The 56,674-nt window shown below is 69.1% G+C and carries 49 protein-coding genes and 4 tRNA genes (2 of these 53 cut by a window edge); 21 read left to right on the forward strand and 32 right to left on the reverse strand.

The window, feature by feature from the left end; genetic code table 11:
- The 5 genes in view from ACX1DX_RS06830 to ACX1DX_RS06850 are tightly spaced (at most 60 nt apart) and all read left to right on the forward strand, a layout consistent with a single transcriptional unit that may run on beyond the window.
- Positions 1-838: the 3' portion of an ABC transporter substrate-binding protein gene (locus ACX1DX_RS06830; protein WP_245243959.1), read on the forward strand. The gene continues 443 nt to the left of window position 1, outside the view; the window shows 838 of its 1,281 coding nt (coding positions 444-1,281); the start codon falls outside the window, past its left edge; it ends in the stop codon at positions 836-838.
- A 60-nt stretch (positions 839-898) separates the two neighbouring features.
- The gene (locus ACX1DX_RS06835; protein ID WP_076060815.1) at positions 899-1,852 is read left to right on the forward strand and encodes a carbohydrate ABC transporter permease; all 954 of its coding nucleotides are present in this window, start codon (positions 899-901) and stop codon (positions 1,850-1,852) included.
- Positions 1,852-2,757: a carbohydrate ABC transporter permease gene (locus ACX1DX_RS06840; RefSeq protein WP_459398046.1), complete on the forward strand. Its 906-nt coding sequence runs from the start codon at positions 1,852-1,854 to the stop codon at positions 2,755-2,757. The genes ACX1DX_RS06835 and ACX1DX_RS06840 overlap by 1 nt, the downstream gene beginning before the upstream one ends.
- Positions 2,754-4,148 (forward strand): GH1 family beta-glucosidase, encoded by a 1,395-nt coding sequence (locus ACX1DX_RS06845; RefSeq protein WP_459398047.1) that lies wholly within the window; start codon positions 2,754-2,756, stop codon positions 4,146-4,148. Before ACX1DX_RS06840 ends, ACX1DX_RS06845 begins: the two co-directional genes overlap by 4 nt.
- 10 nt (positions 4,149-4,158) lie before the next feature.
- Positions 4,159-5,169, forward strand: coding sequence for a LacI family DNA-binding transcriptional regulator (locus ACX1DX_RS06850; protein WP_459398048.1), 1,011 nt, complete (start codon positions 4,159-4,161; stop codon positions 5,167-5,169).
- 21 nt (positions 5,170-5,190) lie between these two features.
- On the opposite strand, the gene ACX1DX_RS06855 is transcribed toward ACX1DX_RS06850, so the two are convergent.
- The 17 genes from ACX1DX_RS06855 to ACX1DX_RS06935 form a co-directional block, all read right to left on the reverse strand.
- Positions 5,191-6,339, reverse strand: coding sequence for an MFS transporter (locus ACX1DX_RS06855; protein ID WP_459398049.1), 1,149 nt, complete (start codon positions 6,337-6,339; stop codon positions 5,191-5,193).
- A gap of 95 nt (positions 6,340-6,434) precedes the next feature.
- Positions 6,435-7,400 carry a polyprenyl synthetase family protein gene (locus ACX1DX_RS06860; RefSeq protein ID WP_459398050.1) on the reverse strand — a complete coding sequence of 322 codons (966 nt, stop codon included), beginning with the start codon at positions 7,398-7,400 and terminating at the stop codon, positions 6,435-6,437.
- Positions 7,401-7,416: 16 nt separating this feature from the next.
- Positions 7,417-8,997, reverse strand: coding sequence for an NADH-quinone oxidoreductase subunit NuoN (gene nuoN / locus ACX1DX_RS06865; protein ID WP_459398051.1), 1,581 nt, complete (start codon positions 8,995-8,997; stop codon positions 7,417-7,419).
- Positions 8,997-10,508 carry an NADH-quinone oxidoreductase subunit M gene (locus ACX1DX_RS06870; RefSeq protein ID WP_459398052.1) on the reverse strand — a complete coding sequence of 504 codons (1,512 nt, stop codon included), beginning with the start codon at positions 10,506-10,508 and terminating at the stop codon, positions 8,997-8,999. The genes nuoN and ACX1DX_RS06870 overlap by 1 nt, the downstream gene beginning before the upstream one ends.
- Before the next feature lie 20 nt (positions 10,509-10,528).
- Positions 10,529-12,385 carry an NADH-quinone oxidoreductase subunit L gene (gene nuoL / locus ACX1DX_RS06875; RefSeq protein WP_459398190.1) on the reverse strand — a complete coding sequence of 619 codons (1,857 nt, stop codon included), beginning with the start codon at positions 12,383-12,385 and terminating at the stop codon, positions 10,529-10,531.
- A gap of 58 nt (positions 12,386-12,443) precedes the next feature.
- A complete protein-coding gene (nuoK, locus tag ACX1DX_RS06880) occupies positions 12,444-12,743 on the reverse strand; it encodes an NADH-quinone oxidoreductase subunit NuoK (protein ID WP_076060835.1) in 300 nt (99 codons plus the stop codon).
- Positions 12,740-13,561 (reverse strand): NADH-quinone oxidoreductase subunit J, encoded by an 822-nt coding sequence (locus tag ACX1DX_RS06885; protein WP_459398053.1) that lies wholly within the window; start codon positions 13,559-13,561, stop codon positions 12,740-12,742. Before ACX1DX_RS06885 ends, nuoK begins: the two co-directional genes overlap by 4 nt.
- Positions 13,558-14,118 (reverse strand): NADH-quinone oxidoreductase subunit NuoI, encoded by a 561-nt coding sequence (gene nuoI, locus ACX1DX_RS06890; protein WP_076060839.1) that lies wholly within the window; start codon positions 14,116-14,118, stop codon positions 13,558-13,560. Before nuoI ends, ACX1DX_RS06885 begins: the two co-directional genes overlap by 4 nt.
- Positions 14,118-15,446, reverse strand: coding sequence for an NADH-quinone oxidoreductase subunit NuoH (nuoH, locus tag ACX1DX_RS06895; protein ID WP_459398054.1), 1,329 nt, complete (start codon positions 15,444-15,446; stop codon positions 14,118-14,120). The genes nuoI and nuoH overlap by 1 nt, the downstream gene beginning before the upstream one ends.
- The gene (locus tag ACX1DX_RS06900; protein WP_459398055.1) at positions 15,443-17,851 is read right to left on the reverse strand and encodes an NADH-quinone oxidoreductase subunit G; all 2,409 of its coding nucleotides are present in this window, start codon (positions 17,849-17,851) and stop codon (positions 15,443-15,445) included. The genes nuoH and ACX1DX_RS06900 overlap by 4 nt, the downstream gene beginning before the upstream one ends.
- The gene (nuoF, locus tag ACX1DX_RS06905; RefSeq protein WP_076060846.1) at positions 17,848-19,161 is read right to left on the reverse strand and encodes an NADH-quinone oxidoreductase subunit NuoF; all 1,314 of its coding nucleotides are present in this window, start codon (positions 19,159-19,161) and stop codon (positions 17,848-17,850) included. The genes ACX1DX_RS06900 and nuoF overlap by 4 nt, the downstream gene beginning before the upstream one ends.
- A complete protein-coding gene (nuoE, locus tag ACX1DX_RS06910) occupies positions 19,158-19,901 on the reverse strand; it encodes an NADH-quinone oxidoreductase subunit NuoE (protein WP_182763845.1) in 744 nt (247 codons plus the stop codon). The genes nuoF and nuoE overlap by 4 nt, the downstream gene beginning before the upstream one ends.
- Positions 19,898-21,178, reverse strand: coding sequence for an NADH-quinone oxidoreductase subunit D (locus ACX1DX_RS06915; protein ID WP_076061023.1), 1,281 nt, complete (start codon positions 21,176-21,178; stop codon positions 19,898-19,900). The genes nuoE and ACX1DX_RS06915 overlap by 4 nt, the downstream gene beginning before the upstream one ends.
- Positions 21,179-21,246: 68 nt before the next feature.
- Positions 21,247-21,948 carry an NADH-quinone oxidoreductase subunit C gene (locus ACX1DX_RS06920; protein ID WP_182763846.1) on the reverse strand — a complete coding sequence of 234 codons (702 nt, stop codon included), beginning with the start codon at positions 21,946-21,948 and terminating at the stop codon, positions 21,247-21,249.
- Complete coding sequence (locus ACX1DX_RS06925; protein WP_182763847.1) at positions 21,945-22,499, reverse strand: NADH-quinone oxidoreductase subunit B; 555 nt, start codon at positions 22,497-22,499, stop codon at positions 21,945-21,947. Before ACX1DX_RS06925 ends, ACX1DX_RS06920 begins: the two co-directional genes overlap by 4 nt.
- A 12-nt stretch (positions 22,500-22,511) precedes the next feature.
- Entirely contained in the window at positions 22,512-22,871 is a 360-nt protein-coding gene (locus tag ACX1DX_RS06930; RefSeq protein ID WP_076060858.1) for an NADH-quinone oxidoreductase subunit A, read from the reverse strand.
- 16 nt (positions 22,872-22,887) lie between these two features.
- Positions 22,888-24,177: a geranylgeranyl reductase family protein gene (locus ACX1DX_RS06935; protein ID WP_459398056.1), complete on the reverse strand. Its 1,290-nt coding sequence runs from the start codon at positions 24,175-24,177 to the stop codon at positions 22,888-22,890.
- A 277-nt stretch (positions 24,178-24,454) separates the two neighbouring features.
- Between ACX1DX_RS06935 and ACX1DX_RS06940 the strand changes: the two genes are divergently transcribed.
- Positions 24,455-25,687 carry an isochorismate synthase gene (locus ACX1DX_RS06940; RefSeq protein WP_459398057.1) on the forward strand — a complete coding sequence of 411 codons (1,233 nt, stop codon included), beginning with the start codon at positions 24,455-24,457 and terminating at the stop codon, positions 25,685-25,687.
- 54 nt (positions 25,688-25,741) lie between these two features.
- On the opposite strand, the gene ACX1DX_RS06945 is transcribed toward ACX1DX_RS06940, so the two are convergent.
- Positions 25,742-27,373 carry a DUF6297 family protein gene (locus tag ACX1DX_RS06945; RefSeq protein ID WP_459398058.1) on the reverse strand — a complete coding sequence of 544 codons (1,632 nt, stop codon included), beginning with the start codon at positions 27,371-27,373 and terminating at the stop codon, positions 25,742-25,744.
- Between the two features lie 3 nt (positions 27,374-27,376).
- Entirely contained in the window at positions 27,377-28,021 is a 645-nt protein-coding gene (locus tag ACX1DX_RS06950) for an ABC transporter ATP-binding protein (RefSeq protein WP_076060865.1), read from the reverse strand.
- A gap of 72 nt (positions 28,022-28,093) precedes the next feature.
- On the opposite strand from ACX1DX_RS06950, the gene ACX1DX_RS06955 reads away from it, so the two are divergent.
- Both ACX1DX_RS06955 and ACX1DX_RS06960 read left to right on the forward strand, forming a co-directional pair.
- Positions 28,094-28,798 carry a demethylmenaquinone methyltransferase gene (locus ACX1DX_RS06955; RefSeq protein WP_182763851.1) on the forward strand — a complete coding sequence of 235 codons (705 nt, stop codon included), beginning with the start codon at positions 28,094-28,096 and terminating at the stop codon, positions 28,796-28,798.
- Positions 28,798-30,558 (forward strand): TM0106 family RecB-like putative nuclease, encoded by a 1,761-nt coding sequence (locus tag ACX1DX_RS06960; RefSeq protein WP_459398059.1) that lies wholly within the window; start codon positions 28,798-28,800, stop codon positions 30,556-30,558. Before ACX1DX_RS06955 ends, ACX1DX_RS06960 begins: the two co-directional genes overlap by 1 nt.
- On the opposite strand, the gene menD is transcribed toward ACX1DX_RS06960, so the two are convergent.
- Genes menD through ACX1DX_RS06980 form a run of 4 tightly spaced genes read right to left on the reverse strand, consistent with a single transcriptional unit; the run spans position 30,489 to position 34,805 of the window.
- A complete protein-coding gene (gene menD / locus ACX1DX_RS06965; protein WP_459398060.1) occupies positions 30,489-32,021 on the reverse strand; it encodes a 2-succinyl-5-enolpyruvyl-6-hydroxy-3-cyclohexene-1-carboxylic-acid synthase in 1,533 nt (510 codons plus the stop codon). The genes ACX1DX_RS06960 and menD overlap by 70 nt on opposite strands.
- Positions 32,018-32,944, reverse strand: coding sequence for an o-succinylbenzoate synthase (locus tag ACX1DX_RS06970; protein ID WP_182763854.1), 927 nt, complete (start codon positions 32,942-32,944; stop codon positions 32,018-32,020). The genes menD and ACX1DX_RS06970 overlap by 4 nt, the downstream gene beginning before the upstream one ends.
- Positions 32,941-33,819 (reverse strand): 1,4-dihydroxy-2-naphthoate polyprenyltransferase, encoded by an 879-nt coding sequence (locus ACX1DX_RS06975; protein WP_459398061.1) that lies wholly within the window; start codon positions 33,817-33,819, stop codon positions 32,941-32,943. The genes ACX1DX_RS06970 and ACX1DX_RS06975 overlap by 4 nt, the downstream gene beginning before the upstream one ends.
- Positions 33,816-34,805 (reverse strand): AMP-binding protein, encoded by a 990-nt coding sequence (locus tag ACX1DX_RS06980; RefSeq protein ID WP_459398062.1) that lies wholly within the window; start codon positions 34,803-34,805, stop codon positions 33,816-33,818. The genes ACX1DX_RS06975 and ACX1DX_RS06980 overlap by 4 nt, the downstream gene beginning before the upstream one ends.
- A 49-nt stretch (positions 34,806-34,854) precedes the next feature.
- On the opposite strand from ACX1DX_RS06980, the gene ACX1DX_RS06985 reads away from it, so the two are divergent.
- The 4 genes from ACX1DX_RS06985 (at position 34,855) to ACX1DX_RS07000 (ending at position 37,831) form a co-directional block, all read left to right on the forward strand.
- Positions 34,855-35,103, forward strand: a complete 249-nt coding sequence (locus ACX1DX_RS06985; protein WP_182763857.1) for a PLD nuclease N-terminal domain-containing protein — start codon at positions 34,855-34,857, stop codon at positions 35,101-35,103.
- Between the two features lie 77 nt (positions 35,104-35,180).
- Positions 35,181-35,786 carry a dihydroxyacetone kinase subunit DhaL gene (dhaL, locus tag ACX1DX_RS06990; protein ID WP_459398191.1) on the forward strand — a complete coding sequence of 202 codons (606 nt, stop codon included), beginning with the start codon at positions 35,181-35,183 and terminating at the stop codon, positions 35,784-35,786.
- A 42-nt stretch (positions 35,787-35,828) separates the two neighbouring features.
- Positions 35,829-36,647, forward strand: coding sequence for a nucleotidyltransferase family protein (locus tag ACX1DX_RS06995; protein WP_459398063.1), 819 nt, complete (start codon positions 35,829-35,831; stop codon positions 36,645-36,647).
- Positions 36,644-37,831, forward strand: a complete 1,188-nt coding sequence (locus ACX1DX_RS07000; RefSeq protein WP_182763859.1) for a GHMP family kinase ATP-binding protein — start codon at positions 36,644-36,646, stop codon at positions 37,829-37,831. Before ACX1DX_RS06995 ends, ACX1DX_RS07000 begins: the two co-directional genes overlap by 4 nt.
- Positions 37,832-37,871: 40 nt before the next feature.
- On the opposite strand, the gene ACX1DX_RS07005 is transcribed toward ACX1DX_RS07000, so the two are convergent.
- Positions 37,872-38,783, reverse strand: coding sequence for a cation diffusion facilitator family transporter (locus ACX1DX_RS07005; RefSeq protein WP_459398064.1), 912 nt, complete (start codon positions 38,781-38,783; stop codon positions 37,872-37,874).
- Positions 38,784-38,831: 48 nt separating this feature from the next.
- Positions 38,832-39,773, reverse strand: a complete 942-nt coding sequence (locus ACX1DX_RS07010; protein ID WP_459398065.1) for an NAD(P)-dependent oxidoreductase — start codon at positions 39,771-39,773, stop codon at positions 38,832-38,834.
- A gap of 199 nt (positions 39,774-39,972) precedes the next feature.
- Between ACX1DX_RS07010 and ACX1DX_RS07015 the strand changes: the two genes are divergently transcribed.
- Together ACX1DX_RS07015 and ACX1DX_RS07020 are read left to right on the forward strand one after the other, a co-directional pair.
- Positions 39,973-43,020 (forward strand): glycine--tRNA ligase, encoded by a 3,048-nt coding sequence (locus ACX1DX_RS07015; protein ID WP_459398192.1) that lies wholly within the window; start codon positions 39,973-39,975, stop codon positions 43,018-43,020.
- Positions 43,021-43,038: 18 nt separating this feature from the next.
- Complete coding sequence (locus tag ACX1DX_RS07020) at positions 43,039-44,502, forward strand: patatin-like phospholipase family protein (RefSeq protein WP_459398066.1); 1,464 nt, start codon at positions 43,039-43,041, stop codon at positions 44,500-44,502.
- On the opposite strand, the gene ACX1DX_RS07025 is transcribed toward ACX1DX_RS07020, so the two are convergent.
- From ACX1DX_RS07025 to ACX1DX_RS07035, 3 genes are all read right to left on the reverse strand, one after another.
- A complete protein-coding gene (locus ACX1DX_RS07025) occupies positions 44,499-45,497 on the reverse strand; it encodes a tocopherol cyclase family protein (RefSeq protein WP_459398067.1) in 999 nt (332 codons plus the stop codon). The genes ACX1DX_RS07020 and ACX1DX_RS07025 overlap by 4 nt on opposite strands.
- Before the next feature lie 9 nt (positions 45,498-45,506).
- Positions 45,507-47,006: a CYTH and CHAD domain-containing protein gene (locus ACX1DX_RS07030; protein WP_459398068.1), complete on the reverse strand. Its 1,500-nt coding sequence runs from the start codon at positions 47,004-47,006 to the stop codon at positions 45,507-45,509.
- Positions 47,007-47,075: 69 nt separating this feature from the next.
- Positions 47,076-47,151: transfer RNA gene (locus tag ACX1DX_RS07035), tRNA-Lys, on the reverse strand.
- A gap of 42 nt (positions 47,152-47,193) precedes the next feature.
- Here ACX1DX_RS07035 and ACX1DX_RS07040 point away from each other — a divergent pair.
- The 5 genes from ACX1DX_RS07040 (at position 47,194) to ACX1DX_RS07060 (ending at position 50,049) form a co-directional block, all read left to right on the forward strand.
- Entirely contained in the window at positions 47,194-47,841 is a 648-nt protein-coding gene (locus tag ACX1DX_RS07040) for a hypothetical protein (RefSeq protein ID WP_182763865.1), read from the forward strand.
- Between the two features lie 360 nt (positions 47,842-48,201).
- The gene (locus tag ACX1DX_RS07045) at positions 48,202-49,587 is read left to right on the forward strand and encodes an SH3 domain-containing protein (RefSeq protein WP_459398069.1); all 1,386 of its coding nucleotides are present in this window, start codon (positions 48,202-48,204) and stop codon (positions 49,585-49,587) included.
- A 69-nt stretch (positions 49,588-49,656) separates the two neighbouring features.
- Positions 49,657-49,729: transfer RNA gene (locus ACX1DX_RS07050), tRNA-Glu, on the forward strand.
- Between the two features lie 143 nt (positions 49,730-49,872).
- Positions 49,873-49,946, forward strand: a tRNA-Asp gene (locus ACX1DX_RS07055).
- A 29-nt stretch (positions 49,947-49,975) separates the two neighbouring features.
- Positions 49,976-50,049: transfer RNA gene (locus ACX1DX_RS07060), tRNA-Phe, on the forward strand.
- Positions 50,050-50,094: 45 nt separating this feature from the next.
- Here the strand turns inward: ACX1DX_RS07060 and ACX1DX_RS07065 are convergent.
- Together ACX1DX_RS07065 and ACX1DX_RS07070 are read right to left on the reverse strand one after the other, a co-directional pair.
- A complete protein-coding gene (locus ACX1DX_RS07065) occupies positions 50,095-50,943 on the reverse strand; it encodes an alpha/beta hydrolase (protein WP_459398070.1) in 849 nt (282 codons plus the stop codon).
- A 113-nt stretch (positions 50,944-51,056) separates the two neighbouring features.
- Positions 51,057-51,302, reverse strand: coding sequence for a DUF3073 domain-containing protein (locus ACX1DX_RS07070; protein ID WP_182763868.1), 246 nt, complete (start codon positions 51,300-51,302; stop codon positions 51,057-51,059).
- Positions 51,303-51,498: 196 nt separating this feature from the next.
- On the opposite strand from ACX1DX_RS07070, the gene ACX1DX_RS07075 reads away from it, so the two are divergent.
- A complete protein-coding gene (locus ACX1DX_RS07075; protein ID WP_459398071.1) occupies positions 51,499-53,703 on the forward strand; it encodes an NADP-dependent isocitrate dehydrogenase in 2,205 nt (734 codons plus the stop codon).
- Between the two features lie 239 nt (positions 53,704-53,942).
- On the forward strand, positions 53,943-55,568 hold the full coding sequence (locus ACX1DX_RS07080; protein ID WP_459398072.1) for an endo-1,4-beta-xylanase: 1,626 nt from the start codon (positions 53,943-53,945) through the stop codon (positions 55,566-55,568).
- Positions 55,569-55,647: 79 nt separating this feature from the next.
- Here ACX1DX_RS07080 and ACX1DX_RS07085 read toward each other — a convergent pair whose 3' ends face one another.
- Positions 55,648-56,181 carry a type 1 glutamine amidotransferase domain-containing protein gene (locus ACX1DX_RS07085; protein WP_459398073.1) on the reverse strand — a complete coding sequence of 178 codons (534 nt, stop codon included), beginning with the start codon at positions 56,179-56,181 and terminating at the stop codon, positions 55,648-55,650.
- Between the two features lie 171 nt (positions 56,182-56,352).
- Positions 56,353-56,674 carry the 3' end of a YceI family protein gene (locus tag ACX1DX_RS07090; RefSeq protein ID WP_459398074.1) on the reverse strand. The gene runs 401 nt beyond the window's last position, so only the last 322 of its 723 coding nucleotides appear in the window; its start codon lies beyond the right edge, outside the window; its stop codon occupies positions 56,353-56,355.

Genomic DNA, 56,674 nt, shown 5'->3' on the forward strand with positions numbered 1-56,674 from the left:
CGAGGCCGTGTGCTACCGCTCGGACCTCTTCGAGGCCGCCGGCCTGCCGTCGGACCGTGAAGCGGTCGCCGACCTCCTCGAGGGCGACTGGGACACCTACTTCAACGTCGGCAAGGACTTCGTCGCCAAGTCCGACGCCGCCTGGTACGACTCCTCCGACGCCACCTTCCAGGGCATGGTCAACCAGGTCGCCACCCCCTTCGAGAACGAGGACGGCACGCCCATCCCGCTGGGCGAGAACACCGAGATCAAGGCCATCTACGACCAGATCATGCAGGCCAAGGCCGACGACCTCTCCGCCGGGTACGCCCAGTGGAGTGAGGACTGGACCGCGGCCTTCCAGAACGACGGCTTCGCCACGATGCTGTGCCCCGGCTGGATGATGGGCGTCATCGAGGGCAACGCGGCCGGCGTGACCGGCTGGGACGTGGCTGACGTGTTCCCCGGCGGCGGCGGCAACTGGGGCGGCTCGTTCCTGACCGTTCCCGAGCAGTCGGCCAACCCCGAGGCCGCCCGCGAGCTCGCGGCGTGGCTGACGGCCCCCGAGCAGCAGATCAAGGCTTTCATGTCGAAGGGCACCTTCCCCTCGCAGGTCGACGCCCTGGACAGTGAAGAGCTCCTCGGCCAGACCAACGAGTTCTTCAACGGCGCCCCCACCGGCGAGATCCTCGCCAACCGTGCGGCCGCCGTCGACGTCACCCCCTTCAAGGGACCGAACTACTTCTCGATCCGCGCCACCGTCACCGATGCGCTGAACCGCGTCGAGTCCGGCACCGACGACGCGGCGTCGTCGTGGGACAAGGCCATCGAAGCCTACGAGGCCCTCGGCCTCAACTGATCCCCCGACTGGGTGGGCCCGGCGCTCCGCCGGGCCCACCACACACCCAAGGAACTGCGAATGCCATCCATGACCACCTGGCGGCAGCGGGCGAACCGCTGGGACGTCAAGTACTCGCCCTACCTGTACATCAGCCCCTTCTTCATCCTCTTCGCGATCGTGGGGCTCTACCCCCTCATCTACACCGCCTGGGTCTCCGTGCACGACTGGCACCTGATCGGCGGCCAGGGAGACTTCGTCGGGCTGCAGAACTTCATCGACGTCCTGCAGCAACCGCGCTTCTACAACGCGCTGCGCAACACGTTCTCGATCTTCCTGCTGTCGTCCGTGCCCCAGCTCATCGCGGCGATCTTCATCGCGTGGATGCTCGACGCCAACCTGCGGTCCAAGACCCTGTGGCGCATGGGCGTCCTCCTGCCCTACGTGGTGGCACCGGTGGCGGTCTCCCTGATCTTCTCCAAGCTCTTCGCGGACAGCTCCGGCCTGATCAACACCCTGCTCGGCCAGATCGGGATGAACCCCGTGGGCTGGCACTCCGACAGCTTCGCCGCCCACGTGGCGATCGCGACGATGGTGAACTTCCGGTGGACCGGCTACAACACGCTGATCTTCCTGGCCGCCATGCAGGCCGTGCCGCGCGAGCTCTATGAGGCCGCCGTCGTCGACGGGGCCAACCGGGTCCAGCAGTTCTTCTCCGTGACGCTGCCGTCGCTGCGTCCCACGATGATCTTCGTCATCATCACCTCCACCATCGGTGGCCTGCAGATCTTCGACGAGCCGCGCATGTTCGACCAGCTGGGTCAGGGCGGCGCGGACCGGCAGTGGCAGACGCTGACCATGTACCTCTACGAACTGGGCTGGGGGCCGCAACGCAGCTTCGGCCGGGCCTCCGCGGTGGCGTGGCTGCTGTTCCTCATCATCATCGTCATCGGCGTGATCAACTTCTGGCTGACCAGCCGCATCTCCAGTTCCGAGGGCCGCAAGGCCAGGCAGCGCACCAAGGAGGCCGTGTGATGCATTCGACACCCATGATCGAACAGACCGCGGGCAAGGGCGCGGCCCGCTACGCACGCCGCAAGCTGGGGCTGGTCTCCGGCAGGCGCCGGGCCGGGTGGGGCACGTACGCGACCCTGACGCTGGTGCTGCTCATCTCCATCTACCCCCTGTACTACGCCATCCAGCTGGCGAGTTCCGACGCGGCCACCATCGCCCGCAACCCCATCCCGCCCCTGCTGCCGCAGGGCAACCTCATCGAGAACCTCAACCGGGTACTCAACTCCGACATCAACTTCTGGCGGGCCTTCACCAACAGCGTCATCGTCTCGACGGTCACGTCGGTGTTCCTCGTGATCTTCTCGACGCTGGCGGGCTACGCGTTCGCCAAACTGCGCTTCCGCGGCAGGGGGCCGCTGCTGATCTTCGTCATCGCCACCATGGCCGTGCCGATGCAGCTGGGCATCGTCCCGCTGTTCATCGTCATGAGTGAACTGGGGCTCACGGGCAGCCTCGCCGCCGTCATCATCCCCAACATCGTCACCGCTTTCGGCGTGTTCTGGATGACCCAGTACCTGAGCCAGGCGCTGCCCTACGAGCTGATCGAAGCGGCCCGCGTCGACGGCTGCTCCATGATCAGCACGTTCCGCCACGTCGCGCTCCCTGCCGCGATGCCGGCGGCCGCGATGCTCGCCCTGTTCACCTTCGTGGCCCAATGGACCAACTTCTTCTGGCCGTTCATCGTCCTCGATGCCAGCAACCCCACGCTCCCCGTGGCGTTGCAGCTGCTGCAGTCCAGCTACTTCAAGGACTACTCCCTCATCATGGCCGGCGTGGTCATCTCCACCGTGCCGCTCATCATCGTTTTCATCATCACAGGACGTCGGCTCGTCGCCGGCGTCATGGAAGGAGCAGTGAAGGGATGACCCCCGTCACCTTTACCCCCGACTTCATCTTCGGCGCAGCCACGGCAGCGTTCCAGATCGAGGGCGCCAGCACCGAGGACGGTCGCGTGCCGTCCATCTGGGACACGTTCTGTGCCACCCCGGGCAAGGTCGTCGGCGGCGACACCGGTGAGGTGGCGTGCGACCACTACCACCGCATGCCGCAGGACGTCGCCCTCATGAAGGAACTGGGGCTCCAGGCCTACCGGTTCTCGACGGCCTGGCCCCGCGTGGTGCCCGCCCCCGGTGAGGTCAACCAGAAGGGTCTCGACTTCTACTCGCGGCTCGTGGACGAGCTCCTGGCCGATGGCATCAAGCCGTGGCTGACCCTGTACCACTGGGACCTGCCCCAGTACGAGCAGGACAGGGGCGGCTGGACCAACCGCGACACCGCCCACCGGTTCGCCGACTACGCCGAGGTGATGTACCGCGCCTTGGGCGACCGGGTCGACATCTGGACCACGCTCAACGAGCCCTGGTGCTCCGCGTTCCTGGGCTACGCGAACGGCGAGCACGCCCCGGGCCACCAGGACGGACGCGAGGCACTGGCCGCGGCCCACCACCTCCTCCTGGGGCACGGGCTGGCCGTGACGCGGCTGCGTGAGCTCGGTCTCGCACAGCCGAAGCAGGTGGGGATCACCATCAACCCCAGCATCCACCACCCGGCAGACCCGGACAGCGCCGCCGACCGCGACGCCGCCCGGCGGCACGACGCCCTGCGCAACCGCATCTGGCTGGACCCGCTCTTCACGGCGCAGTACCCGGCAGACCTCATCGCCGACATGGGCGACCTCTGGCCCGCGGAGCTGATCCTCGACGGGGACCTGGAGATCATCTCCCAGCCCATCGACGTGCTCGGCATCAACTTCTACAACGGTGAGACCACCGCCGCTGTCCCGGGAGCCGACGTCGACTCCCCCGGCTCGCCGCACCCACGTACCGGCGACACCACGGGCGTCAGCCGCGACGTCCCCCTGACGGCCATGGGCTGGGAGATCTACGCGCCGGACTTCACCGACGTGCTGGTGCGCCTGAGCCGCGACTGGGCCGCCCCGCACGGCGCCCACCTGGTCGTGACCGAGAACGGGGCCGCCTTCAACGACGTGCCGGACGCCGACGGGTTCGTGGCCGACGCCGACCGCAGCGACTACCTCTACCAGCACATCGGTGCCGTCCACGACGCCATCGAGGCCGGGGCCGACGTCCGGGGCTACCTCGCCTGGTCGTTGCTGGACAACTTCGAATGGGCCTGGGGCTACGAGAAGCGCTTCGGCATCGTCCACGTCGATTACGACACCCAGGTGCGCACGCCCAAGGCCTCTGCCCGTTGGTACGCTGACATGATCCGTTCACGCGAACTGGCCAAGCCGTAAGAAGGATGAGATGAGTCTCAACGGTCGCCCGCCGACACTCGAAGACGTGGCACGCCTCGCCGGCGTGTCGCGGGCGACCGCTTCCCGCGCCATCATCGAGCCCGCCAAGGTGTCGGAGGAGCGCCGCTCCGCCGTCGAGGAGGCGATGGCCCGCCTGAGCTACGTCCCCAACGCCGCGGCCCGCAGCCTGGTGACGCGCCGAACCATGTCGATCGCCGTCGTCGTGCCCGAACCCACGCGCACGGTGTTCGAGGACCCCTTCTTCCAGGCCGCCATCGGCGGCATCAACTCCGTGCTCACCGGCGCCGACTACCAGCTGGTCCTCCTGATGGGAGACCCGCAGGGGCAGACGCAGCGGGTGCGCCATTACCTGCGCTCCCGCCTGGCCGACGGCATCGTCGTGGTGTCCCACCACGGGTCCGACGGCGTGGTGGAGACCGCCGTGGCTGCGGGCGTGCCCACCGTGCTGGTGGGGCGTCCGTTCAGCGGCGCCGTCAATGTCGCCTACAGCGACCTGGACAACGTGCTGGGCGGCCGGCTCGCCACCCGGCACCTGATTGAGCAGGGCTGCTCGACCATCGGCATCGTCACCGGCCCGCTGGACATGGTGGGCGCCCGCGACAGGTTCCAGGGTTGGCGCACCGAGCTCGCCGAGCACGGCAAGGCGGCCGGCGGCATCTGGAATGGCGACTTCGACCGTGACTCCGGCCTCTCCGCAGGGCTCGAGATCGCCACCGGTGCGGTGAAGCTCGACGGGCTCTTCGTCTCCTCAGACCTCATGGCGCTGGGGGTGCTGGAATCGCTCGCGGAGCACGGCGTCCGGGTTCCGGACGACCTGCGCGTGGTGGGCTTCGACGACATCAGCCTGGCCGCCTATGCGAGGCCCTCCCTCACGACTGTCACAAACTCCGGTTTCGCGCTTGCCGCCGCCGCCGAGCTGCTGATCCAGCAGCTCCAGACCGGGGTGATCCCGGAACCCAGGATCCTGCATCCCGATCTCATCGTCCGCGAATCGGCCTGAGCCCTCATCTGATCCGGGCAGTCAGGGGAGGCGCTCGCGCAATGCGATGGCGACCGCCGCCAGCGCCACTGCCGCAGCGGTGAAGACGAAGGCCTGGGCGAAGCCGAACCCGCCGGCCAGCGCACCGATCGCCATGGCGCCGACGCCGGTGCCGACGTCGAAGCCCACGTTCCAGATCACCGAGGTGGAGGTACGGTTCTCCTCCCCCGCCTCCACGAACGAGCGCACCAGCGTCACCGTCTGCAGCGCACCGTAGGCCACGCCCAGCAGGGCGGCGCCGACGATCATCCACGCGGGCTGCCCCCACCGGAGCGAAGCCGCGATGCCCGCCACGCCCAGCGCGGCCACCCCGAGCAGCGACCAGATGAACGGCCTGGTGCCGTAGCGGTCGCTCAGCCCCCCGACCAGGTAGCGCCCCACGGCGGCCAACCCGGTCACGGCGAGCAGGACCGTCATTGCCACGAGGGGGTCGCTGACCAGCTGCGGCGCGAACGTCAGCACCGCACCCCCGGAGGCCGTCACCAACAGCAGGGCGGCCACGGGCATCCAGATCAACGGGAGGACGCGCAGCAGCGGCGCGCCCGCCGAGGACGCCCCCGGGTCGCCCGCCGTCTGCCGGGAGATCTGCCGCCCGAGTTCCGCCACCCACAGGAGGGCGACCAGCGGCAGCAGGCCGAGGACGAGCGTCCAGCGCACGCCGATCACGTCGGCCAGCAGGGGCGCCACCGACATCAGTACCAGCTGCGGGATGGAGATGGCGAGGCCGTAGAGGCCGACGCCCCGGCCACGCACCTCGGGAGGGGTCAGGAGTGCGACGGCGGTGGCGCCGCACACCGTGATGACGCCGAAGCCGACGCCGCGCAGGGCGTTGGTGCCGAGCACCACCCACAGGTCCGGGCTGATCGCCTGGAGTGCGGCGGGGATCCCCAGCGCCAGGAGGCCCAGCGACAGGGTGCGGGTCCAGCCCCACCTGGCCAGCCAGCGGTTGACCTGCAGCTGGGTGAGGACGGTGGTGGCCATCAGGACCGTGGTGGCCATGCCGGAGCCGAACTCCGCCGCGCCGCCCCGAGCGGCCCACAGCGGGGAGATGGGCAACAACAGCGCAAAGCCGGCGAACGCCACGGAGGCGGTCAGCAGGATCAGCGGCATACCCGGCGCGCGCAGCACCACGAGGCATCACTCCAAGAGGTTGGGGGAATCAACCGCCTCACTCTACCCGGACGGCCGTTAGGCCCCGCCTCGTCGGGCGGCGAGCCGGGCGTGGCCTAGGAGGTGCGCTCGACGAGGTCCGTGCACACCTGCAGTAGCGCGTCCTTCGCCTCGCCCTCGGGCAGTGGCGCGAGGTGGGCGCGGGCGATGTCGGCGTGACGCTCGACCTCGGCCTTCGCGCGGCCCATGACGGGGTGGGCCTTGAGCCCCTCGAGCGCGGCCTCCAGGTCCTCGTCGGAGCTGAGGTCGCCGTCGATCAGGGCGAGCAGGTCCGCGTCCGCCGCATCCTTCTCCGCCCGCAGCATGAGGACCGGCAGCGTGGGGACGCCCTCGCGCAGGTCCGTACCGGGCGTCTTGCCGGTGCTGGTGGAGGTGATGTCGATGAGGTCGTCCGAGAGCTGGAACACCAGCCCGATCTCCTCGCCGAAGTTCGTCAGCGCGGTGAGCACCTCGTCGGAGGCGCCGGACACCATGCCGCCGAAGCGGGCCGACGCGGCGATCAGCGAGCCGGTCTTGTCCGCGATGACCTGGATGTAGTGGGCCAGCGGGTCCTCGCCCCCGCCGGGGCCCTTGGTCTCGGCGATCTGGCCCTGCACCAGGCGCGAGAACGTCTCTGCCTGCAGCATGACGTAGTCGACACCGAGCTCGGCAACCGTGGTGGAGGCGCGGGCGAACAGGAAGTCGCCCACGAGGATGGCCACGGAGTTGCCCCACAGCCGGTTGGCCGACGGGGCGCCGCGGCGCAGGTCCGCGACGTCCATGACGTCGTCGTGGTAGAGGCTCGCCACGTGGGTGAGCTCCATGACCATGGCGGCCCGCATGAGGTCGTCGTGGTCCGATTCTCCGCCGAAGTGGGAGGAGAGGAAGACCAACAGCGGACGGAACCGCTTGCCGCCCGCCGCGATGATGTGGCGGGCAGCCTCGGTCACGAACGGCGAACTGGCCACGGCGCTCTCGACCAGGTTGCCCTCGAACTCGTCGAGGAGCACGGTCAAGCGTGCGTCGAGCCGGTCGTTGCCCACTGTGGGTCTCCTAGGGTCAGCGAATGAACTGTGCGGCACCGGCAACCAGGCTGAGCACGCCGCCCGGCACGAGGCCGAGGACCAGCGTAGCCAGACCTGTGACCACGAGCACAACCCACGTCCCGGCAGACGGGGACTCGACCACGCCCACGGTCGCCTCGTCGGCGTCCTGGAACCACATGGCCACAACGACCTTGAGGTAGAAGAACGCGGCGATGACGCTCATCACCACGGCGACCAGGACGAGCCAGCCGTAGCCGCCCTCCCACGCAGACGCGAACACGGTCAGCTTGCCGACGAAGCCCGCGGTCAGCGGGATGCCGGCGAAGCTCAGCATGAACAGGGTCATGAGGGCTGCGATGAGCGGGCTGCGCCTCCCGAGGCCCTTCCAGGACTCGAGGCCGTTGGCCTCACCGCCCGCGCGGCGCACCATCATGACGATGGCGAAGGCACCCAGCGTGGCCACGCCGTAGGTCAGCAGGTAGAACGCGACGGCGGCCACGGACGCCACCGACACGTTGTCGCCGGCCTGCACCGCCCCGACGACGCCCACCAGGATGAAGCCGGCGTGTGCGATCGAGGAGTAGGCAAGCAGGCGCTTGATGTCGGTCTGCGCGAGTGCCGCGGTGGCACCCACCAGCATCGTGACGACCGCGACGACGGAGAACAGCAGCTGCCAGTCCCAGGCGAGTCCGCCGAGTGCGACGTAGTACACGCGCAGCAGAGCGGCCACGGCGGCGGTCTTGGTGGCCACCGCCATGAAGCCCGTCACCGGGGTGGGCGCGCCCATGTAGGCGTCCGGGGTCCACGAGTGGAACGGCACTGCGCCCATCTTGAACAGCAGGCCCACCGATGCCAGCAGCATGCCGCCGAGCAGCAGCCACTTCGAGCCGGTCCCGGCGGTGACCGCGTCTGCGATCCCGGCCAGCGTCAGGGCGCCGGAGTAGCCGTACAGCAACGAGATGCCGTAGAGCATGATCGCCGAGGCGATGGAGCCGAGGAGGAAGTACTTGAGGGCAGCTTCCTGGCTCAGCAGGCGACGGCGGCGGGCCATGCCGGTGAGCAGGTACAGCGGCAGCGACAGGATCTCGACGGCCACGAACAGCACCAGCAGGTTGTTGGTGGACGAGAACAGCAGCATGCCGAACAGCGCGAACACCAGCAGCGGGAAGACCTCGGTGTGCTCACGACGGAGGCGGTCCGCCTCCCGCTCGAGCGGCGAGCCGGGCACGGTGGCGGCCGACGACGCGAACGCCGACACTCCCCCACCGACGCGGCGCTCGGCGAAGAGCGCCACCCCGGCCAGCCCGACGACCAGCAGCAGCGTCCAGAAGACGTAGGTCGGGCCGTCGATCGCGAGCAGCCCCATGGCGGCCAGCGAAGGTGTTTCCTGCACCCAGTTGAGGATGGTCACCCCGAGCGACGCGAGGATGCCGATCGCGGCCAGACCCGCCTGCACCGGCTGGCGGAGGTGCCGGGGCACGAAGCCCTCGAGCAGGACGCCCAGGGCACCCACACCGAGCAGGATGAACAGCGGCGTCAGCAGCATCCACTCCAGCGTGGGAGCGGGGATCGGCGTCTCCAAGAGGTTGATCATCAGTTGCCTTCCTCAGCCTGCGGGGCGGGATCGGTCACGCCGACGGTCGCCATCGTGCCCTGAGCAGCGTCGTCCGCCACTGACAGCACGGGCTTCGGGAAGAAGCCGAACAGCAGCAGCAGGGCGATGAGCGGCGCAACGACGGCCTTCTCGCGGAGCGTGAGATCGGTGGTGACATGGCTGGCGACCTGCTCGGTCACCGGGCCGGTCATCGTGGTCTTGTACATCCGCAGCACGTACACGGCGGCCAGCACCATGGCCAGCACCAGGAACGCGATGTGGATGGGGTAACGCTGCCAGGAACCGGCGAGCACCAGGAACTCGGCGACGAAGTTGCCGAAGCCCGGCAGCGACAGTGCGGAGAGACCCGCGAGCAGCAGTACACCGGAGAGCACCGGGGCCACCTTCTGCACGCCGCCGTAGGCGTCGATGTCTGCGGAACCGCGGCGTCGGATCATGAACCCGACGACGAGGAACAGCGCGGCGGTCGACAGCCCGTGGTTCAGCATGTAGTAGATCGAGCCACTCATGGACTGGCTGGTCAGCGCGAAGATGCCGAACACCATCAGGCCGAAGTGGCTGATCGAGGTGTAGGACACCAGGCGCAGCAGGTCCTTGGCGCCGAACGCCATGAGGGCGCCGTAGAACATGGACACGATCGCCCAGATGAGGATCACCGGGGTGGCCCACTGGCTGGCCTCGGGGAACGCCTGGAGGCAGATCTTGATCATCCCGAAGGTGCCGATCTTGTCCAGGATGCCCACGAGCAGCGTCGAGGTGCCCGGCGTGGCCTGCTCGGCCGAATCAGGCAGCCACGTGTGCAGCCCGGCCAGCGGCGCCTTCACCGCGAAGGCGAAGAAGAAGCCCGCGAAGAGCCAGCGGCCCATGGACGTGTCGATGTCGAGCCCGACGAGGTCGCCGATCAGGAAGCTCGGCGAGCCGGCCGCCGCCGTGACGGCGTAGACGCCCGCCACCGCGACCAGCATGACCAGGCCACCGGCCAGGGAGTAGATCAGGAACTTGACCGCGGCGGCGCTGCGACGGGGGCCGCCGTAGCCACCGATGAGGAAGTACGTCGGGATCAGCGTCGCCTCGAAGGCCACGTAGAACAGCAGGATGTCCGAGGCCATGAACACGAACAGCGCGAAGCCCTGCAGCAGCAGCGCGAGGGCGAAGAACGTGGAGCCGCCCCAGCGGGAGGTGGGCTCATCGCCCGTGTGCCATTCGGCGAGCAGCACCACCGGCACGATGAGGACGGTCATCAGCACCAGGATGGCGCCCATCCCGTCCAGGTCCAGCGCGTAGCGCGCGCCGATCGAGGAGATCCAGGAGACGTCCTCGGCCAACACGGCGTCCTGCGTGTGCAGGATGAACGCCAGGACACCGAGCACCAGAGTGGTGACCGCGAAGCCGTAGCCGACGAGCTTGCCGACGTGACCCTTCACGAAGAACAGCACGATCGCGCCGACGATGGGCACCAGGCCGAGGACCGTCAGAAGAGGGAATGCCATTGTCATTTCTCAGTTACTCCTTAGCCCAGCTGCCCGATGACAACGACGACGGCGAGGGCCAGGAGGCCCACCCCTGCGGTCAGCCCGTAGCTGCGGACGTAGCCGTTCTGCAGTTTGCGGAACCATTCACCCGCTCCGGTCGCGACCGCGGCGGAACCCATGACCGCGCCGTCCGCGACACCGTGGTCGAAGGCGCCGATGCCGGCTGCCAGACCCTTGGTGGGGCGGATGATGGCGTGCTCGTTGAAGGCGTCGCCGTACAGGTCGTGGCGGCCCGCGTGCACGAGCGGGTTCTTCGTCTCCGGCGCTTCGCGCGGGATGTCCCCCTTGTGCAGGAACCAACCGATCGCGACACCGACGACGACCACCGCCAGCGTCAGGATGCCGATGGTGGTGAAGTGGATCAGCGGGGTGTTGTGCGGCTCCTGGCCGGTGGCCGGGGCCAGCCAGTCCTGGATCCAGCCGTTCATGAGGACGCCGGCCACGATGGACAACAGCGCCAGCACGATGAGGGGCACCGTCATGACGAGCGGCGACTCATGCGGCTCGACGCCGTCCTCCCAGCGCTTCTTGCCGAAGAACGTCATCATCATCAGGCGTGTCATGTAGTACGCCGTGATGCCGGCGCCGAGCAGGGCCAGCACGCCGTAGATCACGTTCTGCTCGAAGGCGGCCTCGATGATGTGGTCCTTCGAGTAGAAGCCCGAGAGGAACGGGAAGCCGATGATGGCGAGGTAGCCGATCCCGAAGGTCAGGAAGGTGATCCGCATGGGGCGGGCCAGGGCACCGAAGTGACGCATGTTCACGTCGTCGTGCATGCCGTGCATGACGGAGCCGGCGCCCAGGAACATGTTGGCCTTGAAGAAGCCGTGCGTGATCAGGTGGAAGATCGCGAACGAGGCGCCGATGGGGCCGAGGCCCGCGGCGAGCATCATGTAGCCGATCTGCGACATCGTCGAGCCCGCGAGGACCTTCTTGATGTCGTCCTTCGACGTACCGATCCAGGCACCGAAGAGCAGCGTGACCGTGCCGACGATGGCGACCGCCGTCGTGGCGATCGGCGCCGCCTCGTAGATGACGTGCGAGCGCACGACCAGGTAGACGCCGGCGGTGACCATGGTCGCAGCATGGATGAGGGCCGACACCGGAGTGGGGCCCTCCATCGCGTCCAGCAGCCAGGACTGCAGTGGCACCTGGGCGGATTTACCGCACGCGCCGAGCAGCAGGAAGAAACCGATGAGCGTGACCCAGACGGGCGTCAGGTTCGCGACCCCCGCGTTGACGTCCTCGAAGCGCACCGAGCCGAACATTGCCAGCATCGTGAAGATCGCCATCGACAACCCGAGGTCGCCGACGCGGTTGACGATGAAGGCCTTGTTGCCGGCGGCCGACGCCGAGGGGCGGTGGGCCCAGAAGCTGATCAGGAGGTAGGACGCGAGGCCCACGCCTTCCCAACCGACGAACAGCACCAGGTAGTTGTCCGCGAGCACCAGGAGCAACATGGCGGCGATGAACAGGTTCAGGTAGGCGAAGAAGCGACGGCGACGCTCGTCGTGCTCCATGTACCCGATCGAGTAGATGTGGATCAGCGAGCCGACGCCGGTGACCAGCAGGACGAACAGGATCGACAGCTGGTCTGCCAGGAAGCCGACGCCGACCGACCAGTTGCCGGTGGCGATCCACTCGTACAGCTGGACGTTGACGGCGCGGTCGTCGGGGGACGCCCCGAGGAGTTGCAGGAACAGCACCAGGCCGATGGCGAACGACGCGATGGGTGCCAGGGTTCCGAGCCAGTGGCCCCAGGCGTTGGTCGCCCGGCCTGCCAGCAGCAGGAAGGCGGCCGAAGCCAGCGGGATGGCCACCAGCAGCCAGACCATCAGGCCGGTGCTCGACAGGGCGGAGACGGATTCAAGAAGTTGCACGCTCGTAGTCCCCTTACAGCTTCATCAGGTTGGCGTTGTCGACGGAGGCCGAGCGACGGGACCGGTACACGGCGACGATGATCGCCAGGCCGACCACAACTTCAGCGGCTGCCACGACCATCACGAAGAACGCCGCGACGAGTCCGTCGAGGTTCCCGTGGAATCGGGCGAATGCGACGAATGCGAGGTTCGTGGCATTGAGCATCAGTTCGATGCTCAGAAAGGCGATGATCGCGTTGCGGCGCAGCAGGAACCCTGCGATGCCGATGGCGAAAAGGATCGCCGAGAGGATCAGGTAACCCTCGGGGCTCATTCGTCGTCTCCTTCGATCTCAAGCGTGCGACCCTCGAGCGCCTGGTAGGCGGAGGAGGTGGGTGCGCGCAGTTCGTCCACGTCGACCACCACGCCACGCATGGTGAGTGTGCGCGAGACGGACTTCTCGGCGATGGACCCGTCCGGGAGCAGCGCCGGGATGGAGATGGCGTTGTGCCGGGCGAACACACCCGAGTTGGGCAGCGGGCCGGGGTGCTCGCCGAGCTCGGCGTAGGCGCGCTTGCGGAGTTCAGCGGACTCCACCTGGCTGACCTTCTTGCTGAGGAGCTCGCCGTGGGCCAGCACCATCGCGCCGACCGCGGCCGTGATCAGGAGGGCCGCGCTCGCCTCGAAGAGGAACACGTACTCACCGAACAGCTTGTTGGCCAGCGACGGGATGTTGCCGCCGTACTCGGCGTTGGCCGCCGCCAGGCCGGCGGGCTGCCCACCGACGGTGAACTGACCGACGGCGGAGATCATCAGGATGCCGATGCCCAGCGCCACCAGCGAGGCGGCGATGCGGTGGCCCTTCAGCGTTTCGACGACCGAGTCGAGCGAGTCCACGCCGATCAGCATGACGACGAACAGGAACATCATCAGGATGGCGCCCGTGTAGACGACGATCTGGATGACGAACAGGAAGGGCGCGTCCTGGGCCGCGTAGAGGACCGCGATCGCCACCATCACGCCGGCCATCGCGATGGCCGAGTGGATGGGCTTGCGCGACAGCAGGAAGATCAGGGCGCAGATCACCGCGATGGGCGCGCACACCCAGAAGGCGACCTCACCGGCTGTCACCAGCGGGATCATGGGGATCATTTGGCCGCTCCTGTGGTCGTCGAGCCGGTGCGGGTGTCGGGGGTGCCCGTCGCGGGCAGCCCCAGGAAGTAGTCGCGCTCGTCCGCGCCGAGGCGACGGGGGTGCGGCGGCTGCTCCATGCCGGTCAGCAGCGGCGCGAGCAGGTCTTCCTTTTCGTAGATCAGGCTCAGCCGCGTGTCGTCGGAGATCTTGAACTCATTGGTCATCGTCAGCGCCCGAGTGGGGCAGGCTTCGATGCAGAGGCCGCAGAAGATACAGCGCAGGTAGTTGATCTGGTAGACGTGGCCGTAGCGTTCGCCCGGCGAGTAGCGGGCGTCGTCGGTGTTGTCGGCGCCCTCCACGTAGATGGCGTCCGCCGGGCAGGCCCAGGCACACAGTTCGCAACCGACGCACTTCTCCAGGCCGTCCGGCCAGCGGTTGAGCTGGTGTCGGCCGTGGAAGCGCGGCATGGTGACCTTCTCCGCGCCCTTCTTGTGCGGGTACGACTGCGTGAACGTCTTGCGGAAGATGGTGTTGAGCGTGATGCCGAAGCCGGCCCACGGATCGAAGATGCCCATCAGGCTTCCTTCCCTTCTGCGGTGACCTCGGCCATGGTCTGGTCCTGCGCGGGTCCGCGCACGACGCCTGCGAGCTCGGGCAGCATCTGCCCGGGCATCGGGGGCACTGGGTAGCCGCCGGCGAAGGGGTCGTAGACCTCTTCGACGACCGGGCGTTGCTCCGGCAGTTCGGCCACCGGGTCCTTGCCCCCGAACAGCCACCACAGGACGATGAGCAGCGCGAGGCCGAGGCCGAGGGTGGCGTTGCGGAACTGGGTGTTGGCGACCAGGGCCACCACGATGATCCAGATCAGCGAGATCTCGATCAGCACCTTCCAGCCGAGACCCATGAACTGGTCGTAGCGGAGGCGAGGGAGAGTGCCACGCAGCCAGACGAACACCGAGATCAGGAACTGCACCTTCAGCATGAAGAAGATCGGGCCGAACCACGGGTTGTTGAAGAACTCGATGTTGTTCAGCGGCCAGATCGGCAGGTAGCCGCCGAGGAACAGTGTCGTGCAGACCGCAGAGACGGTCGCCATGTTGATGTACTCCGCGAGGAAGTACAGCGCGTAGCGGAAGCCGGAGTACTCCGTGAGGTAACCGGAGACGAGTTCCGACTCACACTCGGGCAGGTCGAACGGTGCGCGGTTGGTCTCGCCCACCATGGCGATGGCGTAGATGATGAACGACGGGATCAGCAGCAGGAAATACCAGGTCTGCAGCCCGAGCGGCAGGGCGATGTCGGTGAACGGCACGACGAGCTGCAGCGGGATGCGCTGCGATTCGACGATCTCCGAGGTGGACATCGAGCCGGCCATCAGGAACACGGCGACCATGGACAGGCCCATCGAGATCTCGTAGGAGATCATCTGCGCCGTCGAACGGATGGAGCCGAGGAAGGAGTAGGTGGAGTTGCCGGCCCAGCCCGCCAGCACGATGCCGTAGATGCCGATCGAGGCCGAGGCCAGGATGAACACCGCAGCGACCGGCAGGTCCGTGAGCTGGAGGCGGGTCTCGACGCCGAACATCGTCACCTGCCCACCGAACGGGATGACCGTCCAGCAGGTGAAGGCGGCTACCGCGGTGAGCACGGGGGCGATATTGAACAGCCACTTGTCGGCGTTCTTCGGGCGGAAGTCCTCCTTGATGAGGGCCTTCATACCGTCTGCGAGCGCCTGGCCGAGGCCGAAGGGGCCGTTCATGATGGGGCCGAGGCGGTGCTGCATCTTGCCGACGAGGCGACGCTCGTACCACACGTTGAAGATCGTCCAGACGAGGAGGACGACGAAGAGCGCCACCACCTTGATCAGGATCAACCACCAGGGATCGTTCATGAAGATGTTCATGCCGTTGCTCCTTCGACGACGGTGACGGCCGTGACGCGGACCGGCGAACCGGGGGCGGCGACGAGTCGCTCCCCCAGGCCGGGGTTGACGGGCACCCAGACGACGTCGTCGACCATGCCGGGGACGATGTCGACCGGCAGCACCAGGCTGCTGCCCGCTGCCTCCACGGTGGCGACCTCGGTCAGACCGAGCCGCTCAGCGGTGGCGGCGGAGACCCGGGCGACCGGCGGACGTGCGGTGGCACGCAGCGCCAGTTCGTAGTCGTTGCCCTGGGAGGCGTCGAGCAGCTCGCGCCATCCCGCGACGACCGGACCGGCATGGGCGGGGGCCGTCGCGACGGCGGGAGCCGCCGGGCGGTCGCCGTCCCAGGCACCGAGTTCCGTGAGGTCGGTGTAGGCCTGCTTCGGGGCGCGGAAGCCGAGCGTCGAGCCGAGGGCATCAGCCAGGGCGGCCAGGATGCGGATGTCGGTCATCGGCGACACCGGCTGCTTGACGATCACGTTGACGCGGCCGTGGCGGTGCTCCCAGTTCAGGAAGTGGCCCGACTGCTCCTCGAGGAGGGCGGCCGGGAAGACCACGTCGGCGCGGGAGGTGACGGCGCTGGCGCGCTGCTCGATGCTGACCACGAACTGCGCGGCCTCGAGACCGGCCAGCGCGGTGGCCGGGTCTCCCAGGTCGTGCGGGTCCACACCGGCGACCACCAGGGCCTTGAGCGTGCCCTGGGCCAGCGCAGTGAACTGCTCATCGGCCGACAGACCGGCCTCAGCGGGCAGCGAGCCGACGCCCCAGTGGGAGGCGACATCGACGCGAGCGGCGGGGTCTGCCACCGGGCGACCACCGGGCAGCAGGCCCGGCAGGCAGCCGGCCTCGATGGCCCCGACGTCGCCTGCGCGACGGGGGATCCAGGCCAGGCGGGCGCCGGTGGCGTCCGCCTTCGCGGCGGCGGCGCTCAGCACGCCGGGGAGGACCGCGGCGCGTTCGCCGACGAGGATGACCGAGCCTGCGTCGAGGTCCGTCAGTGCGTCCAGCGCCTCGGCTTCACGGCCGGGGGCTGTGGGCACGAGGGTGGCGGACAGCTTGTCGGAGCCCCGGGAGACGAACGGCGCGAGGGTGGTGACCTTCAGGTGCCCCTTGCGGACCGCCTTGCGGAGGCGGAGGAACACGATGGGCGACTCGTCCTCAGGCTCGAAGCTCACCAGCACGACGTGCTTGGCGGCGTCCAGATCCGCGTAGGTGACGGCCTCGTCGACTCCCCTGCCGGCCACGCGGGCCGCGAGGAAGTCTGCCTCTTCGGCAGAGGCGGGACGCGAGCGGAAGTCCACGTTGTTGGTGCCCAGCACAGCACGGGCGAACTTGCCGTAGGCGTAGGACGCCTCGACGCTCAGCCGACCACCGGTCTGGACACCGACGGCGGAGCCGGCGGCGCGGAGACCCTGGACCGCGGCGTCGATGGCCTCAGGCCACGACGCGGGCTCCAGCACTCCCCCGCGGCGCACGAGCGGGCGGGTGATGCGGTCGTCGCCGCGGCCGTACATGAAGCCGAAGCGGCCCTTGTCGCAGCTCCACTCCTCGTTGACCTCAGGCTTGTCGCCCGCGAGGCGACGCTTGACCTGGTGGTGACGCTGGTCCGTGCGCAGTTCACAGCCGGACGCGCAGTGCTCACAGGTGGTGACCTTCGACACGAGGTCGAAGGGACGCGCCTGGAAGCGGTAGGCGGCGGATGTGAGGGCGCCGACGGGGCAGATCTGCACCACGTTGCCGGAGAAGTACGAGTCGTACGGGTCCTGCTCGTAGGTACCGACCTGCTGCAGCGCACCGCGCTCCACCAGGGCGATGAAGGGGTCACCGGAGATCTGTTCGGAGAAGCGCGTGCAGCGCGCACACAGCACGCAGCGTTCGCGGTCCAGCAGGATCTGCGCGGAGATGGCCACGGGCTTGGGGAAGGTGCGCTTCAAGCCCTCGAAGCGGCTCTCACCGGGGCCGTTGGCCAGTGCCTGGTTCTGCAGGGGGCACTCGCCGCCCTTGTCGCAGACGGGGCAGTCGAGCGGGTGGTTGATCAGCAGGAACTCCAGCATGCCGCGCTGCGCCTTCTCGGCGACGGGCGAGGTGCGCTGGGTGTTGACCTTCATGCCCTCGGCCACCGGCATGGTGCAGGAGGCCTGGGGCTTGGGGAACCCTCGGCCGTTGCCGGCGTCGGGGATGTCGACCATGCACTGGCGGCAGGCGCCCACCGGGTCCAGCAGCGGGTGGTCGCAGAAGCGCGGGATGGCGGTGCCGATCATCTCGGCGGCGCGGATGATCAGCGTGCCCTTGGGGACGCTCACCTCCGTGCCGTCGATGGTCAGGGTGACCAGGTCGGGCTTCGGAGCCACCTCACCCGAGGTCGTCTTGGCGTCGACGGTCATCGCACGTCTCCTTCCGCGGCGAACAGTGCGCTCTTCTCATACGGGAACACTTCCCAGGCGGGAGTGTGGTAGCCCTGCTCGAACTCGGAGCGGAAGTGCCGCACGGCACTGGTCACCGCTGCCACCGCACCGTCGGCCAGCGCGCAGAACGAGCGGCCACCGATGTTGTCGCAGATGTCGAGGAGCTTGTCGACGTCGCCCTCGCGGGCGGTGCCGGCTTCGAACTTCATCAGGAGCTGGACGAGCCACCAGGTGCCTTCACGACACGGGGTGCACTTGCCGCAGCTCTCATGCTTGTAGAACTCGACGAAGCGCAGCGTCGTGCGCACCACGGAGGTGGTGTCGTCGAAGATCTGCAGTGCCTTGGTGCCGAGCATCGAACCGGCCGCCGCCATGGATTCGTAGTCCATGGGGAGGTCGAGGTGTTCCGGCGTCAGGATCGGCGTCGAGGAACCGCCGGGGGTGAAGAACTTCAGTTCGTGGCCGTCGCGCATGCCGCCGCCGAGCTCGATGAGCTCGCGCAGCGTGATGCCCATCGGGGCCTCGAACTGGCCGGGCGTCTTGATGTGGCCCGACAGCGAGTACAGCGTGAAGCCCTTGGACTTCTCGGTGCCCATCGACTGGAACCAGTCAGCCCCGTTGTTGATGATGGCCGGCACCGAGGCGATGGACTCCACGTTGTTGACCACCGTCGGGGAGGCGTACAGACCTGCGACGGCGGGGAACGGCGGGCGGAGGCGGGGCTGGCCGCGTCGACCCTCGAGGGAGTCCAGCAGCGCCGTCTCCTCGCCGCAGATGTAGGCGCCGGCGCCGGCGTGCACGATCACGTCGAGGTCGTAGCCGGTGCCCATGATGTTCTTGCCCAGGTAGCCGGCCGCGTAGGCCTCACGGACGGCCTGCTGAAGGCGGCGGATGACGTGCAGGACCTCACCGCGGCAGTAGATGAACGCGGTGTGGCAGTTGATCGCGTACGACGAGATGATGACGCCTTCGACCAGCGTGTGCGGCGTGGCCATCATGAGCGGGATGTCCTTGCAGGTGCCCGGCTCCGACTCGTCGGCGTTGACCACGAGGTACTTCGGGTTGGGATTGTCCTGCGGGACGAAGGACCACTTCATGCCCGTCGGGAAGCCTGCGCCACCGCGGCCGCGGAGGTTGGCGTCCTTGACGAGCGAGATGAGGTCTGCGGGCTGCATGGCCAGGGCCTTGCGCATCGCGCGGTAGCCACCTGTGGCCTCGTAGCGGGCGAGCTTCCAGGAGTTGGGTGCGCCCCACTGTTCGCTGAGGACGGGGGTGAGCAGGTCGGTCACTGTGCGGCCTCCTGCTCGGCGGCGGCCGGCTTCGCGTCAGCGGCCGGGGCCTTCCAGTCGTTCTCACGGGCGATGTCGACACCGGCCAGCGAGGCGTGACCTGCGGAGGGCCCTTCGTCGGCCCGGCCGTCGGGGAACCCGGCGAGGACGCGCTCGGCTTCGCGCCAGGACGTGATGGTCGCGCCACGGGAGGAGACGACCTCCTCGTCCTTCTGCAGCTTCTCCAGCAGGTCGTCGGCCTTCTCCGGGGTCATGTTGTCGAAGAACTCCCAGTTGACCATCATCACGGGGGCGAAGTCGCACGCCGCGTTGCACTCGAGGCGCTCCAGCGAGATCTGGCCGTCCGGGGTGGTCTCACCCTCGTCGATGCCGAGGCGCTTCTTGGCCCGGTCGAGCAGGATGTCGCCGCCCATCACCGCGCAGAGAGCGGTGGTGCAGACGCCGACGTGCTGCTTGCCGGCGGGGCGGCGCTTGTACATGGTGTAGAACGTCGCGACGCCGGAGACCTGCGCCGTGCTGATGCCCAGCACGTCGGCGCACACTTCGATGCCCCGGGGGCTGATCCGGCCGTCGACCGACTGGACGAGGTGGAGCATCGGCAGGAGTGCGGAACGAGGCTGCGGGTAGCGGGCCGCCAGTTCGCGCAGTTCGGCGATGGTGCCGTCGTCGATCTGGGACGACTGGTCGGTGTAGTCCACCGAACCGGAATCTGGGAAGTGGCTGGCAAAGTGGCCGCTCATCGGTCCACACCTCCAAGTACGGGGTCAAGGCTGGCGAGCGAGACGACGACGTCGGACATCATTCCGCCCTCGCACATCATCGGGATCGACTGCAGATGGTTGAAACCGGGATCGCGGAAGTGCACCCGGTAGGGGCGTGTGCCGCCGTCGGAGACGACGTGGCACGCGAGTTCGCCCTTGGGGGATTCGATGGCCTGGTAGACCTGCCCCACCGGGACCCGGAAGCCCTCGGTGACGATCTTGAAGTGGTGGATGAGCGCTTCCATGGACTCGCCCATGATGTGCTTGATGTGCTCGTTGCTGTTGCCCTGACCGTCGGCGCCCAGCGACAGCTGAGCGGGCCAGGCGATCTTCGGGTCTGCCACCATGACCGGCTGGCCGTGCGTGCGCTCGAGGCGGTCGATGCACTGCTCGACGATCTTGAGGGACTCCCAGCACTCCTGCAGCCGGATCCGGAAACGGCCGTAGGCGTCGTCCGAATCCCAGGTCACGACGTCGAAGTCGTAGGTCTCGTAGCCGCAGTAGGGCTGCGTCTTGCGCAGGTCCCAGGCGTAGCCGGTGGCGCGCAGCGGCGGGCCGGACATGCCCATCATCGTGGCCGCGGTGAGGTCCATCACGCCGACGCCGGACTGGCGGCCGATGAAGATGGGGTTCTCGTTGCAGAAGGCGGCGTACTCCGGCAGGTGCTTCTTGAGCCAGTCCACGATGGTGCGCAGCTGGCTGATGCCATCCTCGGGCAGGTCGTTGGCCACGCCTCCGGGGCGGATGAACGCGTGGTTCATGCGCAGGCCCGAAATGGCCTCGAAGAAGTCCAGGATCATCTCGCGCTCACGGAACGCGATGGTCATGACCGTCAGCGCGCCGATCTCCATGCCGCCGGTGCCCATGGCGACCAGGTGTGAGGCGATGCGGTTGAGCTCCATCATGAGCACGCGGATGACGCTGGCGCGCTCCGGGATGTCGTCGGTGATACCGAGCAGCTTCTCGACGGCCAGGCAGTAGACGGCCTCGTTGAACAGCGGCGCGACATAATCCATGCGCGTCACGTAGGTCACGCCCTGGACCCACGTCTTGTACTCCGCGTTCTTCTCGATGCCCGTGTGCAGGAAGCCGATGCCGGGGCGGATGGACTTGACGGTCTCGCCGTCCATCTCGAGGATCAGGCGCAGCACGCCGTGCGTCGACGGGTGCTGTGGGCCCATGTTGACGACGATGGTCTCGTCACCACGTTCGGCCTGCTCGGCCGCGATGTCGGTCCAGTCGCCGCCCTGAGCCAGGTAGACGCGATCGACCTTCTCCTCGCTGGTGCCGGCGAAGACGTCTTCGGTGGTTGCGTGGGTGTGGGTCACGAGTAGGTCCTCCTGTTGTCGGGAGCGGGCACCTTGGCGCCCTTGTACTCGACGTCGACGCCACCCAGCGGGTAATCCTTGCGCTGCGGGTGGCCCTTCCAGTCGTCCGGCATGAGGATGCGGGTGAGCGACGGGTGGCCGTCGAAGATGATGCCGAACATGTCCCAGGTCTCACGCTCGTGGTAATCCACCATGGGGTAGGTGGCCACGACCGACGGGATGTGGGGATCTTCGTCCGGACAGGTGACCTCGAGCCGGACCCGACGGTTGTGGGTGTAGCTCAGCAGGTGGTACACGGAGTGCAGTTCCGCGCCCTTTTCGTTCGGGTAGTGCACGCCCGAGACGGACACGCAGACCTCGAAGCGCAGGAACGCGTCGTCGCGGAAGGTCCGGGCGACGGCGGCGAGGTGCTCGCGCGGAACGTAGATCGTGAGCTCACCGCGGTCGAACAGCACACGGGCGCCGCCGAGTTCCTCGGGCAGCAGTTCCAGGGCCCGGCCGTAGACGGCGTCCGACGGGTCGTCGAACGGCGGCTCGGTGCGGCCCGGCATGCTGAGGCCGCGGGTGAGGCCGCCGTAGCCGGAGGTGTCGCCGGCACCGCGGGACCACATGCCCGCCTTGCTGGTGAAGATGGGCTGCTGGGCGGGGAGGCCCGAGGTGGCGGGAAGGTTCTCCTCAGGAGTCTGGTCGTCGCTCATCGCATGAGACCCTTCATCTCGACCTTCGCGGGCGCGGCCAGCGCGGCCTGCTCGGTGTCCTCGACCCAACGGTCCATGTTGGCGCCGATCGGGTGCTTCTGCACCTTCTCGCGCAGCTTGAACATCGCCTCGATCAGCATGTCTGGGCGCGGCGGGCAGCCGGGCACGTACATGTCGACGGGCAGGAAGTGGTCACAGCCCTGGACGATCGAGTAGTTGTTGAACATGCCGCCGGAGGAGGCGCAGGCGCCCATGGAGATGACCCACTTGGGGTTGGGCATCTGGTCGTACACCTGGCGGATGACCGGCGCCATCTTCTGCGACACGCGGCCGGAGACGATCATCAGGTCAGCCTGGCGCGGCGAGGCGCGGAAGACTTCCTGACCCCACCGACCGGAGTCGTAGCGCGGCGTGCCGAAGGCCATCATCTCGATCGCGCAGCAGGCGAGGCCCATCGTCGCGGGCCAGAACGAGGCCTTCCGGACCCAGCCGAAGACGCCCTCGAACGTGGTCAGCAGGATGCCGCTAGGAATCTTGTCTTCGATACCCATGTTTATCTCCGATCATTCCCAGTCGAGGCCGTTGCGGCGCAGGACGTAGATGTAAGGGATGAAGAACAGCACGATGAACACGATCATGGCGATGATCGCGAACATGCTGAGCTGGTTGTAGGCGACCGCCCACGGGAGCAGGAACACCACTTCGATGTCGAACACGATGAACATCATCGCCGTGATGTAGTACTTGACCGGGAACCGGCCGCCGCCGATCGGCTGCGGGGTGGGCTGGATGCCGCACTCGTAGCTGTCGTACTTTGCACGGTTGTACCGAGCCGGTCCGACGACCAGGCTCAGCCCCATGGATACCACGACGAACACGGTGGCGAGCAGCACCATGCCGACGATGGGGATATAGGGGTTCATCGTTGTTTCCTTCCGATCAGGCCGACGGAGCGACCTTGCACAAGGTGTTAATGATCCGGTCCATCGCGTCCCCGTCACGGGAATCGGTCAGGTTGGCCAGGAGCTTCATCACGAAGCGCATGAGCATGGGCCGGGGTAGACCGTATCGGGTGCAGATGTACATGATCCGCGGGTCACCGATGAGCTTGGTGAAGATCATTCCCAGGCGATAGTAACCACCCAGGCTGTCCTTCAGCGCGGCGGGGTAGGCCTGCATGGCCCGCTCCGCGGAGGCGGTGCCGACACCGCGCGACTTCGCTTCGGCCAAGGCCTGGGCCGCCAGTTCGCCGGCCTCCATGGCGTAGGCGATGCCTTCACCGTTGAAGGGGCTGACCATGCCGCCGGCGTCGCCGACGAGCACGAGCCCGCGGCCGTAGTGCGGCTGACGGTTGAACGCCATCGGCAGCGCAGCGCTGCTCACCTTGCCCACCATGTTCTCGTCGCGGTAGCCCCACTCCTCCGGGGTGCCGGCCAGCCACCGCTTCAGCAGGTCGCGGTAGTTGGTCTGCCCGAAGCCCTTCGACGTGCTGAGGACCCCGAGGCCGACGTTGCAGGTGCCGTCGCCCATCGGGAAGATCCAGCCGTAGCCGGGGAGCAGCGTGGACTTACCGGGCTCGCCGTCCCAGAGCTGCAGGTGCGACTCGAGGAACTCGTCGTTGCTCTGCGGGCTCGTGTAGTACGTGCGCACAGCGACACCCATGGGGCGGCTGTCGATCTTGTTGATGCCCATCGAGATGGCCAGCCGCGCGGAGTTGCCGTCAGCGGCGACGACGTAGGGGGCCTTGAAGACGCGGCCGTCCTTGGTCTCGACGCCGGTGATGCGACCGGTGTGGTCGTCCAGCACGGCGTTGGTCACGTTGGCGCCCTCGATGAGTTCGGCCCCCGCGGCCACCGCGTGGCGGGCCAGGAGGTCGTCGAAATCCGAGCGGGGACGCTGCACGCCGTAGGGCGGGAAGTCGGTCAGTTCAGGCCACAGCAACTCGAACGGCTTGACATGGCCGCCGTGCACCCGAAGACCCTTGTTGTGGATCCAGCCGGCCTCTTCAGAGGTGTCGATCCCCAGCCGGGTGAGGGCGCGGGTGGCGCGGGGCGTGAGGCCGTCGCCACACACCTTCTCCCGGGGGAAATGAGACTTCTCGAGCAGCGTGACGGAGAGCCCGTGCCGTGCGAGGTAGGTGGCTGTCGCTGATCCGCCCGGTCCGGCTCCGACGACGATGACGTCCGATTCGTGGGTGGGGCGGGCCGTGCCAGAGTTGGCGAACGACATACACACTCCTGTCGACTACGACGGTGATTACCGAGTCAGTCTAGGGGTGCCGGGACATTTCGGCCAACCAAGGCCCCGACTGCGGCCTACACTGCGAACCGCCTGCTGACTTGGGTATTTGGTCACGACGGGCTTGCTAAATTACGGGACCGGCCGAGCGTCGCAGACACCCCTCCCCGGCCTGTGGACGGCGGTCCCAATATCGGCGCCTGGATGGCCTCAGGCGAGCGTCGCGGCTATGCTCGCGAGGGTGATTCTGGACTTCGGGAGCGCTCGGATGCGTGCGACCACTGTCGCGATCGACGACCCCGGGGCCCTGGAGAGATTCCTCCCGGAGACCGGGCCATCGACGGCGTTCCTGCGCCGCGGCGACGGCTTTGTGGCACTGGGCGAAGTGGCCCGGTTCGAAACCGACCGGCTGGACGCCGCCGACGTCTGGTGGGAGGAGATCTCCGGCCAGATCGACCACGACTCCGAGGTGCTCGGCGAATTCGGCACCGGTCCCGTCGCGGTGGGCACCTTCGCCTTCGACCCCGACAGGTCCGAGGAGCGCTCGGTCCTCACCGTCCCCGAGGTGATCATCGGCAGGCGCGGCGGGCTCAGCTGGATCACCAAGCTCGGCCCGGCCCGCGGCAACGCCACCCTCCCCTCCCCCGGTGAGCCCGTCCGGCCCCCGGCAGGCGTGACCTCGTTGGGCGGTTCCATGGCCGACCACGCCTGGACCGACATCGTGGCAGCGGTGGTGTCGCTGATCCGCAAGGGCGAGGTTCACAAGGTGGTGCTCGCCCGCGACCTCATCGCCCGTGCCGACAGCCCGCTCGACCTGCGGTTCGTGCTGCGCGAACTGATGGCCACCTACCCCATGACCTGGGCGTACCTGGTGGACGGCATGATCGGCGCCACCCCGGAGCTGCTCGTCCGCCGTGAGGGTGGACTCGTCACGTCGCGCGTGCTGGCCGGCACCGTCTGGGGCGACGACGAGGATGCGGACCCGATCAGGCTCGCCGCACGCCTCGCGAAATCCAGCAAGGACATCTCCGAGCACGAGTTCGCCGTCGAATCCGTGGCGAGGGCGCTGGCGCCCTACTGCAACGCGATGAACGTGCCCGAAGCCCCCTCAGTGCTGAAGCTCCCCAACGTGATGCACTTGGCCACCGACATCACCGGGGTGGTCGACGGGGCGGCCAGCGCCATGACACTGGCCGCCGCGCTGCACCCGAGTGCCGCAGTGTGCGGGACCCCGACGCACCTGGCGCTCGACGTGATCTCAGAGCTCGAATCCCTGGACCGCGGCCGGTACGCCGGGCCCGTCGGGTGGGTGGACACCCACGGCGACGGGGAATGGGCCATCGCGTTGCGCGGCGGCCAGATGAGGCCCGAGACCCCCAACGAGATCCAGTTGTTCGCCGGGGCGGGCATCGTGGCAGATTCCTCGCCCGAATCCGAACTGGCCGAGACCGGCGCGAAGTTCGTGCCGATGCTGCAGGCCCTCGGTCTCAACGGCTCCTGAACGGTGAAGCGCGCCGCGGCCTGACCCACGGCGCGCACACTCCCCCTCGCGCGGTCAGCGGTTGCGCTGGACCTTGATCTTCGCCTTCGGTGCGGCCGTTCCCTCGCGGCGACGGCGTTCCTCGGCGAGTTCGCGCTTCTGCTCCTCCTGCTGCTCCATGAGCTGCTCGCGGTCAAGACCGCTGCGCAGGATCATGAACGCGATGAGGCCGACGACCAGCGAAATCCACACGGGCCAGCCCAGCACGATGGGCAGGGTGACGAGCGCCACCATGTCGAGGCCGCGCAGCAGCGAGAACATCAGGCCGGGTGGCATGGCGCCGAAACCGGTGGACATGATGGGTCCGGAGTAGTCCGGCGGGCGGGCCGAGACCCACCGCACCGCGCCGAGGAAGCCGGCAATGCCGGTGACCACGGCGGCGGAGGCCGCGGCGACGGGCTCGACGGTGACGCCGCCGCCCACGCCCATGAACGCAGGCAGCGTGGCGACGGCCCACAGCAGGGCGAGGACTCCAGGGACGACCATCGCGGCCTGCTTGACCTTGCCCGGGTCGAACGGGAAGCAGCGCTGCAGGCCCCTGGTGCGGGTCAGCACGCGCAGCGAGTTCATGAACGGGATCAGCGCCGCCACCAGCACCAGCGCCGACAACGGCGGGTTCAGGGTGGCCAGGCCCAACGCCTGCACCGCATAGGGCACCACGACGGTGGCCGCCAGCGTGACCAGCCGCATGGGCTGGCGCCAGAGGCGCTGCACGTCGCGCATGACCAGGGCGGTCATGCCGGAGCCGGCGCCGCGGGTGGGCTTCACGTGACCCTTTTCGCGGGCCTTGGCCTCGATGAGGATGTCTCGGATCAGGGCGAATTCGAGCGCGAACGCCGCACCCTGCAGCCCGCTCAGCAGCGACCCGCCGGCGGTGAGGCGGTTACGACGGACCCCGCGGAGCCTGCGGTAGGCCACGAAGCCGGCCACGAGGACCAGCAGGAGGCCGACGCCCGCCACGATGTAGGCGAGTTCGACGGCGATGAGATGGGCCCCGCCCAGGTCGATCCAGCCGGCGGCGCCGAAGACCAGCAGGACGAGGGTGCCGATGGCGATGACGCCGATCATCCACTGCAGCACGGTCACGACCCAGCGACGGTCGAGCCCCTGCTCGGCCGCGGCGAACGCGAGCAGGCCTGCGGAGCCGAAGCCCCCGGCCAGCGCCCAGATGCCCACTTCCGGCAGCGGTGATCCCGTCAGCGCGGCGATCAACGCCCCCAGCAGCCCGCCGACGACGAGCGCCAGGACGATGGCCGCGACCAGGCGGCCGGCCAGCAGCCGCCGTCGGTCCGTGGGGCCGTCCATGAGCCAGAAACCTTCAGCGGCGGAGGCGACGACGGGGCCGAACATGCGCGACAACACCAGCGTCGACGCCAGGATGCCGGCGACCGAGGCCCAGGGCAGCAGGCCGCGGGCGGCGAGACAGCCGGCGGTGTCACAGATCGCCACCACCTGCTGGGCGCGGACGATCGAGGAGATCACCATGGCGCCGATCAGCACGATGGAGAACACCATGACGTAGCCGTCGGACAGCGCCTGCCAGAGGCTGCGGTCGGCGCGCCCGCGTCGCCAGTCCTTCATCAGCAGCTTGAGCTGCTTCTCGTCGACGACCCCCAGGCCGTCGAAGTGGTCGTGCGCGGTGCTCAAGGCTCAGACCCCCAGCCGGATGGTGCGCGCGCCGATGGCCTCGAGGAGCGAGGGCTCATGGCTCGCCAGCACGATCGCCAGGCCGCCGGCGATGTCGGCCTTCAGCCGCTGGCCCAGCCAGGCGACACCTTCCACGTCGAGGCGCTGCTCTGGCTCGTCGAGCACCAGCAGCTGCCTCGGGCGGACGAAGGCGGTGGCCAGCGCCAGGCGACGCCGCTGGCCCGACGACAGGGTGGAGGGGAGCTGGCCGGCCTGCGGCACGAGCTGCACCTCCTCGAGCACCTCGTCGACGAGGTCGTCAGGGTGCTCGAGCCCGTGCGCACGGGCGAGCAGGTCGAGGTGTTCCACGACGGAGAGGTCCGGGAAGAAGTCGAGGTCGTCGATGACGGTGGCCACATCGCGGCGGATGATCGGGTTGGTCTCCGACACCTTGATCCCGTTGACCATGACGGTGCCCTCATCCGGCCTGTCCGCGCCGACGAGGCAGCGCAGCACCGTCGACTTGCCGGCGCCGTTGCGCCCCGTGAGCGCGACGGCTTCACCGGCCCGCACCTTCATGGAGAAGCCCTCCACGATGGTTACCGGGCCGTAGCCCTTCTTGAGGTTGTCCACCTGGAGTACGACGTCATTCTTAGCCACGTCCGCCATTGTCCACCATCGCCGCAACCGGGGCGAACCGGCGTCCCTGCATCCGTCGGTGGGCAGCGATAAGGTGAACCAATGCAGAGTGAGCCCGGCAGCCGAGCAACCCTTGACAAGCGGCGCGGTGACGTCGCCGCCATGTTCGACGGTGTCGCCAAACGCTATGACCTGTTCAACGACGTGCTGAGCATGGGTCAGGTGAGGAGGTGGCGCCGCGCCACGGTGGAGGCGGTGGACCCGCAGCCCGGGCAGCGCATCCTGGACCTCGCGGCGGGCACCGGCACGTCGTCGGCCGTCCTCGCGGCGCACGGCGCCTACGTGGTGCCCAGCGACATCTCTCTGGGCATGCTGGCCCAGGGCAGACGGCAGCAGCCCGGCCTCGACTTCGTGGCGGGCGACGCGGTGGCCCTGCCGTTCCCGGACGACACGTTCGACGCCGTCACCATCTCCTACGGGCTGCGCAACGTCGAACGCACGCTGGACGCGCTGAAGGAGATGTACCGGGTCACCAAGCCCGGCGGCCGCGTGGTCATCGCGGAGTTCTCCACCCCCACCAACCGGGCCTTCCGGCACGTCTACACCAACTACCTCGTGGCCGCGCTGCCCCGCATCGCCAAGCTGTCCAGCAATCCGGTGGCCTACGGCTACCTGGCGGAGTCCATCCTCGCCTGGCCGGATCAGCAGGGGCTGGCAGACCTCATGCGCGAGGCCGGCTGGCAGAGCGTGGAATGGCAGGACCATGCCGCCGGCATCGTGGCGCTGCACCGGGGCTGGAAGCGTTGATGAACAGTTTCGTGCTGGACGCCTACGCCGCCCGCAGTTGCCCGGTGAAGACGTTCCACACGTTCGACCCCACGGTCCCCCAGCCGGCACAGCCGCATGACGAGTCGCTGCGCGAATCGTTCCAGGGCGGCTCGGATTTCCGCGACGGGGTGCTCAATCGGCTGGCCGCCCGCACCCAGGGCGTCGTGGACCTCCGCAGGCTCCACGCGGAGGGCGCCTCGTGGGAGGAGCGGCTCAAGGCCGCGCTCGAGGCGATGGGCGCAGGGGCGCCGCTGATCCTCGGCGGCGTGCTACCCATGGATCTCGACGGCCACCGCAGCGGCCGACCGGACGCGCTGGTGCGCGGCAGGGACACCGAGGCGGGGACGCCCGGCTACTGGCCGCTGAAGGTCAAGCCGTACCGGGTGCGCGAAAAGCAGGTGGGCGCCACGCAGCTGCAGGTCTCCACCATCGACGCCATCGGCACCCTGCAGGCCCTCCCTGACCTGCGCTATCGCGGCTACCGAGAAGGTGTGCTGCTGGAACTGGCACACCACTGGCGGCTGCTGGAATCCTGCGGCTTCGCATCCTCCTCCCCGCTGGCAGCCGTCGTGGGCGACGACCGGGCCGCCGGTTCGGAGCCGTCGGCCACCTGGGTGGACCTCACCACCAAGTTCATCCGGACCTATTCGAAGACCGCGGGCCACAAGCTGCGCTCGGCGCTCGAGCGCTACGACCACGAGCACGGCTTCCGCGTCTACGTGGCCGAGCATGCGCGTGAGCGCACGGGCGTGGATGACCCCGCGCCGGTGGTGCGGCCCATCCGCATCAAGGAGTGCGAGTGGTGCGCCTGGTGGCAGGTGTGCCGCCCGCTGATCGACGACGACGACCTCTCGCTGCGCATCTCCAAGGCGCCGCTCGACGTGCGCGAACTCCAGACGCTGCTGGGGCTGGGCATCAAGACCGTCGCGGAACTGGCGGAGGCGGACATCGACGCCATCCTCCCCCGGTACCTGCCGCTCACGGGTCACCGCGACCGCTCCGAACACCGCCTGCGCCAGGCGGCCCGCCGTGCCAGGATGCTGGCCAGCGGCGTGGAGCTGGAGCGCGTGAGCACCGAGGCCATCGGGGTGCCGCGCGCCCCCGTCGAGGTGGACCTCGACATCGAGACCGCCGACGACGGCACCGTGTACCTCTGGGGTGTCCTGGTGACCGACGCTGGGGGCTCGCGGTTCCAGCACTTCAGCCGCTTCGAGCAACTCACCCAGGACGCGGAGACGGCCGTGGCGGCGGAGTTCGCCCAGTGGCTGCTGGACATGGTGGCGCGTCATCCGGGGCTCAGGGTGTTCCATTACAGCGACTACGAGACCGTGCACCTGCGACGGCTCGCGGAACGCAGCGCAAACCCCGCGCTGCTCGCGGCCGTGGAACTCATCAAGGACCACTTCACAGACCTGTTCGGCTTCGTCCGCGACAACTTCGTGGGCGTCGACGGGCTCGGGTTGAAGGTCGTCGCCAGCCGCGGCGTCGGCTTCCACTGGCGCGACGATGAGCCCGGCGGCCTCGCGTCGCAGACGTGGTTCGCGCAGGCGGTCAAGGGCGGCACCGTGGAGGCCCGCAGCTCTGCGCGGCGGCGGGTGCTCGACTACAACGAGGACGACGTGCGCGCCACGTTGGCCGTGCGCAACTGGCTCACCGCCCACGACGGCGGTCAGGGCCTCGGGACCCCCGCCACGATGAACTCGGCGTCCGAGGCGAGCGCCTCCTCCAGCGAGGGCTGATCGGCCACGCGCACCGCCCGCCACCCCATGGCAGTGGCCACGGCCACCAGATCCACCCCCTGGGGCGTGCCGAACACCCGTTCGAAGCTGTCGGCGTAGTCCGGCGCGCCCTGCTCGAGCGTGTGGAAGATCGAGCCGCCGTCGTCATCGGCGACCACGACGCGAAGGCCCGGCCACGGTTCGAGGGTGGGTCGGACGAGGGCCCCCAGGTCGTGCTGCACCGTGAGGTCACCGACCAGCACAGTGGTGGGGCGGTGGTCCGCCAGCGCGATGCCCGTGGCGGTGGCGATGGTCCCGTCGATGCCCGCCACGCCGCGGTTGGCGTAGACCCGCGGGGCGTCGTCACCCACCGGGAGCACGTCTGCGGCGCGGATGATCGAGCTGGAACCGAGCATGAGGTCGTGCCCACCGTCCAGCGCCGCGAGCACGGCGCTGGCGACGTGGCGCTGGGTGAAGCCCTCGCCGACGCCCGCCGCGTCGGCCGCGCGCCAGCGGGCCAGCCAGGACTCCTCCTGTTCCGGGATCGCGACCGAGTCCGCGATGACGACCGCGCGATGCCCGGGATCGGTCCAGTCGGCCGCGGAGGTCACCACGATGAGTTCGACGTCGGCGCGGGCCATCAGGGCGACCACCGGCCGCGACAGGGTGGGGTGACCGAACACCACCACCCGTTCGATCTCGGCGCCCAGCGTGCCCAGGAGGTCGCGGTAGCCGGCGATGGCGCAGCCACCTCCCCGGGCGTTGGAGCTGGGTTCGGCGAAGAGCGGCGCCCCAGCCGTTTCGGCCACCCTCCTGGCCTCGGCACCGACGTCGGGCGGGGCGTCGCCGGCCAGCACGACGGTGCGCAGGCCGGCCTCAACCCGGTAGACCTGCCCGGGCAGGCTGGGGCTCACCAACAGCGGCCACTGCCCTGGTGCCGGCAACGGGCCCACCACCGGGGCGGCGAACTCGACGTTCAGCTGCACGGGCCCCGGCCGGCGCGTGCGGTAGCCGGCCGCGAGCACCACAGCGCGGTGCACGCCGGCGGCCCAGGCCGCCTCGTCACCGGATTCGGACGACAACCGGACGACGCCCAGCGCGGCCGGCCCGAGGGCCCCCGCCTGGTCTGCCGTCTGGCTCGCGCCGGTGCCCACGAAATGCGCGGGTCGGTCTGCCGTGATGAAGACCAGCGGGATGCCGGCGGCCCGCGCCTCCATGGCCGCGGGGGCCAGGTTCGCGACGGCGGTGCCGGACGTGGTCATGACAACGACGGGGCGCTGACCGGCCTTGGCCAGGCCCAACGCGGTGAACGAGGCCACCCGCTCGTCGATGCGGACGTGCAGCCGGAGCACCCCGGCGCGGTCGGCGCGCTCGACGGCGAGCGCCAGGGCCGCGCTGCGGGAGCCGGGCGCGAGCACGACGTCGCGCACCCCCATGCTGAGGAGGGAGTCGACGATCGTGCTGCCCAACCGGATGCTGCTCATGAGACCCTCCTCCACCGATCCAACCAGAAGCGGGTGAGTTCCGGGCCGGCCGCGTACCGCTCGAGCAACGCGGGGTCCACGACCACCGGCCGCACCGGGAGCACGCCGTCGACCGGGTGGAGCGGGCTCGCCGTGACGTCGCCGTCGAGGAGGCGGGCGGTCTCCAAACCGCAGGCGTGGGGCAGCTCGGGCAGCGCGGCAGCCAGGGCCAGCCCCGCCCGGAGGCCGACGGAGGTCTCCACGGCGCTGGACACCACCACGGGCATGGCCAGTTCCTCGGCGAGCCGCAGGCAGGCGCGCACGCCGCCCAGCGGCTGCACCTTGAGCATGGCGATGTCGGCAGCCCCGGCCCGCTTCACCCTGAGCGGGTCGCCTGCGCGGCGGATGGATTCGTCGGCGGCGATGGGCGTGCCCAGGTCGAGCCGCCGCAGCGCGGCCAGTTCCTCGACGGTGGCGCAGGGCTGTTCCGCGTACTCGAGCCCGAACGGGTCCAGTTCCCTGAGGGCGGCGGCCGCCTCCTCGAGGCTCCAGCCGCCGTTGGCGTCCACGCGGAGCTTGGCCCCCGGCAGTGCGGCGTGCACCGCGGCGACCCGGGCGATGTCGTCGTCGATCCGCTCCCCCGAGGCCGCCACCTTGATCTTGATCGTGCTGCAGCCGGACGCCACCGCGCGGGCCGCGGCCTGCTCCGGCGGGAGGCCCGGGACGATGCCGTTGACGGGCACGGTGTCGCGCACCGGCGCCGGGTACCCCTCCTCGGCCATCTCCATGGCCGCGCGGAGCCAGGCGGCGGCCTCCGCGTCGTCGTACTCCGGGAAGGGACTCCACTCGGCCCAGCCCGCCGGACCCTCGAACAGGACCCCGCTGCGGTGGCTGATGCCGCGGAACCGGACGGTGAGGGGGATGTCGTAGACGAAGAGCCTCATGCCAGGTAGGTCCCGACGAGCAGCCCCAGGCCGATGCCGATCTCGGCGAAGCCGGTGGACTGGATCACGGGGATGAGTCCCCGGCCGTTGGCTCCCCCGAGGATGCGGCGCAGGGGCTCGACGAGCAGGCCCACGGCCAGGAGCGCCACCAGGGCCCACCACGTGGTCAGCGCAGCGAAGCCGACGACGGCGGCGACGGTGAGCCCGACAAGGGCGGCGTAGAAGAGGCGGCTGTTGCGGTCGCCCAACCGCGCGGGCAGCGTCATCTTGCCGGCGATCCGGTCCGTGGGGATGTCGCGCAGGTTGTTGGCCACCAGGATGCCGGCGGCGAGCGCGCCCACCGCTGCGCCTGCCAGCCACGCGTGCCACGGCGCGGCGTCGGAGATCACGTAGGCGGTACCCACGGTGGCCACCAGGCCGAAGAACACGAACACCATGAGCTCGCCCAGCCCCAGGTAGCCGTAGGGCCGCTGGCCGCCGGTGTAGAACCAGGCGGCGACGATGGCGAGAGCCCCCACGACCAGCAGCCACCAGTGACCGCTCCACGCCACGACGCCCAACCCGGCCAGGGCAGCCACTCCGAACGAGAGGAACGCGGCCCGCTTCACTGCGGCGGGCGACGCCAGGCCGGAGGCGGTGATGCGGGTGGGGCCCACCCGGTCGTCGTCGGTGCCACGCACGCCGTCGGAGTAGTCGTTGGCGTAGTTGACGCCCACCTGCAGCGCCAGGGCCACCACGAGGCAGAGGGCCGCGATGCCCCAGTGGTACCTGCCGAGGGCGGCGGCGGAGGCGGATCCCGCCAGGATGGGGGCGACGGCGGCGGGGAGGGTGCGGGGGCGCGCACCGGCCACCCAGACGGAGAGGGAGTCGTTCATGATTTGACCAATCCTAGGAGGATTCGCCGGTCCGGTTTACCGCCGCCGGTGCGCGGCAACGTCTCGACGGTGACCAGTTGCCGGGGCAGCGCCGCGGGCGGGAGCGAGCCGCGCAGGGTGTCCCGCCAGGTTTCCAGCGTGCCCCGGGTGGCGAACAGCACGATGCGCGCGCCCCATTCGGGGTCGTCGACGGCGAGCACGTCGGTCTCCGGGTCCAGGGCCGCGACGGCGCGGCGCACCGCTGCGAGGTCGACGTTGACGCCGCCGCTGATGACGACATCGTCGAAGCGGCCGTCGACGACCAGTTTCCCGTCGGCCCAGTGGCCACGGTCGTTGGTCAGCACGGTCCCCCGTCCGGCGGGGTGGCCGAGGTAGCCCTCAAACACGGTGGGTCCGCCGATCTCGATCCGGCCGCGCTCCCCCACAGTGGCCCTGACGCCGGGCAGCGGGACGCCGTCCCACACCACCCCGCCGCAGGTCTCGCTCATCCCGTAGGTCTCGATCACCCGGATGCCGGCCGCCTCGGCCCTGGCGCGCAGTTCGGGACGCAGCGCGGCGCCCCCGACGAGGACGGCGTCGAACCGGCCCAGCATCGCGCTCAGCGCGGGCGACTCGAGGGCGCGGTACAGCTGGGTGGCCACGATCGAGAGGCAGTTGCGTCCGGGCGCCGGATCGAGGTCCGTGAGGTCGGCGGACGCGGTGCGCACCCCGTCGCCCAGGTGGCCGCGCACGAGCACCATGAGCCCGGCCACGTAGTGAGGCGCGAGCGTCAGGTGCCAGGTGGCGGGGAATCCGAGGCGCTCCTCGGCGGCGCGCGCCGCTGCCAGGAGCGCGGCGCGGTGCAGCACCACGAGCTTCGCGTCGCCGGTCGAGCCGGAGGTCGCCACGACGGCGCACCCGTCCGGCGCGGTGCCGCTGCCGGGGGCGAGCCACAGGCCGGGGCCGCCGTCAAGGAGGTCGCGGACCCGGGCGCTGATGGTGTGCATCCCGTCACCCTAAACCGCGCTCCGGCCTGGACGACGTAGACTTAGGCGCATGCCCAGGATCCTCCTCATCATCGCGGTGGTGATGCTCACCATCTACTGCGTGGTCGAGGTCGCGCAATCCCGCGGTTACCAGGTCCGGGCCATGCCCCGCTGGCTCTGGGCCTTCGCCGTCATAGCGCTGCCCATCGTGGGGCCGGTGTCGTGGCTCGTCCTGGGCAGGCCGCTGAAGAATCACCCGCAGGTCCGCGATCATCGGGCCCCCGATGACGACGAAGATTTCCTGCGCGGCCTGCGCTGACATCGCGCGTTCACCTTGTGGGCGTACAATCTCGCCCGTTGTCTCGTCTGAGGAGGACGCACGTGGGAGCCGGAGTGATGGTGGTGGCCGAGTGGCTGCTGGAATGCTCGCGCGAATTCGTTGCCCGCATCGATGGGCTGGATGAACTCGACCGCGCCCTGGGCGATGGCGATCACGGCACGAACATGGTGCGCGGTTTCGCGGCCGCCGAGAACCTCGACCTCAGCGCCCAACTCCATGCCGCCGAGGCGCTGCGCCAGGTCGGCATGGCGCTGGTGCAGAACGTGGGCGGCGCCTCCGGGCCGTTGTTCGGCACGTTCTTCCTCCGTGCCGGCGCCCACTGGGACCCGTCGCTGACCACCCCCGGCCTCGCCCTCGCGCTGCGGGAGGCGCTCCGCGGAGTTCAGGCGCGCGGCAAGGCAGAACCGGGCGACAAGACGATGATCGACGCGCTGGCCCCCGCGTCCGCCTCCCTCGACGCGTCGGCCGCCGAAGGCGAGAATGTCGCGGATGCCCTGGAGAAGGCGGCCGCGGCCGCCGAGGCCGGGCGCGACGCCACCGTCGACATGGTGGCCCGCCGCGGCAGGGCCGCGCTGAACGCAGACCGGTCGGTGGGCATCATCGACCCGGGAGCCGTGTCGATGGCCCTGATTCTGCGCACGGCGGTTCACCACATCGGCTGACCACTTCGCGTCCCACCCGCGGCGGGCAATAGGGTGGGTGCCATGAGCTATGAGGCACCTCACAAGGCAGTCATTCTGGCCCGCGGGCTGGGTTCGCGCATGCGCAAGGAAGCTGAGGGTGTCGACCTCAGCGAAGAGCAGTCCAAGGCGGCCGACGCGGGCGTCAAGGCGATGATCTCCGTCGGGCGTCCGTTCCTCGACCATGTGATCTCCGCGCTGGCCGACGCCGACTTCACCGACATCTGTCTGGTGATCGGCCCGGAGCACGACATGATCCGCGAGTACTACGACGACGTGGCCAAGGAGCGCATCACCGTCTCCTACGCCGTCCAGGAGGAGCCGCTCGGCACCGCCAACGCCGTGCTCGCCGCGGAGGAGTTCGCCGGCGACGACCGCGTGCTGGTGATCAATTCGGACAACTACTACCCCGCAGAGGCCCTCACCCTGCTGAAGGACGTCCCCGGCTCCGCCCTCGTGGGCTTCACCCGCAACGGGATGCTCACCAAGTCCAACATCGCACCGGAGCGCATCGCCGCCTTCGCGCTGGCCACCGCCGATGACGAGGGGAACCTGGCCGAGTTGGTGGAGAAGCCGGACCAGGAGACCATCGAGCGCCTCGGCGACGATGCGGTCATCTCCATGAACTGCTGGCTGTGCACTCCGGCCATCTTCGCGGCGGCCAAGGCCATCCCGCTGTCGGCGCGCGGCGAGTACGAAATCACCGACGCGGTGCGCCGCGCCATCGAGGACGGCGACCCGTACGCCGTCGTGAAGGCCGACGCCGGCGTGCTCGACATGAGCAACCGCGGCGACATCGCCTCCGTCGTCGAAGCCCTGGGTGACCGCGGGGCCCGTCTGTGAAGTGGTTCGTCCCCGGCCGCCTCGAGGTCCTCGGCAAGCACACCGACTACGCCGGCGGCCGGTCGCTGCTGGCTGCCGTGGACCGCGGCATCACCATCACGCTGGAGGACGCGGACGAAGGCTTCTACGCCTCGACGACGGCCGTCCCCGGTGAACTGACGCTCACGCCCGGGTCACCGTCGGGCCTGCCGAAGGGCCACTGGGGCAACTACGTCCAGGCGACGCTCGACAGGCTGTTCCTGAATTTCGGCGAGCTGAAGCCCGCCCGCGTCGTGATCGACTCCAACCTGCCGCTGGCCTCGGGCATGAGTTCGTCGTCGGCGCTCGTAGTGGCGGTGGCGCTGGCCGTGGTGGACCACAACGACATCCGGGAGCGCGAGGAGTGGAAGGCCAACATCCACTCCGACATCGACCTGGCCGGCTACATGGCCACGATGGAGAACGGGCTGACCTTCGGCACCCTCGCCGGCACGCGCGGCGTGGGCACCTTCGGCGGCTCGGAAGACCACACAGCGATGCTCTGCTGCCACGAGGGCAGCCTGACCGAGTTCACGTTCTGCCCCATCGAGGAGGGCGCCTCGGTCGCGCTTCCCGAGGAGTGGTCGTTCGTCGTGGCGGTCTCGGGCGTGCTGGCCGAGAAGACCGGGGCGGCGCTGGAGTCGTACAACAACGCCTCGTTGCGGGCGCGCGAACTGGCTGAGGCGTGGAACGACGCCACCGGCCGCGAGGACGCCGTCCTCGCAGACGCGCTGGCGTCCGACGACGACGCCCTCGAGGGGCTGCGCGCGATCGCGGCCTCGGACGAGGGCCTCACCAGGCGCCTGACGGCCTTCGTCACCGAATCAGAGGTCGCCATCCCCCAGGCGCTGAAGGCCCTGCAGGCCGGCGACCTGGAGGCCTTCGGCCGCGCCGCCGACCTCTCGCAGCGCAACGCTGACGAGCAGTTGGGCAACCAGATCCCCGAGACCAACCGCCTCCAGCGGCTCGCCCGCGAGCTGGGCGCGGCCGCCTCGGCAGGCTTCGGCGCCGGCTTCGGCGGCTCCGTCTGGGCCCTGGTCAAGACCGACGAGGCTGAGGCCTTCGCCGACAGGTGGCTGGCTGCCTATGTGGCCGAGTACCCCGAGGTCGCCGAGACCGCCTCGACGATCGTCACCCGCCCCGGCGGCCCGGCCCGTCGCCTCTAGCCGACGGCACCTCGCGGCGGCAGCTCGGCCGCCCCTCGGATCAGATGAGGAATTCGTCCTGGTAGCTGCGAGGGTCCTCGATGGGCTCAAGGTGGCCCAGCACGCGAAGGTCGGGGAACTCGTCCTGAATGAGGTCGACCAGGTCCTCCATGGCGTCGTGGCCCTCCTGCACCGTCCAACTCCCAGGGACGAGCATGTGCATCTCCATGAAGGCACGGGCCCCCGACACGCGGGTGCGGAAGGCGTGGAACTGCACGTGCTCGTTGGTGTGCTCGTCCAGGATGGCGCGCAGCCTGGTGTTGGTCTCCTTGGGCAGCGACTCGTCCATGAGCCCGGAGGACGACTCCATGACCAGCCGCCAACCGGTCCACAGGATGTTGAGGCCAACGAGGATGGCGATCACCGGGTCGAGCCAGTCCCAGCCGGTGAGGCCCACAAGCAGGATGCCGACGATGACGCCGGCCGTGGTGATGAGGTCGGTGTAGAGGTGCTTGGCGTCGGCGCGCAAGGTGATCGAGTTGTGCTTCTTCCCGGCGCGCATCAGGACGAACGCGACGCCCCCGTTGACGAGGGCCGCCACCACCGAGATGCCCAGGCCGAGGCCCACCTCCTCGATGGGCCGCGGGTCCATCAGCCGCTGGATGCCGAACACCAGGATCGCCGCGGCGGCGATGAAGATCAGGACGCCCTCGACGCCCGACGAAAAGTACTCCGCCTTCGTGTGGCCGAAGTGGTGGTTCTTGTCCGCGGGCCGGGCCGCGAGCTTCAGCACGTACAACGCCACGAACGCCGCCACGAGGTTCACCACGGATTCGGCCGCGTCGGACAGCAGACCCACCGAGCCGGTGACCCACCACGCCCCCATCTTCAACACGATGGTGAGCAGGGCGGCGGCGATGGACAGCCACGCGAACCTGGTCAGGTCAACGCGCTGCGTGGGAGAGGAAAGCACGAGTCAATGGTGGCCCTTCTGGCGGGTCAAACCCAAAAAGCCCCGCACTCAGCGCAGGACGTTGCGCAGCTGACCGCCCGTCGCCAGCGCGCTCACCTGCCGCGCCACGAACTCCGAGGCACCGGTGGGCCGGTCGCTGGCGATGTGGGGGGTGATCAGCACGTTCGGCTCGTCCCACAACGGCGACGCCGCGGGCAACGGCTCCACCGCCGTCACATCGAGCGCTGCAGCGGCCAGGCGACCCGAGCGCAGCGCCGCCACGAGCGCCTCCTCGTCGACGGTGGTGCCACGCCCCACGTTGACCAGCAGCGCGCCGTCCTTGAGGGCCACCAATCGCTCTGCGCCCAGCGCCTTCGCCGTCGATTCCAGGCTGGGCAGGATCATGACCAGCACGTCGGTGTCCGCGAGCACCTCGTCGAGTCCCTCATCGGCGACCACCGGGAACCCGTGCCGCTCACCCGCGCTCCTGGCGACACCGGTCACCTCCGCGCCCAACGACTTCAGCAACGGCGCGACGGTGGCCCCGATCGACCCGAAGCCCCAGACCGTCACCTTCGCCCCGCGCAGGCTCACGACGCGGCCGTCGTCCCCGCGGGCAGACACCGCACCGCCCAGGTGGTGGTCCCAGTGGCGCTCACTCTTCCTGACCAGCGCCAACGGCAGGAAACGCACCAGCGCCAGCGTCAGGGCCAGGATGTGTTCAGCGACATTGTCGTCGTGCAGCCCGACGCCGTTGGCGAGCACCACGTCATCGTCGAACCCCGCCGCCAGCACGCTGTCCGCACCGGCCGCCAGGCCCTGCACCAGCCGGAGGCCGCTCATCCGCCGGGCGGCGTCGTCGAGCACCGTCTGGGGCTGCCCCCACACGACGAGCACGTCGGCGTCGAGATGCGCGTCGGGCACCGCCTCGTCGTGCGGCACGACGACGACCTCCGCGCCCTCCAACTGCGGCGCCTGGCCGGGGTAACTGCTGGGGATCACAACCTTCATGCCTGCAGGCTAGCTGTGGTTCCGGTGATTCCCCACGAGCAATTGGATGTGGTCACGGCTTCGGTAACGACGTTTCCCGGCGCGTCGCGGCGATGACCCCATCCAATTGCTCACGGCCCAGGGGGCGGGGCCCGACCACCGGGCGAAACCCGGATGGGATTCCCGGGCGCGAAGTCGATAGCATGACGGGGTGCTGACCATGCAAGATGCCCTCCGCCGTCTTTCCGACTACTGGACCTCGAAGGGGTGCCTGACCTGGCAACCGTTCAACAGTGAGGTCGGTGCCGGAACGATGAACCCCGCCACCGTGCTGCGCGTGCTCGGGCCTGAGCCGTGGGACGTGGCGTACGTGGAGCCTTCGGTGCGCCCGGATGATTCCCGCTACGGCGAGAACCCCAACCGCCTGCAGATGCACACCCAGTTCCAGGTGATCCTGAAACCGGAGCCCGGCAACCCGCAGGAGCTGTACCTCGGCTCGCTCGAGGCGCTCGGCATCGACCTGTCCGCCCACGACGTGCGCTTCGTCGAGGACAACTGGCAGCAGCCCGCCATCGGCGCCTGGGGACTCGGCTGGGAGGTCTGGCTCGACGGGATGGAGATCACCCAGTTCACCTACTTCCAGCAGGTGGGCGGGCAGAACCTCGACCCCATCCCGGTGGAGCTCACCTACGGCGTCGAACGCATCCTGATGGCACAGCAGGGCGTGACGCACTTCAAGGACATCGTCTACTCCATCGCCGCGGACGGCCGCCCCGTCACGTACGGCGAGGCCTTCGGCCAGCAGGAGTACGAGATGAGCCGCTACTACCTGGACGACGCCGACGTCGACGCCAACCGTCGCCTGTACGAGACCTACGTGGCCGAGGCCACCCGCATGGTGGCGGCCCGCCTCCCCGTGCCGGCGCACGGCTACATCCTGAAGTCGAGCCACGCGTTCAACGTCATGGACGCCCGCGGCGCGATCTCCACCACCGAGCGCGCCAAGGCGTTCGCGACGATGCGCCGCCTCATGCGCGACACCGCCGCCCTGTGGATCGAGCGCCGCGAGGAGCTCGGCTTCCCGCTGCTGCGCGAGGCCGCCGTCGAGGAGCAGGCCGCGCCCGCCGTCGACACGGGCACGCTTGGCGACGCCCCCCAGACGCTGGCCTTCGAGATCGGCGTCGAGGAACTCCCGCCGCACGTCGTGCCGCAGACCATCGAGGCCGTGCGCACCGCGCTCACTGAAAAGCTCGCCGCCACGCGCCTGAGCCACGGCGACATCACGGTCCAGGGCACCCCCCGCCGCATCGTCGCAGTGGTCGACGGCGTGGCCGCCCGCGAGCCCGACGCCGAGCAGCTGCGCAAGGGCCCCAAGTGGAGCGCCGCGTTCGACGCCGACGGCAACCCCACCAAGCCGCTCGAGGGCTTCATGCGCGGCCAGGGTGTCACGGCGGACCAGATCGTACGCGCCGAGATCGGCGGCAACGAACACGCCGCGGTGTCGGTGAAGGTCGACGGCCGCCACGTCGTGGACGTGGCCGCCGAGGCGATCTCCTCGATCATCGGCGGCCTGCGCGCCGAGAAGAACATGCGCTGGAACGACGCGAACCTGTCGTTCTCCCGCGCCATCCGCTGGCTGGTCGTGCTCTGGGGCGACACCGTCGTCCCGGTCAACGTCTCGGGGCTGACGGCGGGCCGCACCACCTACCTCCAGCGCGCGGTCCAGGGCCAGGAGAGCGGCAGGCGCTCCGACGGCGCCCTCGTCGGGTTCGTCGAGGTGGCCACCGCCGCAGAACTGCTGCCCACCATCCAGCAAGGCTCCATCCTGCTCAGCTCCGAGGACCGCCGCGCCTCCGTCGTCAGCCAGGCGGAGGACCTCGCCCGGGGCGTGGGCGGCACCATCGACGTCGACGCCGAGTCCTCCGTCATCGACGAGATCACCAACCTCGTGGAGGACCCCCGGGGTGTGCTGGGCACCTTCGACGAGCGCTACCTCGACCTGCCCGAGCAGATCCTGACCGCCGTCATGCGCAAGCACCAGCGGTACCTCCCCATCTACCGCGACGGCAGGCTCGTCGCGCACTTCGTCACCATGGCCAACGGCCTGTGCGACGACGACGTGGTGCGCGCCGGCAACGAATCCGTCATCCGCGCCCGCTACGAGGACGCGCTGTTCTTCTGGAACGCCGACCTCGCCGCAGAAGGCGTGGACGGCTTCGTGCCCGGCCTGGACAAGCTCACCTTCGAGGACCGCCTCGGTTCGGTGGGCATGCGCGCCCGCCGCATCGCCGACGTCGCCGCCAGGCTGGCGGACCGGCTCGGCATCGACGGCACGGACCGCGAGACCCTGACGCGCGCCGGGCAGCTCGCCAAGTTCGACCTGGCCACCCAGATGGTGGTCGAGATGAGCTCGCTGGCCGGCTTCATCGCCCGCGAGTACGCCGTCCGCAAGGGCGAGGCCCAGGCGGTGGCGGACGCGCTGTTCGAGATGGAGCAGCCGCACACCTCCGCCGACGCCGTGCCCGCCTCCGTCCCCGGTGCGCTGCTGGCGCTGGGCGACCGCTTCGACCTACTCGCCGCCATGTTCGCGCTCGGCGCCAAGCCCACCGGCTCCTCAGACCCGTTCGGCCTGCGTCGCGCCGCCCTCGGCGTCGTGCGCATCCTGCGCGAATCGGCCGGCACCCCGCTGGAACGCCTCACCGTGCGGGCCGGGCTCGAGGACGCCGTCGCACGGCTGGCTGAGCAGGGCGTCGACGTGGCCCCGGACGCCGTCGAATCCGCCCTGGAGTTCACCATCGGCCGCTTCGCGCAGCTGCTGCGCGACGAGGGCACCTCGGCAGACCTCGTGACGGCGATCCTGCCCGCGGCTGACGCGCCCGGGCGCGCCGCCCGCCTGCTGGGCGAACTCGCCGGGGCGCAGTCGGACCAGGCGCTGCGTGACCTCGTGTCCACCAACGTGCGCATCACCCGCATCCTGCCCGACGGTGTTGCGGCCGGCTACGACGCGGCGCGCCTGACCGAACCCGCTGAGGTGGCCCTCAAGGAGGCCGTCGAGGCGGTCGGGGCGGGCATCGCCGAGCAGCCCATCGCCGAGGTGGTGACGCACACCGCCCCGGTGGTGCGGGCCGCGGGGACGTTCTTCGACGACATCCTCGTCAACGCGGAGGACCTCGCAGTCCGCGCCGCCCGCCAGGGTCTCCTGGCGTCGGTGCTGGCGTTGTCGCCGGAGGGCATCGATTGGAAGGCCCTCGACATCGCGCTGAACTGAGGCCAGTAACCTGGGGCCATGGCAGTTAAAGGCTGGTTCGGGCTTCCGTTCTTCGCGAAGGATCCGCAACCGGAGGTCGTGACGTGCACGCTCTCGGGGGGCGGCTCCAGGGCCAGCTTCCAATTGGGCGCGCTCGACTACCTGTACCAGCACGACGAACGGTTCACGCCGACGATCTTCGTCGGCACCTCCGCCGGGTCGATCATCGCCAGCTCGCTGGCACAGGGCCGCGACAGGGACGAGCAGTACGGCTACCTCACCCGGCTGCGGTCCATCTGGAACGGGATGCGGGAGCAGAGCGACATGTTCACGCCCCGTCCGTGGTTGTCGACGGCGGAGCGCCAGGCGCCCACCCTGTTGGACCTGATGAAGCCGCCGCGGCCTGAACCCCCGAAGCCGCGCCAACCGCTGCTGCACTTCCCCTTCCTGCGCCCCCAGCACCAGACCCCGGTGACTCCCCCGTCGCCGATCGAGGGACCTGACCCGCTCGAGCTGGCGCTCCAGCCCGACGAGGAACTCCGTTCCGACTGGTCGTTGGCCACGCTCGGCGCCATGGCCGGCGCCCTGAGCCGGCTGAGGCTCAGCGACCTCAATGCCGTCGCGTCCGGGCTGGAGCGCACCCGTTCGATGTACCGGCCCGGCCCGGTGCTCGCCCAGCTCCTGCACGACGAGATGTTCGTCCCCGACCGGGTGGCCGGGTCCGGCATGACGCTGCGCATCGCGATGGTGGGGCTGGAATCCGGTGAGCTCCGGTTCATGACGGAGGACGGCCAGTTGGTGAGCCGCTGGAACGAGCCGTACGACGACACGCACCACGACCTGGGGGTGGGCGTGCTGGCCTCCTGCTCCATCCCGGCGGTCTTCCGGCCGGTGCCGATCGGCGGCGAGACCTACGTCGACGGCGGGGCCCGGGAGAACCTGCCCGCCGAGCTCGCCATCGGCCACCTGGGCGGGGCGCGCAACTACGTGCTGAGTTCCCAGAGCCAGGGCGTCCAACGGCGCCCCGCGATGACCGACGTGGACCTGTTCGCCGTGGTGATGCGCTCCACCGAGATCCTCATCGACGAGGCCGGCCGCGACGAGCTCGCCTACGCCCACTCCACCGGCGCCGAGGTGGTCCATCCGGAGCTGAGCGTGCACGACGCCATGACCGTGCATCCGGGGCTGATCGCGATCAACGAGGCCTACGGCTGGTTGCGGGCCGCAGAGATGCACCTGAGGCTCGGCCCGGACGAAGAGGCCCGGCACCGGCGCATCATCGAACTGCGGATGCGGATCGTGCAGTTGGAGGACCACTTCCTCAGCCTTGAACTGCCCTTGAAGCGCGACGTCCAGCGGCTGCGCAGCGCCAAGGTGGAGCTGCGCGACCTGGTCCGCTCAGCCCACTCCACCCCCATGCCGGCGGGCGCGGACAGCTGGTGGCTTGAGTGGGAGCGGCGGGTCGTACCGCCGTCGATCGATCCACCCTGGCTCAGCCTCTAGCCTCCCCTGCGCGCGGCCTCCGCCTCTGCCCGCGCCAGCCCGCCGTGCTCGAGGCCGGCCACGCCTGACTCGCCGGCCCACACGACGCGGCCGTCGCGTCGGACCGTGACGGCCATCCGCCCGGCCAGCTGTTCGAGGGCCCCCGGGGTGCCGCGGCGCTCCTCGACGAGGGGGACGGGAAGCACCAACGCCTGGGCGGGTTCGGCCTCGGCATCAAGGTTCACCTGCCAGCGGGCCGAACGGGCCCGGAGTCGCCAGTGGGAGGCGCTGGTGGTGGCCCGGACGGGGGACGTCACCGGGTTGCCGAGCCGCAGCACCGAGCCGTCGGGCAGGCGGACCACCAGCCCCGTCACCTCCGTGCGCAGCGGGCCGGAGTGGACCTCGCCGCCGGCGAACGCCACGCAGACCTCCTCCTCGGCGAAAGCGTGCGCCTGCCCCCACCACCACGAACCGGGGAAGCCCGCCCGTCCCCAGTTCTTCTCCCCGTACACGGCGGCGCCCGAGAGGTCCCAGCGTTCGCCATCCACGACGGCCCCTCCGTCGGCCGTGCCCCCCAGGAGCCAGGGGTGCCAGTACTGGTTGAGCGCGGGCACGCTCTGGAAGTAGCTGGAGCCCCCGAAGAGGCGGTGCGGCCAGCGCCGCTGCCCGCTGATCGTGACGTCGAGCCGGGCATCCGGGCCGAGATCGACGGCGACCCTGGTGTCGTCGCCGAAGAAGCGGCCGTCCAGGGTGCGGGCGCCCGGCCCGAGCCGTCGGCATTCGGCACCCTCGACCACTGCCTGGCGCCAGAAGCCGCCGGAGGTGCCGATCCCGCACAGGGCCCATGGCCCGGCCGCAGTCTGCTGGACGCCGATCAGCGCGATGAGCACGCGGCCGGACTCGGCGTGCGTGAACCGCCAGAAGTGGCCCTCCATGGCGACGCCATGGGCCCGCTCCGGGAACCCGAAGGGGAGGTCCGCGCCGCTTCGTCGGTAGGCACCCAGGGGATCCGGCATGCGCACACCCTAACGGCGGAGCGCCCGGTCGAGGGCCCGTTCGCCTTCCTCCCTGAGGTCGCCGCTCTGGCGGGCGTACTCGATGCCGGCGAGCACGCCGTAGGTGAAGCACGGCTCTCCCGCGGCCTCCGCCGCCGCAGCTACTTCCGTCAGCCACCGGGTGGCCACGGAGGAGTCCTGCAGCAGGCCCAGCGCATCCGTGGCGGCCTCCCACTCCGCGGCTGACTCGCCTGCGCGGTCGCCGAACGAGGGAGCCACGGCCTCATAGGCATAGCGCACTGCCTTGGCGCGCTTGCGTGCCTCGTGCAACAGGTGCAGCTGGGCGTCACCCTCGGCGTGCGCCGCCGCATCCCTACCGCGCCCAGCCCGGCGCACCGCAGTGCGGATGAGCGGCGGCAAGACCCTGCGCGCCGGCTTCGCGGCCCGCCCCCGCCACGGCGTGTCACCCAGGAAATCCAGGAGCGAGTCCACGAGCGCAAGATAGCGCTGCGAGTTCAGCGCCGCCACCAGCGCGTCGTGACCGGAGCCGTGCCGGGACACCACCTCGTGCCGCAGCCGTTCGTGCACCGGGCCTCTGACCAGACCGGCGGGTAGCTCGTCGAGCGCACCGCCAAGGTGCTCGCGCATGACCTCCGCGTCGCGGGCGGCGCCGAGGATGTCGCCGAGCCAGGACAGTTCGTCGCGCAGGGGGTCCGAGAGCGCGCGCCGGAACAGCCTCCGGAACGTGCGCAGCGCGCTCCGCAGGCGCCGCACCGCGATCCTGCCCTGGTGCACGGCGTCCTCCTCATCCGCCCGCATCGCATCCTCGCGCCCGACTACGGCGGCCACCTCCCGGCGGAGGTAGGAGTGCACCAGCACCGCCGCAGGTCCCGCACGACGAGGCCCCCGGCCCTTCTCGACGCGCCGGGGCAGGCCGCCGAGGGACCACACCACCTTGGACGGGGATTCCGAGCGCTCGACGCCGTGCTCGGCGAACCGCTCTTCGACCGCGGCGAGCAGTTCTTCGCCGCCGTCGACGAGCTCGACCTCGACCTCGCGCATCGACAGCCCAGAGGGCCGGGCGCTGACGCGGTCGTCGGACAGGCTGGCGAGGAGGGCGCCTTCCGGGCCGAGCAGCTCTGTCTCGGTGCGATGGGTGGCGAGGAAGGACAGCGGGACCAGCGCGTCGTCGGGGTCAGCGGACCGATCGGCGCCGAGGGCCGCCGCGACCGCAGCGCGCAGTACGGTGGGCACCCGCAGGTGGCCGGGCGCATCCTCGAGATCCGCGTGGACCTCCCGGCGCGACCGGGGGCCGACGGGAAGCTTGAGGTGCCAACCGTCGTCGCTGCCGCCGGTTCTCCGGCGCAGGGTGATGGAGTGCCTGGTCAGGAGGAAGTCGACCGTGTCGTAGTAGACGGCCCGCTGACGGTACTCGTGGACGGCCCCGAGGCGGACGAGCCCTTCCAGCGGAGGGACCGAACCGTCCTCCCCCAGCTCGAACTTGATCTCTGTTTCCAGGTGTACTGCCATGACACCTAAGCTACGCGACAGCCGCCGGGCGCCGCGCTGGTGTTCCCAAGTGCTGGTGTCACCGAGCGCTGGTGCCCCCAGTGGGGATCGAACCCACGACCCATGGATTAAAAGTCCACTGCTCTGCCGACTGAGCTATAGGGGCCTAAACAGAATAGCGCCACTCCGGCATGGCACGCTTGGGGACATGCCTTCCTGGCTCTGGTTCGTCGTTGTCGTCGGCGTGGGTGTCCTCATCCTCGCCGGAGCCGTGCTGCTCGACCGCAGGCAGAGTCGACGCCTCACCGGCGCCGGCGAACCCGCACCCCGACGCGGACATCCCCAGGTGGACACCCACGTGCCGCGCTACATCACGCAGGACGAGATCGACGACCTCCCGTCGCCCGCCGCCGGGCACACCCGCGACCTCCCCCGGCAGGGCGAGGGCTTCGGTTTCGGCCATGCCCATCCGGATTTCGCCACCAACCCCGAGGGCGCCTCCTACGATGACCCCCGGCTGCTGATCGTCGACGGTGAACTCAGCTCCATGCGGGAACTCCTCGCGCCGCTGAAGTGGGCGCGCGAGGGCGACCCCCTCGTCGTGGTGGCCGCCGGCTTCCATCCGGAGGTCCTGGCCACGCTCGCCGCGAACCGCCGCGCCCTCAGCATGCCGGTGGTGGCCGCGGTGGCCGACAGGCGGGACCGTCGGCGGCTGGCCGAACTCACCGGCGCTGAGGAACTCGGCAGGGCGGATCTCCAGGCCGGCTACGTGCCAGAGTCCGCCCTGGGCGCTGCCCGGCACTGGTCGAGCACCGCGAGCAGGGCGTGGGTGGAGCCCGGCTCGGCGCGGCCCTGATCCGAACCTCAACCTCAAGCCTCAACCTCATGGTCGAACCTCAAGCTGCACTTGAGTCAGGTTCTTCCTGAAGCTTCTGACACTTCTCACCAAACCCTCAGTTACCAGATCTGGCACCGTCTCCGGCGGAACCCGTAGCCAACCCTGAGTCGGGCATGAAAGCCCATGGAAACTACGTCGGTGTGTTTCTCATCATGCACCCGGCGTGTCGCCTTGCCGCCTCTAAGGAAACTCTCAAGTTCCATTGTCTGACAACGCGTTTCCTTCCTAATGTCCATCGCACCGGCGGACGTGCCGGGACCAATTTCCGGTCCGGGGAAGCGGCACGTCCTCCCGCCCCCAGCGACGACGAGGAGAGACGTGAACAAGGCACTGAAGAGCCTGAGGCTCAGCGCGGCCGCGGTCGGAATCGCCGTCCTGGCGCAGGGACTCGGCGGATTGGCGCTCGGCCCCGCAGCCACCGCCAATGGCGAGGTGACCGCGAAGACACGCGTCCACGTGCGCACGGAGCCCAGCGCCTCCAGCGCGAGCCTCGCAGTGCTGAACAAGGGCGACAGCCTGCCCGCGCAGGGCTCGAAGGACGGCTGGACCGAGGTCTCCTTCAACGGCACGACGGCCTACATCGCCACCGCCTACATCCAGGGCAGCAGCGTCCTCGCCGGCGCTCCCACCTCCGCCATCGCGAACGGCACCAGCCAGGGCAGCAAGGGGACTGTCTACTCGACCACCGCCCTCAACCTGCGCAAGGGCCCCTCCACCGACGACCCCATCGGCGCCCGCGTCGAACGCGCCGTGCGCCTGGAGCTGACCGGAACCGTCAGCGGCGAGTTCGCCCAGGTCACCTACAAGGGCACCACCTACTGGGCCGCCGCGCGTTACCTGAGCGACACCGCCGCCTCAGCCCTCTCCTCCCTCCCCATGGCCACCGGCAAGGCCCGCAGCAGCGTGGCGCTGATGGTGCGCTCCTCCCCCAAGAGCGATTACATCAACTACGGCGACGCCCCGAGCGGCACGATCTTCGACACCACCGGCAAGACCTCCAACGGCATGGCCCAGGTCATCCACAACGGCGCCGTGCGCTGGGTCAACGCCCAGTACCTCACCCAGATCCCGCTGAAGGCAGCGTCGCCTTCAGCGCCAGACCTGCCCAAGACGTCGACCCGGTACGCCACCACCCTGCTGAACATCTGGGCGGCGAGCACGGGCGCCAAGTACAACGGCGAGATCCAGCGCGGCGCGGAACTGCAGGTCACCGGCATCGTCGAGAACGGCCGCGCGCAGATCGTGCACAACGGCGAGCTGCGTTGGGTCACGGCCCGCTACGTCGCCAACACCCCTCCGGCCACAGGCGGCGCCTCGGGCGGCAACAGCGGCGACATCAACAAGGGCTACTCCTCCGGCCTCGACAAGACCAACGCCAACGTGCAGGCCATCGCCTGGGACGTCTGGGCACGCTTCCCGCAGATCAAGACGCAGTACGGCTGGCGTCGCGACGTGACGCCGGACCACCCGGCCGGCCGCGCCGTGGACGTGATGATCCCGAGCTACAAGAGCAACCAGGCCCTCGGCTGGGAGATCGCGAACTACTACCGCGCCAACGCGAAGAAATTCAACATCAACTACATCATCTTCGGCCAGAAGATCTGGTCCGTGGCCCGCAACAGCGAGGGCTGGCGCGCCATGGCCTCCCGCGGCAGCGACACGGCCAACCACTACGACCACGTGCACATCAACACGTACGGGTGAGTAGCAACCGCCGGCGTTCGCCCGCGGTTTGCCTGAACGGCTCGGAGTCTCTAAACTTCTTCGAGCTAGGTCCCCATCGTCTAGCGGCCTAGGACCCCGCCCTTTCACGGCGGTAGCACGGGTTCGAATCCCGTTGGGGATGCGATGCAGCTGAGCTTCGGTTCGGCTGCAAACAGGTAATGACAACGGGTTCGCCCGATGTGACAACCGCGAGGATGTCACGCTATAGTTACCGGGCTGGTGCAAGCCAGCAGGGCCGGGAAACCGGTCCAAGGTCAAGAAATTGGCCCCGTAGCGCAGTTGGTTAGCGCGCCGCCCTGTCACGGCGGAGGTCGCGGGTTCGAGTCCCGTCGGGGTCGCTGGTATGGCGGAAACGCCAGGCCAAGCCGGCCAGGTAGCTCAGTTGGTACGAGCGTCCGCCTGAAAAGTGGAAGGTCGCCGGTTCGATCCCGGCCCTGGCCACAAACCCCCTCGCCCAGCGTGGGGGTTTCTGCTTTCCCTGGTTCCTCAGCGCTGCGCGTAGCAGCGGATGAAGCGGCCGAATTCCTCGAAGACGACGGCACGGACCCGCTCAGACGACAGCGTCAGGTCGTGCATGGCGTCGGGCACGCGGATGATGGTCACGCTGTTGCCCAATTTCGGAGCGCGCGCCGCGATGAGTTCGACGTCGAGCACGATGTCGGCCAGCTGCTGCTCCTCGCCCCACACCCTGCTGAAGAACGACCGCTCCGAGATGGCCACCAGCACCGGGCAGTCGACGTGCAGGCCCTCCGCGACGCGGGCGTGGCCGTTGGTGATGGCGGCCAGCCACCCGAAGCGGGCCCGGAACGCCGGATCGCCCTTGAGGTTGAGGTTGTAGGTCCACTCGCCGTCCTCGGAGGCGGCCACCGAGCGGCGGTAGAAGCCCGAGTCCCCCAGCGGCAGCACCGTCGTGGGGGCGACGGCGCGCGCCGCCGTCACTGCGGGCCTCAGCAGCGTGTTGCCGTAGGTCTCCAGCCAGGGGGCGTTCAGGATCAGGCCAGTGAATGTGCCGGGCCGCTCATGGGCGAACAGGGCGGAGGTCAGGCCCCCGGTGGAGTGCCCCATCAATACGATCTCGTCGTGCCCCTCGGCCCGCACGATGTCGACGGCGGCGTCGAGCTCCACGAAGTAGTCGGCGAGGTCCGCGATGTAGCCGGCCAGCAGGCCCGGACGCAGCGATCGCCCGTACCGACGCAGGTCGAGGGCATAGAAGTCATGGCCCAGGTCGTGCATCGCGTCCGCGAGATGGGTCTGGAAGAAGTAGTCGTTCCAGCCGTGGACGTACAACACGGCGCGCCCGGAGACGGGCGCGCCGCGGCGCACAATTGTTGCCACCAGGGAACCTTTCGGTTCCAGGGCGTACGTTGGTTCATCACTGAGGGCTATCGAGCGCTGCTCGTAGCCCGGCAACTCGGTGTCGGGCACCCAGTCGAACACGTCAGTGTCTGTCAGGAAGAACGACGCTCGTCGAGGCCGTCGTAATCCTCATCGTCGTTGAAAGCCTCATATTCGGCTGCCAACTCGGCGTAGGGGTCAGGGTCCTCGGTCTCGCTGGTGTCATCGTCCTCGTAAACTTCGTCGACAACATCCCCGCGCAGCTCCCGTTCCAGAGACGAGAAATCCGTCTGGATTGAACGGTACTTCAGCTCACGGGCGACCTTGGTCTGCTTCGCCTTTGCACGGCCGCGCCCCATATCGGGTCGACCCCCTTGCTTTGTTCATCGCGTGCTTGCCGCGGATCTGGTCACTAACTCGTGGGTACAGGCTACCTAATCGTTCGATTTACTCCAAAGAAGGCGTCGTCTCGCTCATCCCCTGTTCGCGGCCGACGAACAACTCGCCCGATGGCTAAGCTGAGGAGGCGCATCCCGACTCAAGGAGTTCCTTCGCATGGGCAAGATCATTTACACCCTCACTGATGAGGCCCCCCTCCTCGCCACGTACTCGTTCCTCCCGATCGTCAACGCTTTCGCCGGCCAGGCCGGCGTCGACATCGAGACCCGGGACATCTCGTTGGCGGGCCGGATCCTGGCACAGTTCCCGGATCGCCTCGAGGAGAAGGTGGATGATTCGCTGGCAGAGCTCGGAGAGCTCGCGAAGACCCCGGATGCCAACATCATCAAGCTGCCCAACGTCTCCGCCTCGCTCCCCCAGTTGAAGGCGGCCATCGCCGAACTGCAGGGCCTGGGCTACGCCATCCCGGACTTCCCGGAGGACCCCCAGACCGACGAGGAGCGCGACATCCGCGCCCGCTACGGCAAGGTCATGGGCTCGGCCGTCAACCCCGTGCTCCGCGAGGGCAACTCGGACCGCCGCGCCCCGGAGTCCGTGAAGAACTACGCCAAGAAGAACCCGCACCGCATGGGCGCGTGGAGCCGCGACTCCAAGACCTCCGTGGCCACCATGGACGCCGACGACTTCCGCCACAACGAGCAGTCCGTCGTGCTGCCCTCCGCAGACACCCTGACCATCCGTCACCGCGCCGCCGACGGCACCGAGACCGTCCTGAAGGACGGCCTGAAGGTGCTGGAGGGTGAAGTGGTCGACGCCACGGTGCTGCGCGCCGCCGCCCTCGACGCGTTCCTCACGGAGCAGGTCGCCCGCGCCAAGGAGCAGGACGTGCTCTTCTCCGTCCACCTGAAGGCCACCATGATGAAGGTGTCGGACCCGATCATCTTCGGCCACGTCATCAAGGCGTTCTTCCCCGAGGTCTTCGAGAAGTACGGCGCAGACCTCGCGGCCGCGGGCCTCTCGGCCAACGACGGGCTGGGCGCGATCTACGCCGGCCTGGACAACCTGCCCAACGGCGCCGAGATCAAGGCGGCCTTCGAGCAGGGCATCGCGGACGGCCCGACGCTGGCGATGGTGAACTCCGACAAGGGCATCACCAACCTGCACGTCCCCTCGGACGTCATCGTCGACGCCTCGATGCCCGCGATGATCCGCACCTCCGGCCACATGTGGGGCCCCGACGGCGGCGAGGGCGACACGCTCGCCGTCCTGCCTGATTCGTCCTACGCCGGCGTCTACCAGGCCGTGATCGAGGACTGCCGCGAGAACGGCGCCTTCGACCCCTCCACCATGGGGACCGTGCCCAACGTGGGGCTGATGGCGCAGAAGGCAGAGGAGTACGGCTCGCACGACAAGACCTTCGAGATCCAGTCCGACGGCGTCGTCGAGGTGGTGAACTCGGCCGGCGACGTCCTGATGAGCCACGACGTGGCCGCGGGCGACATCTGGCGCGCCTGCCAGGCCAAGGACGCCCCCATCCAGGACTGGGTGAAGCTGGCCGTGACCCGCGCGCGGATCACCGGCTGGCCGGCCGTGTTCTGGCTCGACCCGGAGCGGGCCCACGACCGCAACCTCATCGAGAAGGTCCGCACCTACCTGGCAGACCACGACACGGACGGGCTGACCATCGAGATCATGAGCCCCGTCGAGGCGACGAAGTACACCATCGAGCGGATCCGCCGTGGCGAGAACACCATCTCGGTCACCGGCAATGTGCTGCGCGACTACCTGACGGACCTGTTCCCCATCCTGGAGCTGGGCACCTCGGCCAAGATGCTCTCGGTCGTGCCGCTGATGGCGGGCGGCGGCCTGTTCGAAACGGGCGCCGGCGGTTCTGCCCCCAAGCACGTGCAGCAGCTCGTGGCTGAGGACTACCTTCGCTGGGATTCGCTGGGTGAGTTCCTGGCGCTGGCCGCCTCGTTCGAGCACCTGGCCCAGACCGAGGACAATGCCCGCGCGGCCGTCCTGGCCGCCACGCTCGACAGGGCCACCGGCACGTTCCTGGACAACGACAAGTCCCCCACGCGTCGCATCGGCGGGATCGACAACCGCGGCTCGCACTACTGGCTGGCCCGCTACTGGGCCGAGGAACTCGCCACCCAGACCGACGACGCGGAGCTGGCGCAGACCTTCAAGCCGGTCGCCGAGGCGCTGGCGTCGAAGGAGGAGCAGATCATCTCCGACCTGCTCGGGGTGCAGGGCAAGCCGGCCGACATCGGCGGCTACTACCGTCCCGATCCGGCGAAGACAACGGCGGTGATGCGCCCCAGCGCCACCATGAACGAGGTCATCGACTCGCTCTGATCCCCGCCCACGCATCGGGCACACAGTGCCCCGCAGCCCCAGGCTGCGGGGCACTGTTGCTGCTACCGGAGGGCAAAGCCCCTGGAAAAAACGTTATCGAAAACCCCCGGCGCCCTTGACGCTGATCCGAGGACCAACTTAAGGTCTTATTAAGTTTGGTGACGCACCAAAATAGGCGGGGCGACCGGGCATCACGGATGATGCCCACGATGTCGCCCCGCCACCCACGAGAGGAAGCAATGTTGTCTCGTCATCGCCGCCGAGTCGCGGCCCGCTGGATCGGCGCGGGTCTCGCAGCAGCACTCGCCACCGTCAGCTACGCCGTGCCCGCCCAAGGGGCCCCCGCCGACGTCGCTGATACCCCCATCCCCTCGCTGAAGGAGACCTACGCGGACTACTTCAACGTGGGCAACATCTACTCCGGCCGCCAGACCTACCAGGAGGACACCCCGAACTGGGCCCAGGTGGATCGGCACTACAACGTCATGACGGCCGAGAACATCATGAAGCCGGACCAACTGCTCCCCAACGCCAACATCAACCTCGATACGGGCACATGGGACTTCACGTTCGACGAGGCCGACTACTTCGTGAACGAGTCCCTCGCGAGGGACATCAAGGTGCACGGCCACGTGCTGGTGTGGCACAGCCAGTCCCCCAGCAAGCTCTTCCAGGGCACCCGAGACCAGGCCCGCGCCAACATGGAGCGCTACATCAAGGAGGTGCTCACCCACTTCAAGGGCCGCGTCGTCTCCTGGGACGTGGTGAACGAGGCCTTCAGGGATGGACTCGACACGTTCGACCCCGAGACGCAGAACTGGGAGGACTTCCTCCGCGGCGGCCCCGGTGACTACGCCCGCTCCGGCTGGTACACCGCCTACAAAACAGACATGGACGTGGCGGCAGGTGAGTCACCCGGCGACTTCATCTACGACGCCTTCGTGTTCGCCCGCAAGTACGGCCCCGAGACCAAGCTGGAGTACAACGACTTCAACGTCTTCCAGTCCGAGGGCAAGGGCAAGGCCATCATCGCCATGGCCACGGAACTCAACCAGCGCTACGCGGCCGAGTACCCCGACGACCCGCGCCAGCTGATCGAGACCATCGGCCTGCAGTCGCACAACTACATCAACCAGACCCCGGCGTTCGCCTGCTCCGACCTGACCCGGCTCCCTGAGCTGGTGGACGAGGCAGCCGAGGAATGGCAGCCGGGCGCCTGCTCGAACCACGCCTCCGTGGAACGCTCCCTGCAAATGATCATCGAGGCCGGCTTCACGGCCAACGTGAGCGAACTGGACCTCCAGGTCTGGGAGGCGTGGAACGCCGAGCCCGAGGGCTCCGACCCGGCCAACTACGCAGACCTGAACGACCCGAGCGTGGCAGACCGCTTCTACAAGGACGGCTTCACCTACTGGGTGGGCAAGATCGAGAACCGGATGGAACTGGAAGCCATCCAGGCGCAGCGCTACGCCGAGTACTTCGCTGTCTACAAGAAGTACTCACAGGACATGGACCGCGTGACGTTCTGGGGTCTGACCGACTACCTGAACTGGCGTGCCACCCACAACCCCCAGTTGTTCAACATGGACTGGTCCGAGAAGCTCTCCGCTGACGCGGTTGCGGATCCGGAAGGGTGGCTGGGTGTCAAGAAGCCCATCATCGACGAGTCGAGGCTGACCGGCGCCATCACCTGGGCCGACAGCCTGGACCTGCGCGGCAAGAACTACAAGGGCGCCACGCTCGGGGCGGTCACCAGCACCCGCGGCAAGGCCAACGCAGTGCTCCGCAGCAACCGCACCCAGGGCGAGGTGAACTCGGCCACGGAGGCACTGATCGCGGCCATCACCGCGCTCGAGGTGAAGTAGCCACCAACCACAAGCGCCCCGCAGCCTCGTGCTGCGGGGCGCTTCGCGCGTGGCGACGGCGGCCTCAGGCCGTCTGACCCTAGTGGCGACCCTCGGCGAACTCCTCGACCAACTTCGCGTTGAACGCCGGCAGATCGTCGGGGGTGCGGCTGGAGACCAGCCCTTGGTCCACCACCACCTCCTCGTCCACCCACTCGGCGCCGGCGTTGCGCAGGTCCGTCTTCAGGCTGCCGTAGGAGGTGAGCCTGCGGCCCTTGACCACGTCTGCGTCGGTCAGGATCCAGCCGCCGTGGCAGATGACGCCCACCGGCTTGTGCTGGTCGAAGAAGTCGCGCGTGAACTTCACGGCCGCCTCCTCCATCCTCAGGTGGTCCGCGTTCACGACGCCACCGGGCAGCACCAATGCGTGGAAGTCTGCGGCGTCGACGTCGGCGACAGCGGCGTCCACCTTCTGGGTGTGCCCCTTCTTGCCCTTGACCTCGCCGCTTTCCGGGGCGACGAGGATCAGTTCGGCGCCCGCGCTGGCGAGGGCCTCCCAGGGGCTGGTCAGCTCCGAATCCTCGTACCCATCGGTGAGGAGGAAGGCGACCTTCTTGCCGGACAGTTCGGACATGTTCATCTCCTATGTTCGGGGTCCTCCACGCTAGTCGCCAATGCTGGCCCACCCAATACCTGAAAGTGTGGGGTCAGCGGCGGCGGCGGTACTCCGTCGGCACAGGATTGCCGAAAGGGGCGGGCCCTCACGGACCCGCCCCTGTGTTCACCACCCCAGTGGTGAAGTGATTCAGCCGAAGACGCGCTTCAGCCAGCCCATGAACCCACCCTGCTGGGCGGTGGCGGGGGCGGTGGCCTGCGGCTGGGCGGCGCGGGCCGGCGCGGAGGTCTCGACGAGCGGCTTGGCCTCGACAACGGGCTCGGCCTCGACGACGGGCTCGGCCACGGCCTCGGCCTCAACAGCGGCCTCGTCGGCCTGCTTGATGGCGGAGACCTCGAAGACGAGGTTCACGTTCTCGGAGACCAGCACGCCGCCGGTCTCGAGGGCCGCGTTCCAGACGAGGCCGAAGTCCCTGCGGTTGACCTGGACGGAGCCGCTGAGGCCCACGCGC

It is taken from the genome of Tessaracoccus zhenghani (assembly GCF_054552775.1).

Coding starts and splice junctions, on each gene's coding strand:
- ACX1DX_RS07025 (WP_459398067.1), bottom strand. CDS start 45,497: ATGCCGGATCCCCTGGGTGCCTACCGACGAAGCGGCGCGGACCTCCCC.
- ACX1DX_RS06940 (WP_459398057.1), top strand. CDS start 24,455: ATGCGTGCGACCACTGTCGCGATCGACGACCCCGGGGCCCTGGAGAGA.
- nuoN (WP_459398051.1), bottom strand. CDS start 8,997: ATGATCAACCTCTTGGAGACGCCGATCCCCGCTCCCACGCTGGAGTGG.
- ACX1DX_RS06975 (WP_459398061.1), bottom strand. CDS start 33,819: ATGAACGACTCCCTCTCCGTCTGGGTGGCCGGTGCGCGCCCCCGCACC.
- dhaL (WP_459398191.1), top strand. CDS start 35,181: ATGGTGGTGGCCGAGTGGCTGCTGGAATGCTCGCGCGAATTCGTTGCC.
- nuoH (WP_459398054.1), bottom strand. CDS start 15,446: ATGAACATCTTCATGAACGATCCCTGGTGGTTGATCCTGATCAAGGTG.
- ACX1DX_RS06980 (WP_459398062.1), bottom strand. CDS start 34,805: ATGCACACCATCAGCGCCCGGGTCCGCGACCTCCTTGACGGCGGCCCC.
- ACX1DX_RS06930 (WP_076060858.1), bottom strand. CDS start 22,871: ATGAACCCCTATATCCCCATCGTCGGCATGGTGCTGCTCGCCACCGTG.
- ACX1DX_RS07040 (WP_182763865.1), top strand. CDS start 47,194: ATGCCTTCCTGGCTCTGGTTCGTCGTTGTCGTCGGCGTGGGTGTCCTC.
- ACX1DX_RS07020 (WP_459398066.1), top strand. CDS start 43,039: ATGGCAGTTAAAGGCTGGTTCGGGCTTCCGTTCTTCGCGAAGGATCCG.
- nuoE (WP_182763845.1), bottom strand. CDS start 19,901: ATGAGCGGCCACTTTGCCAGCCACTTCCCAGATTCCGGTTCGGTGGAC.
- ACX1DX_RS07080 (WP_459398072.1), top strand. CDS start 53,943: ATGTTGTCTCGTCATCGCCGCCGAGTCGCGGCCCGCTGGATCGGCGCG.
- ACX1DX_RS07030 (WP_459398068.1), bottom strand. CDS start 47,006: ATGGCAGTACACCTGGAAACAGAGATCAAGTTCGAGCTGGGGGAGGAC.
- ACX1DX_RS06935 (WP_459398056.1), bottom strand. CDS start 24,177: ATGTCGTTCGCCAACTCTGGCACGGCCCGCCCCACCCACGAATCGGAC.
- ACX1DX_RS06995 (WP_459398063.1), top strand. CDS start 35,829: ATGAGCTATGAGGCACCTCACAAGGCAGTCATTCTGGCCCGCGGGCTG.
- nuoK (WP_076060835.1), bottom strand. CDS start 12,743: ATGAGCCCCGAGGGTTACCTGATCCTCTCGGCGATCCTTTTCGCCATC.
- ACX1DX_RS07075 (WP_459398071.1), top strand. CDS start 51,499: ATGGGCAAGATCATTTACACCCTCACTGATGAGGCCCCCCTCCTCGCC.
- ACX1DX_RS07015 (WP_459398192.1), top strand. CDS start 39,973: ATGCAAGATGCCCTCCGCCGTCTTTCCGACTACTGGACCTCGAAGGGG.
- ACX1DX_RS06955 (WP_182763851.1), top strand. CDS start 28,094: ATGCAGAGTGAGCCCGGCAGCCGAGCAACCCTTGACAAGCGGCGCGGT.
- nuoI (WP_076060839.1), bottom strand. CDS start 14,118: ATGGGCATCTTCGATCCGTGGGCCGGCTTCGGCATCACGCTCAACACC.
- menD (WP_459398060.1), bottom strand. CDS start 32,021: ATGAGCAGCATCCGGTTGGGCAGCACGATCGTCGACTCCCTCCTCAGC.
- ACX1DX_RS06920 (WP_182763846.1), bottom strand. CDS start 21,948: ATGAGCGACGACCAGACTCCTGAGGAGAACCTTCCCGCCACCTCGGGC.
- ACX1DX_RS06845 (WP_459398047.1), top strand. CDS start 2,754: ATGACCCCCGTCACCTTTACCCCCGACTTCATCTTCGGCGCAGCCACG.
- ACX1DX_RS06925 (WP_182763847.1), bottom strand. CDS start 22,499: ATGGGTATCGAAGACAAGATTCCTAGCGGCATCCTGCTGACCACGTTC.
- ACX1DX_RS06835 (WP_076060815.1), top strand. CDS start 899: ATGCCATCCATGACCACCTGGCGGCAGCGGGCGAACCGCTGGGACGTC.
- ACX1DX_RS06970 (WP_182763854.1), bottom strand. CDS start 32,944: ATGAGGCTCTTCGTCTACGACATCCCCCTCACCGTCCGGTTCCGCGGC.
- ACX1DX_RS07010 (WP_459398065.1), bottom strand. CDS start 39,773: ATGAAGGTTGTGATCCCCAGCAGTTACCCCGGCCAGGCGCCGCAGTTG.
- ACX1DX_RS07070 (WP_182763868.1), bottom strand. CDS start 51,302: ATGGGGCGCGGCCGTGCAAAGGCGAAGCAGACCAAGGTCGCCCGTGAG.
- nuoL (WP_459398190.1), bottom strand. CDS start 12,385: ATGGTCTGGCTGCTGGTGGCCATCCCGCTGGCTTCGGCCGCCTTCCTG.
- ACX1DX_RS06950 (WP_076060865.1), bottom strand. CDS start 28,021: ATGGCGGACGTGGCTAAGAATGACGTCGTACTCCAGGTGGACAACCTC.
- ACX1DX_RS06840 (WP_459398046.1), top strand. CDS start 1,852: ATGCATTCGACACCCATGATCGAACAGACCGCGGGCAAGGGCGCGGCC.
- ACX1DX_RS06960 (WP_459398059.1), top strand. CDS start 28,798: ATGAACAGTTTCGTGCTGGACGCCTACGCCGCCCGCAGTTGCCCGGTG.
- ACX1DX_RS06900 (WP_459398055.1), bottom strand. CDS start 17,851: ATGACCGTCGACGCCAAGACGACCTCGGGTGAGGTGGCTCCGAAGCCC.
- ACX1DX_RS06850 (WP_459398048.1), top strand. CDS start 4,159: ATGAGTCTCAACGGTCGCCCGCCGACACTCGAAGACGTGGCACGCCTC.
- ACX1DX_RS06885 (WP_459398053.1), bottom strand. CDS start 13,561: ATGATCCCCATGATCCCGCTGGTGACAGCCGGTGAGGTCGCCTTCTGG.
- ACX1DX_RS06985 (WP_182763857.1), top strand. CDS start 34,855: ATGCCCAGGATCCTCCTCATCATCGCGGTGGTGATGCTCACCATCTAC.
- ACX1DX_RS06870 (WP_459398052.1), bottom strand. CDS start 10,508: ATGGCATTCCCTCTTCTGACGGTCCTCGGCCTGGTGCCCATCGTCGGC.
- ACX1DX_RS07085 (WP_459398073.1), bottom strand. CDS start 56,181: ATGTCCGAACTGTCCGGCAAGAAGGTCGCCTTCCTCCTCACCGATGGG.